At 65.4% G+C, this 55,462-nt stretch carries 55 protein-coding genes (1 of these 55 cut by a window edge); 31 read left to right on the plus strand and 24 right to left on the minus strand.

Translation table 11 applies throughout. From position 1 onward, the window contains the following. Window positions 1–190 precede the first annotated feature (190 nt). The 3 genes from CH339_RS01825 to CH339_RS01835 all read left to right on the plus strand — a co-directional run bounded on the left by CH339_RS01825 (window position 191) and on the right by CH339_RS01835 (window position 2,768). Window positions 191–1,144: a PRC-barrel domain-containing protein gene (locus CH339_RS01825; protein WP_111432569.1), complete on the plus strand. Its 954-nt coding sequence runs from the start codon at window positions 191–193 to the stop codon at window positions 1,142–1,144. 318 nt (window positions 1,145–1,462) lie between these two features. Beyond that, the gene (locus CH339_RS01830) at window positions 1,463–1,759 is read left to right on the plus strand and encodes an encapsulin-associated ferritin-like protein (protein ID WP_111432570.1); all 297 of its coding nucleotides are present in this window, start codon (window positions 1,463–1,465) and stop codon (window positions 1,757–1,759) included. Between the two features lie 145 nt (window positions 1,760–1,904). After that, the gene (locus CH339_RS01835) at window positions 1,905–2,768 is read left to right on the plus strand and encodes a DUF5131 family protein (protein WP_201240860.1); all 864 of its coding nucleotides are present in this window, start codon (window positions 1,905–1,907) and stop codon (window positions 2,766–2,768) included. A 6-nt stretch (window positions 2,769–2,774) separates the two neighbouring features. Here the strand turns inward: CH339_RS01835 and CH339_RS01840 are convergent, their stop codons facing one another. The 5 genes from CH339_RS01840 to torC form a co-directional block, all read right to left on the minus strand. Beyond that, on the minus strand, window positions 2,775–3,422 hold the full coding sequence (locus CH339_RS01840) for a hypothetical protein (RefSeq protein ID WP_111432572.1): 648 nt from the start codon (window positions 3,420–3,422) through the stop codon (window positions 2,775–2,777). Window positions 3,423–3,492: 70 nt separating this feature from the next. Then, window positions 3,493–4,377 (minus strand): haloalkane dehalogenase, encoded by an 885-nt coding sequence (locus CH339_RS01845; protein WP_111432573.1) that lies wholly within the window; start codon window positions 4,375–4,377, stop codon window positions 3,493–3,495. A 72-nt stretch (window positions 4,378–4,449) separates the two neighbouring features. Continuing rightward, a complete protein-coding gene (torA, locus tag CH339_RS01850) occupies window positions 4,450–6,912 on the minus strand; it encodes a trimethylamine-N-oxide reductase TorA (protein WP_111432574.1) in 2,463 nt (820 codons plus the stop codon). A 174-nt stretch (window positions 6,913–7,086) separates the two neighbouring features. Beyond that, entirely contained in the window at window positions 7,087–7,764 is a 678-nt protein-coding gene (gene torD / locus CH339_RS01855; RefSeq protein WP_111432575.1) for a molecular chaperone TorD, read from the minus strand. After that, entirely contained in the window at window positions 7,757–8,935 is a 1,179-nt protein-coding gene (gene torC / locus CH339_RS01860; protein WP_111432576.1) for a pentaheme c-type cytochrome TorC, read from the minus strand. Before torC ends, torD begins: the two co-directional genes overlap by 8 nt. Before the next feature lie 170 nt (window positions 8,936–9,105). Here torC and CH339_RS01865 point away from each other — a divergent pair, with 170 nt between their 5' ends. Beyond that, window positions 9,106–9,837 carry a response regulator gene (locus CH339_RS01865; protein ID WP_111432577.1) on the plus strand — a complete coding sequence of 244 codons (732 nt, stop codon included), beginning with the start codon at window positions 9,106–9,108 and terminating at the stop codon, window positions 9,835–9,837. Here the strand turns inward: CH339_RS01865 and CH339_RS01870 are convergent. Then, window positions 9,818–12,292, minus strand: coding sequence for an ATP-binding protein (locus CH339_RS01870; RefSeq protein ID WP_146610095.1), 2,475 nt, complete (start codon window positions 12,290–12,292; stop codon window positions 9,818–9,820). The two genes, CH339_RS01865 and CH339_RS01870, sit on opposite strands and share 20 nt — an antisense overlap. 72 nt (window positions 12,293–12,364) lie before the next feature. On the opposite strand from CH339_RS01870, the gene CH339_RS01875 reads away from it, so the two are divergent. Next, complete coding sequence (locus CH339_RS01875) at window positions 12,365–12,808, plus strand: DUF488 domain-containing protein (RefSeq protein WP_111432579.1); 444 nt, start codon at window positions 12,365–12,367, stop codon at window positions 12,806–12,808. A gap of 13 nt (window positions 12,809–12,821) precedes the next feature. Here the strand turns inward: CH339_RS01875 and CH339_RS01880 are convergent, their stop codons facing one another. From CH339_RS01880 to CH339_RS01890, 3 genes are all read right to left on the minus strand, one after another. Further along, the gene (locus tag CH339_RS01880; RefSeq protein WP_111432580.1) at window positions 12,822–13,994 is read right to left on the minus strand and encodes a radical SAM protein; all 1,173 of its coding nucleotides are present in this window, start codon (window positions 13,992–13,994) and stop codon (window positions 12,822–12,824) included. Between the two features lie 65 nt (window positions 13,995–14,059). Further along, on the minus strand, window positions 14,060–14,338 hold the full coding sequence (locus tag CH339_RS01885; protein ID WP_111432581.1) for a hypothetical protein: 279 nt from the start codon (window positions 14,336–14,338) through the stop codon (window positions 14,060–14,062). A gap of 5 nt (window positions 14,339–14,343) precedes the next feature. Further along, on the minus strand, window positions 14,344–14,715 hold the full coding sequence (locus tag CH339_RS01890; RefSeq protein ID WP_111432582.1) for a hypothetical protein: 372 nt from the start codon (window positions 14,713–14,715) through the stop codon (window positions 14,344–14,346). A gap of 303 nt (window positions 14,716–15,018) precedes the next feature. Here CH339_RS01890 and CH339_RS01895 point away from each other — a divergent pair, with 303 nt between their 5' ends. Continuing rightward, the gene (locus tag CH339_RS01895; protein ID WP_111432583.1) at window positions 15,019–15,786 is read left to right on the plus strand and encodes a glycoside hydrolase family 25 protein; all 768 of its coding nucleotides are present in this window, start codon (window positions 15,019–15,021) and stop codon (window positions 15,784–15,786) included. A gap of 213 nt (window positions 15,787–15,999) precedes the next feature. Here the strand turns inward: CH339_RS01895 and sucD are convergent, their stop codons facing one another. From sucD to CH339_RS01925, 6 genes are all read right to left on the minus strand, one after another. Then, complete coding sequence (sucD, locus tag CH339_RS01900) at window positions 16,000–16,878, minus strand: succinate--CoA ligase subunit alpha (RefSeq protein ID WP_111432584.1); 879 nt, start codon at window positions 16,876–16,878, stop codon at window positions 16,000–16,002. Beyond that, window positions 16,875–18,011: a succinate--CoA ligase subunit beta gene (locus CH339_RS01905; RefSeq protein WP_111432585.1), complete on the minus strand. Its 1,137-nt coding sequence runs from the start codon at window positions 18,009–18,011 to the stop codon at window positions 16,875–16,877. The genes sucD and CH339_RS01905 overlap by 4 nt, the downstream gene beginning before the upstream one ends. 90 nt (window positions 18,012–18,101) lie before the next feature. Next, window positions 18,102–19,532: an acylating sulfoacetaldehyde dehydrogenase gene (gene sauS / locus CH339_RS01910; protein ID WP_111432586.1), complete on the minus strand. Its 1,431-nt coding sequence runs from the start codon at window positions 19,530–19,532 to the stop codon at window positions 18,102–18,104. 55 nt (window positions 19,533–19,587) lie between these two features. Beyond that, window positions 19,588–21,111, minus strand: a complete 1,524-nt coding sequence (locus tag CH339_RS01915) for a tripartite tricarboxylate transporter permease (protein WP_111432587.1) — start codon at window positions 21,109–21,111, stop codon at window positions 19,588–19,590. A 10-nt stretch (window positions 21,112–21,121) separates the two neighbouring features. Further along, complete coding sequence (locus tag CH339_RS01920) at window positions 21,122–21,730, minus strand: tripartite tricarboxylate transporter TctB family protein (protein ID WP_111432588.1); 609 nt, start codon at window positions 21,728–21,730, stop codon at window positions 21,122–21,124. Between the two features lie 121 nt (window positions 21,731–21,851). Further along, window positions 21,852–22,853 (minus strand): tripartite tricarboxylate transporter substrate binding protein, encoded by a 1,002-nt coding sequence (locus CH339_RS01925; protein WP_111432589.1) that lies wholly within the window; start codon window positions 22,851–22,853, stop codon window positions 21,852–21,854. A 147-nt stretch (window positions 22,854–23,000) separates the two neighbouring features. Between CH339_RS01925 and CH339_RS01930 the strand changes: the two genes are divergently transcribed. After that, complete coding sequence (locus tag CH339_RS01930) at window positions 23,001–23,897, plus strand: LysR family transcriptional regulator (RefSeq protein ID WP_111432590.1); 897 nt, start codon at window positions 23,001–23,003, stop codon at window positions 23,895–23,897. A gap of 172 nt (window positions 23,898–24,069) precedes the next feature. Further along, entirely contained in the window at window positions 24,070–25,374 is a 1,305-nt protein-coding gene (locus CH339_RS01935; RefSeq protein ID WP_111432591.1) for an NAD(P)/FAD-dependent oxidoreductase, read from the plus strand. 255 nt (window positions 25,375–25,629) lie between these two features. Here CH339_RS01935 and CH339_RS01940 read toward each other — a convergent pair whose 3' ends face one another. Further along, window positions 25,630–26,679, minus strand: coding sequence for a phosphotransferase enzyme family protein (locus tag CH339_RS01940; RefSeq protein WP_111432592.1), 1,050 nt, complete (start codon window positions 26,677–26,679; stop codon window positions 25,630–25,632). Between the two features lie 91 nt (window positions 26,680–26,770). After that, complete coding sequence (locus CH339_RS24515) at window positions 26,771–27,070, minus strand: ribbon-helix-helix domain-containing protein (protein WP_170138361.1); 300 nt, start codon at window positions 27,068–27,070, stop codon at window positions 26,771–26,773. Window positions 27,071–27,188: 118 nt separating this feature from the next. Between CH339_RS24515 and CH339_RS24520 the strand changes: the two genes are divergently transcribed. From CH339_RS24520 to CH339_RS02005, 12 genes are all read left to right on the plus strand, one after another. Beyond that, window positions 27,189–27,821, plus strand: coding sequence for a YeeE/YedE thiosulfate transporter family protein (locus CH339_RS24520; protein WP_274609863.1), 633 nt, complete (start codon window positions 27,189–27,191; stop codon window positions 27,819–27,821). A 3-nt stretch (window positions 27,822–27,824) separates the two neighbouring features. Further along, window positions 27,825–28,499, plus strand: coding sequence for a YeeE/YedE thiosulfate transporter family protein (locus tag CH339_RS01955; RefSeq protein WP_111432594.1), 675 nt, complete (start codon window positions 27,825–27,827; stop codon window positions 28,497–28,499). A 36-nt stretch (window positions 28,500–28,535) separates the two neighbouring features. Beyond that, window positions 28,536–28,850, plus strand: a complete 315-nt coding sequence (locus CH339_RS01960; protein WP_111432595.1) for a sulfurtransferase TusA family protein — start codon at window positions 28,536–28,538, stop codon at window positions 28,848–28,850. Between the two features lie 32 nt (window positions 28,851–28,882). After that, window positions 28,883–29,089, plus strand: a complete 207-nt coding sequence (locus CH339_RS01965; RefSeq protein ID WP_111432596.1) for a hypothetical protein — start codon at window positions 28,883–28,885, stop codon at window positions 29,087–29,089. 126 nt (window positions 29,090–29,215) lie between these two features. Continuing rightward, window positions 29,216–29,488, plus strand: a complete 273-nt coding sequence (locus tag CH339_RS01970; protein ID WP_111432597.1) for a hypothetical protein — start codon at window positions 29,216–29,218, stop codon at window positions 29,486–29,488. Continuing rightward, on the plus strand, window positions 29,482–30,471 hold the full coding sequence (locus CH339_RS01975; RefSeq protein ID WP_111432598.1) for a rhodanese-like domain-containing protein: 990 nt from the start codon (window positions 29,482–29,484) through the stop codon (window positions 30,469–30,471). The genes CH339_RS01970 and CH339_RS01975 overlap by 7 nt, the downstream gene beginning before the upstream one ends. Further along, the gene (locus CH339_RS01980) at window positions 30,471–30,761 is read left to right on the plus strand and encodes a hypothetical protein (protein ID WP_111432599.1); all 291 of its coding nucleotides are present in this window, start codon (window positions 30,471–30,473) and stop codon (window positions 30,759–30,761) included. Before CH339_RS01975 ends, CH339_RS01980 begins: the two co-directional genes overlap by 1 nt. Window positions 30,762–30,773: 12 nt before the next feature. Beyond that, window positions 30,774–31,058 (plus strand): hypothetical protein, encoded by a 285-nt coding sequence (locus tag CH339_RS01985; RefSeq protein WP_111432600.1) that lies wholly within the window; start codon window positions 30,774–30,776, stop codon window positions 31,056–31,058. 11 nt (window positions 31,059–31,069) lie between these two features. Then, a complete protein-coding gene (locus tag CH339_RS01990) occupies window positions 31,070–31,252 on the plus strand; it encodes a hypothetical protein (protein ID WP_111432601.1) in 183 nt (60 codons plus the stop codon). 33 nt (window positions 31,253–31,285) lie between these two features. Further along, window positions 31,286–32,224 (plus strand): sulfurtransferase, encoded by a 939-nt coding sequence (locus CH339_RS01995; protein ID WP_111432602.1) that lies wholly within the window; start codon window positions 31,286–31,288, stop codon window positions 32,222–32,224. A gap of 214 nt (window positions 32,225–32,438) precedes the next feature. Continuing rightward, window positions 32,439–33,092: a c-type cytochrome gene (locus CH339_RS02000; RefSeq protein WP_111432603.1), complete on the plus strand. Its 654-nt coding sequence runs from the start codon at window positions 32,439–32,441 to the stop codon at window positions 33,090–33,092. A gap of 117 nt (window positions 33,093–33,209) precedes the next feature. After that, window positions 33,210–34,064, plus strand: a complete 855-nt coding sequence (locus CH339_RS02005) for an SMP-30/gluconolactonase/LRE family protein (RefSeq protein ID WP_111432604.1) — start codon at window positions 33,210–33,212, stop codon at window positions 34,062–34,064. An 82-nt stretch (window positions 34,065–34,146) separates the two neighbouring features. Here the strand turns inward: CH339_RS02005 and CH339_RS02010 are convergent, their stop codons facing one another. From CH339_RS02010 to CH339_RS02020, 3 genes are all read right to left on the minus strand, one after another. Next, entirely contained in the window at window positions 34,147–34,665 is a 519-nt protein-coding gene (locus CH339_RS02010; RefSeq protein WP_111432605.1) for a GlcG/HbpS family heme-binding protein, read from the minus strand. Window positions 34,666–34,862: 197 nt separating this feature from the next. Further along, a complete protein-coding gene (locus CH339_RS02015) occupies window positions 34,863–35,171 on the minus strand; it encodes a hypothetical protein (protein WP_111432606.1) in 309 nt (102 codons plus the stop codon). 241 nt (window positions 35,172–35,412) lie between these two features. Next, the gene (locus tag CH339_RS02020) at window positions 35,413–36,129 is read right to left on the minus strand and encodes a ZIP family metal transporter (RefSeq protein ID WP_111432607.1); all 717 of its coding nucleotides are present in this window, start codon (window positions 36,127–36,129) and stop codon (window positions 35,413–35,415) included. Between the two features lie 420 nt (window positions 36,130–36,549). On the opposite strand from CH339_RS02020, the gene CH339_RS02025 reads away from it, so the two are divergent. Together CH339_RS02025 and CH339_RS02030 are read left to right on the plus strand one after the other, a co-directional pair. After that, complete coding sequence (locus CH339_RS02025; protein WP_111432608.1) at window positions 36,550–38,439, plus strand: PhoX family protein; 1,890 nt, start codon at window positions 36,550–36,552, stop codon at window positions 38,437–38,439. A gap of 92 nt (window positions 38,440–38,531) precedes the next feature. Next, window positions 38,532–38,855: a rubredoxin gene (locus CH339_RS02030; protein WP_170138363.1), complete on the plus strand. Its 324-nt coding sequence runs from the start codon at window positions 38,532–38,534 to the stop codon at window positions 38,853–38,855. 378 nt (window positions 38,856–39,233) lie between these two features. On the opposite strand, the gene CH339_RS02035 is transcribed toward CH339_RS02030, so the two are convergent. Further along, window positions 39,234–41,624 carry a methyl-accepting chemotaxis protein gene (locus CH339_RS02035; RefSeq protein WP_111432609.1) on the minus strand — a complete coding sequence of 797 codons (2,391 nt, stop codon included), beginning with the start codon at window positions 41,622–41,624 and terminating at the stop codon, window positions 39,234–39,236. Between the two features lie 341 nt (window positions 41,625–41,965). Between CH339_RS02035 and CH339_RS02040 the strand changes: the two genes are divergently transcribed. Continuing rightward, window positions 41,966–43,957 (plus strand): C1 family peptidase, encoded by a 1,992-nt coding sequence (locus CH339_RS02040; RefSeq protein ID WP_170138364.1) that lies wholly within the window; start codon window positions 41,966–41,968, stop codon window positions 43,955–43,957. Between the two features lie 20 nt (window positions 43,958–43,977). Here CH339_RS02040 and CH339_RS02045 read toward each other — a convergent pair whose 3' ends face one another. Next, a complete protein-coding gene (locus CH339_RS02045) occupies window positions 43,978–45,276 on the minus strand; it encodes an NAD(P)/FAD-dependent oxidoreductase (protein WP_244668927.1) in 1,299 nt (432 codons plus the stop codon). Continuing rightward, complete coding sequence (locus CH339_RS02050; protein ID WP_111432612.1) at window positions 45,273–45,974, minus strand: HAD-IA family hydrolase; 702 nt, start codon at window positions 45,972–45,974, stop codon at window positions 45,273–45,275. Before CH339_RS02050 ends, CH339_RS02045 begins: the two co-directional genes overlap by 4 nt. A 99-nt stretch (window positions 45,975–46,073) precedes the next feature. Here CH339_RS02050 and CH339_RS02055 point away from each other — a divergent pair, with 99 nt between their 5' ends. The 8 genes from CH339_RS02055 to CH339_RS02090 all read left to right on the plus strand — a co-directional run bounded on the left by CH339_RS02055 (window position 46,074) and on the right by CH339_RS02090 (window position 54,954). Further along, the gene (locus CH339_RS02055; RefSeq protein WP_111432613.1) at window positions 46,074–47,012 is read left to right on the plus strand and encodes a LysR family transcriptional regulator; all 939 of its coding nucleotides are present in this window, start codon (window positions 46,074–46,076) and stop codon (window positions 47,010–47,012) included. Then, window positions 47,009–47,917, plus strand: coding sequence for a LysR substrate-binding domain-containing protein (locus CH339_RS02060; protein WP_111432614.1), 909 nt, complete (start codon window positions 47,009–47,011; stop codon window positions 47,915–47,917). Before CH339_RS02055 ends, CH339_RS02060 begins: the two co-directional genes overlap by 4 nt. Before the next feature lie 95 nt (window positions 47,918–48,012). Then, window positions 48,013–49,542, plus strand: coding sequence for an FAD-dependent oxidoreductase (locus CH339_RS02065; protein ID WP_111432615.1), 1,530 nt, complete (start codon window positions 48,013–48,015; stop codon window positions 49,540–49,542). Between the two features lie 39 nt (window positions 49,543–49,581). Then, the gene (locus CH339_RS02070; protein ID WP_306461164.1) at window positions 49,582–50,421 is read left to right on the plus strand and encodes a transporter substrate-binding domain-containing protein; all 840 of its coding nucleotides are present in this window, start codon (window positions 49,582–49,584) and stop codon (window positions 50,419–50,421) included. 103 nt (window positions 50,422–50,524) lie between these two features. Beyond that, a complete protein-coding gene (locus CH339_RS02075; protein ID WP_111432617.1) occupies window positions 50,525–51,271 on the plus strand; it encodes an amino acid ABC transporter permease in 747 nt (248 codons plus the stop codon). Continuing rightward, window positions 51,268–52,074: an amino acid ABC transporter permease gene (locus CH339_RS02080; protein ID WP_244668928.1), complete on the plus strand. Its 807-nt coding sequence runs from the start codon at window positions 51,268–51,270 to the stop codon at window positions 52,072–52,074. The genes CH339_RS02075 and CH339_RS02080 overlap by 4 nt, the downstream gene beginning before the upstream one ends. A 17-nt stretch (window positions 52,075–52,091) precedes the next feature. Continuing rightward, complete coding sequence (locus tag CH339_RS02085; protein WP_111432618.1) at window positions 52,092–52,850, plus strand: amino acid ABC transporter ATP-binding protein; 759 nt, start codon at window positions 52,092–52,094, stop codon at window positions 52,848–52,850. Window positions 52,851–52,920: 70 nt separating this feature from the next. Then, entirely contained in the window at window positions 52,921–54,954 is a 2,034-nt protein-coding gene (locus CH339_RS02090; RefSeq protein ID WP_111432619.1) for an oxidoreductase, read from the plus strand. A gap of 39 nt (window positions 54,955–54,993) precedes the next feature. On the opposite strand, the gene CH339_RS02095 is transcribed toward CH339_RS02090, so the two are convergent. Then, window positions 54,994–55,462, minus strand: the end of a protein-coding gene (locus CH339_RS02095; RefSeq protein ID WP_111432620.1) for a sensor histidine kinase. The gene runs 950 nt beyond the window's last position; only the last 469 of its 1,419 coding nucleotides appear in the window; the start codon falls outside the window, past its right edge — the gene reads right to left on this strand; it ends in the stop codon at window positions 54,994–54,996.

Raw genomic sequence — 55,462 nt, forward strand, 5'->3', positions numbered from 1 at the left:
TTTTTTGTTGTCTAAAGTTCTTTTCAGGTATTCGACTAACAAAAAAATTGAAAAAAAGAAATTTTCGATATGGGAGGAACTAGCACTTGGCATTCTCGTTATTTGGAGGTGAGGCGGCCGCGCCGACGTCGAATAAGTAAAAAGATGTCCGAAGCGCAGCCGCATGTCAAAATGACAGGGAGAATGAACCATGTTCCGCAAGATTATGACGACGACCGCGATTGTCGCGTTGATGTCCACCGGTGCGATCGCTGCCGATGAGGGCAAGACCGACATGAAGACGGGCGACAACAGCGCGCTGTTCTCGTCGGACAAGAGCGTCAAGCCGATGAACAGCTGGCACGGCTACTACACCGGCACGCCGAACCAGGTGCTGGCCTCTTCGCTGATCGGCCAGACCGTCTACCACGGCGCCGTTCGCGACGACATCGAGGTCGGTGACGTCAACGACATCGTCATGTCTCGTGACGGCACGGCCAAGGCCGTCGTCATCGGCGTCGGCGGTTTCCTCGGCATCGGCGAGAAGGAAGTCGCGGTGGACTTTGAGCGGCTGACCTGGACCAGCCTCGACAACCGCCAGTACCTGACCCTGGCCGCCACCAAGGAAGAGCTCGAGCAGGCGCCGGAATTCCAGCGCACCCCGGAAAACGAGATGGAGTCCTCGATGAAGGAGGACACTTCCGCGACGGGTGACGACGCTGCGATGGACACCGCCAAGACCACCGACAGCGCCATCACCGGCAATGCGGCCGAGAAGGACGTCGCCATGACCGAGGCGACCGACGACCAGGCGACTGGTGACACCCAGGAGGAGATGGCCGTCGTTGATCCGGCGACCGTCAGCGCCGACGACCTGATCGGTGCCGTGGTCTACAGCGCCGAGAACGAGAATATCGGCGAGATCGGCGACGTCATCCTGACCGGTGACGAAAAGAAGGCCGAGGCCTACATCGTCGACGTCGGCGGCTTCCTGGGCATCGGCGAAAAGCCGGTCGCCATCGAGCCGGGCTCGGTCAAGGTGATGAAGGATGGCAACGGCACGCTCACCGTGCACACGCCGTTCGAGCAGGCCAAGCTGGAAAACCACAAGGCCTACACCAAGGACGACTATGACCAGGACCGCGACTCGGTCGTCATCCGATAACGGATCTGGCACCATGGGTGCGACCTGTCTGGGGCAGCACCGCTAAAGCGGGGAAAACGTCGGCGAAAGCCGGCGTTTTCTTCGTTTGGCGCCATGTGTGCCGAGAGCGGCCGCGTTGCGAACCGTCATTGCAGGCATGCGCCAGAGGTTGCATGAAGCCGCGAGCCATCCGCACCGCTTCACGCGGCGGCCGGCCCTGGGTCAGTGCGTCGCGGGAACCGGAGCCTGGCGAGACGGTTCTGACCTTTGAAGGCTCCTGTTATAGTTCCCCCGGAGCCACACACCCGCAACCCAACCAACCGAAAAGGTGACCGAGATATGGCAGGTTCAAGCGAAGGCTATCACGAGCCCGTTGAGGAACTCAGCGACGAGACGCGGGAGATGCATCGCGCCATCGTCTCGCTGATGGAAGAGCTCGAGGCCGTCGACTGGTACAACCAGCGGGTCGATGCCTGCAAGGACAAGGAATTGAAGGCGATCCTCATTCACAATCGCGATGAGGAAAAGGAACACGCCGCGATGATCATGGAATGGGTCCGCCGTAAGGATCCGAAGTTCGACGACGAACTGAAGGACTACCTGTTCACCGACAAGCCGATCGCGCATCACGACTAGTATTAGCGTTCCGGGAACCGGATCGAGAGCCGCCGGCGCCTCCCCGCCGGCGGCTTTCTTTATGCGCGACCAGGTGTCGGTTGCCCCGGACGGTCATCGACGGCATCTTCGACCCCCCAATCGCCACCCGCCGGGCAAATACCCCGTGACCGTCCTCGACACCCAGATCTCCTGCTTCGACACCACCTGGAATCCGTCCACCGGCTGCACCAAGGTCTCTGCCGGCTGCGACAACTGCTATGCCGAGGCGATCGCCAAGCGCTTCTTCGGCGGTTTCGATTTACGGCTCTATCCCGAACGGCTTGCCGAGACGCGCAAGTTCCGGCCCCTGAAGGGCGCGGACGGCGCGCCCTATCCGCGCCGGGTCTTCGTCAATTCCATGAGCGATCTCTGGCATCCGGGTGTGCCGGATGAATTCCTCACCGCCGTCTTCGATGCGATCGCCGGGCACCCCACCACGATCTTCGTCTGCCTGACCAAGCGGGCAAGCCGCCTGCGGGCCTTCGGCGAAAGGCGCTGGCAAGGGGGCGTACCGGAAAACCTCTGGCTCGGGGTCACCGCCGAGACGGCGACGACCGCCAACCGCATCGACCAGCTCCGGCGGCTGAAGGATGCCGTCGGCCCGTTCACCGCCTACGTCAATGTCGAGCCGCTGCTGGAGCCGGTGCCCGGGCATGACTTCTCCGGCATCGACTGGGTCGGTGTCGGCGGCGAGGCGGGCGCACGGGCGCGGCCCTGTGCGGAAGACTGGGTCCGGGACGTGGTGGACCGGGCCCACGGGGCCGGCGCCGCCGTCTGGTTCAAGTCCTGGGGGCGCTGGGAGAACAATCCGGCCTGGCCGCAGGCGCAGGGAAAGACGAAAAAGGCCAGAAAACAGGATCTCGTCGACCGCGGCCTGGAACTCCTGCCGGAGGAGCACGGCGGGGCCACCCTTGACGGTCGCCTGGTGCAGGAACTGCCTTCGGCCTTTGCCCGCATGCGGGAACGTCTGGTCGCAGGGCGCGGCTGAGCCCGTCTATTCTTTTCCCGTCTCGCCGCCGGTGTCGCTGGCGTGGTGCTGCAGGAAGTTGAGCAGCAACTGGTGCTCTTCGTCGTCGAGCGCTGCCCGCTCTCCCATGATCTTGAGAAAGCTGACCCATTGGTTGGCGGTATAGTGGTGCGGGATGCGCCGCTGGTGGCAGGCGACGCATTTGGTGGAAAAGGTGTGCCAGGCCCGCTCCCAGAGCGGTTCGCGGTCGTCGGTGACGCCGTCTTCCTCCACCCAGCCGGCAAAGGCCGCGCCGTACCAGGTAAGGCCGGAATCCGGATCGACCGCGGTCTCCAGCGGCCTGAGGCTGGCAACGGCGGATTTGGCCAGCAGCGCGGAGCGGATGCGCTTGCCGGGCAGGTCATAGAGCAGCCGTTCGGCGCCCTCCTGGTGCCAGCCCTTCACCTCCACCTTGAGCCAGCCGGAGCTGCGGTCAAGGACGGTCAGCGGCGTTGCGATGAAGATGCGCCCGACCGGCTTGCCGGCGCCGCCGGCCTCGGCATGGAGGCCGAGCGTGCGGGCGGCGTAGACCGTCTCGCCGGCGGGGGACTCGGCCCGTCCGGGAACGGCGAGGCAAATCGTCAGAGCGGCGATGACAAGGAAAAGGGAAGGAAGGCGAAGCGGATGCGCGCCCATCGGTCGGTGTCCCTGGAAAGGATTGGTGAATGCGGCAGGGGACGGCGTCCCCTGCCGAACCAGTCGCGGCCTAGTCGAGGCCCTCTATCCATTCCGCAAGGGCGGCGCCGATCCTGTCGGCGGAGTCTTCCTGCACATAGTGGAGGCCGGGAACGGCGACCTCGGTCACATTGGGCAACGACCGGCAGAATTCCAGCACCTTGCCAGAAGCCATCATGCCCGGCTCGGCCTTGACGAAGAGCTTGGGGATCGCGGTCTCGGCAAGGAAGGCGCAATTGGCCTCGCAGACGGCGGCAACATCCGCCGGCTCGCCCTCGATCGGGATCTGCCGCGGCCAGGTCAGGGTCGGCCGGCGGCCTTCGCCCGGCTCCGGATAGGGCGCCCGGTAGGCGGCCATCTCGTCCTCGCCAAGGTCCCGCATGACGGCCATCGGGATCACCTGTTCCACGAAGATATTGTCTTCCAGGCACATCTTTTCGCCGACGCCCTCGGCGCGGAAGCCCTGGAACGCCGGCACCGCCGGCTCAGGCATCATGTCCCAGGTCAGCGGCATGATCATCGGCTCCATGAAGGCGATGCCGCGCACCCGCTCCGGGTTGGTGCGGGCCCAGTCGAAGCCGAGCGCTCCGCCCCAGTCGTGCAGGACGAGGACGACGCCGTCGCCGAGGTCGAGCGCATCGAGCAGGCCGAACAGATATGTGCGCTGGTCGTCATAGGTGTAGCGGTCGGGGCCGGAATTCGGCAGCTTTTCCGACTGGCCCATGCCGATGAGGTCCGGCGCGATGCAGCGCCCGAGCGGCTCGGCATAGGGGATGACATTGCGCCAGATATAGGAATGGGTCGGATTGCCGTGCAGGAACACGATGGGCGCGCCGCTGCCGGCCTCCACATAGGCCATGGTAAGGCCGTTCACGGTCGCGGTGCTGCGCGGATAGGGGTCTTTTGCATCGAGCATTGAGGACACTCCCGGTCAAAAACGGATGAGGCCGGGCGATAGGCCCGGCCTCGTTGGCGACGTCTCCTCGCCTTATTCGGCCTTCGGTCCGTCGAATGCGGTGACCTCCGGCGGGGTCTCCGTGTATTTTTCGACGTCGGCAATCGCGGTATGGCCGCAGTTGCCCTGTGCAAGGCTGGAGGTTCCGATGTCGACCGTCAGGTTGTTGACGTCGCCATAGGCATCGAGCGAGCCGGGCTTGCCGCCCTCGACCGGGCTGTACCAGCCGCCTTCGAAGACCCGGACGACGCCCGGAGCAACGTCTTCGGTGACGATGGCGCCGGCCAGCAGCTGGCCGCGGTCGTTGAACACCCGCACCACGTCGCCGTCGGCGATGCCGCGGGCTTCCGCGTCCTTGGCGTTGATCAGGCAGGGCTCGCGGCCGGCGACCATGTACTCGTCGCGCAGCTTGGTGCCGCAGAGCTGCGAGTGCAGCCGATACTCAGGATGCGCGGCGTCGACATGCATCGGGAACTTGGCGTCCGGCGTGCCGGTGCGCTCGATCGGTTCCATCCAGGTCGGATGGGCCGGGCAGTCCTCGTAGCCCATCTTCTCGATGTTGCGCGAGAAGATCTCGATCTTGCCGGACGGCGTGCCGAGCGGTTCCAGAAGCGGGTCTTCGCGATAGTCGCCGTAGCGCACATACTGCTTGGCTTCTTCCGGGATTTCGAAGGTCAGGATGCCCTTTTCCCAGAAGGTGTCGAAGTCCGGCACGTCGATGTTCTTGGCGGCGCCCTGCTGTTCGGCGGCGGAGTAGAACTCCTTCAGCCAGCCCATCTCGTCCTTGCCCTCGGTGAAGGCATCGCCGGCGCCGAGCTTGTCGGCGATTTCCGAGAAGATGTCGAAGTCGTTGCGGGCCTCGAACACCGGGTCGATGACCTTCTTCATGGCCAAGACGGCCTTCAGCGAGTAGTCGCCGACATTCTCGATGTCGTTGCGCTCATAGGCCGTCGTTGCCGGCAGCACGATGTCCGCAAACCGCGCCGATGCCGTCCACTGGAAGTCCTGGACAATGACCGTCTCGAACTTCTGCCAGGCCTTGACCATGCGGTTACGGTCCTGGTGGTGCGAGAACGGGTTGCCGCCGACCCAGTAGGCCATCTTCACGGCCGGGTATTTCTGGGCCTTGCCGTTGAAGTTGAAGTCGCCGCCCGGGTTCTCCAGCATGTCGACGATGCGCGCCACGGGGATCGACGCCGCGCCGGCCTGGGTCAGCCATGCCGCGCCTTCGACCGCCGCGCCGCCGTCGGTGATGCCGGCAAGCACGGGGCTGTTGGCCGACGGGGCACCGCCGTTCGCATAGTGGTAGGAAAGGCCGAAGCCGCCGCCCGGAAGACCGATCTGGCCGAGCATGGAGGCGAGCGTCACCAGCATCCAGTGGGCCTGTTCGCCATGGTGCTGGCGCTGCAGCGACCAGCCGCTCGACAGCATGGTGCGGTTGGACTGGAAGAGCTTGGCGAGTTCCTTGATCTTGTCGGCCGGAACGCCGCAGATCTCGGAGGCCCATTCGGCGCTCTTCGGCGTGCCGTCGCTCTCGCCCGTCAGATAGGGCACGAACTGGTCGAAGCCGACGGTGTAGTTTTCGAGGAATTCGGCGTCGTGCAGCTCTTCGGCGTAAAGGGTGTGGGCGATGCCGAGCATCAGGGCAACGTCGGTCTGCGGCCGCACGGTGATCCATTCGGCGTCGAAGAACTTGGCGGTCTGGGTGCGGACCGGATCGATGCAGATGACCTTCTTGCCGGTCTTCTTGAACTCTTCCATGTAGGGATAGGTGTCGTGGTCGGCGACGGTCCAGCCGATCTGGTTGGTCTTGATCGGATCGGCGCCCCAGAAGACGAGGACGTCGGTGCTTTCAACGACCACCGGCAGCGCGGTCTGCTGCTCGTAGACCTCCAGCGTACCCATGACGTGGGGCATGATCACCTGCGAGGCGGCGGTGGAGTAGTCGCCGGTGGAGTTCACGAAGGCACCCTTGAGGCCGACATTGAGCGCGCGCCGCAGCAGGCTCTGGCAGTTGTGCAGCTTGCCGGAGCTCTTCCAGCCGTACGACCCGGCGAAGATGCCTTCCGGCCCGTAGGTCTCGTTGACGCGCTTCAGCTCGCTGACGACGAGGTCCATCGCCTGTTCCCAGGAGACGCGTACGAAGTCGCCGTTGCCGCGCTCTTCCACAGCCGCGCCGGCACCCTTTTCAAGGAACGCCCGGCGGACCATCGGATATTTGATGCGGGTCGGCGAATAGACGGAATCGAGCACGCCGGGAAGCTGCGGCGAGGGATGCGGGTCGCCTTCCCAGGCGTCGATACCAACCCAGCGGCCGTCCTTGACGGTCGCCTTGAAGACGCCCCAGTGCGACCCGTTGAGGACGTCGCCGCCTTCCGCTGCGCGCGCCGCGCCGGCGGTCAGCAGCGAGGGAGCGATCGCACCCAGCGCGCCGAGGGCCGACGCGCTCAAGAGGAAATCGCGCCGATTGACGTAGTAAGACCGATTGGCTGACATGGGAATCACTCCTTTGGTGCCTGAAAGTCGTTGGAACCGGCTTTTTTCAGAGGCGCCGACGCCGATGCGCCGCGGGTCTCCCCTGTTGGGATTAGCTCTAGCCGGGGCGTGTAAACGCCGTTCCGGAGGGGATTGAACGGCCTGTAAAATCTCGTAAACAGGCTGTAAACGGCGCTAGCCGGAGGTTGCGGGAGCCGTCAGGCGCTCCCGGTCGGTGTGCAGATAGGCGGTGAGTGCGGCCGCAAGGTCGGCATAGAATCCGGACCGGTCGTGCTCGCGGCAGTCGGCGGCAAAGGCCAAAACCCAGCTCAGCAACTGCGTGTCGATGAATGCCGCCTGTTCGGCCTTGAGCCGCATCGCCTCCTGGCGGTCTCCGCGAAGGGCGGCCGCCTCCGCGCGCTCCGCCAGTTCGGCGACGACGCTGAGTTCGATGGCGATGTGGTCCGGCGGCTCTTTCATGGTGTCGACGACGGCGATGTCGAGCCGGCGAAGCATCTCGGCCATCTCCGACGTCGGACCCTGGAAGAGGGTGCCCTTGTCGCTCAAATAGGCCGAGGCGTAGGGGTGGGCCGTGCGCGGGCCGCCGACGCCGAGGAAGAGCAGGCTGTAGTCGGCGGCAAGGTCGAGGGCCCGGTCGCGGAGCCGGTCGGGCTCGCTGGCAAGCGCCCGGATGCGGGCGACGACCGGCCGGAACGCCGGCTCGTCTTCCAGACTGGTAAGCGCTACACGGCCGTCGGGTCCGCCATAGGCCTTGAGGGTTTCGGCCGTCAGCTCGCTGGAGAAAAGACCGGCGAGCCAGCGATAGGCCAGCGGTCTTTCGACCGCTGGCGCCAGGGTGGACAGATCAGCCATGGGCGTCGGCCCCGCCGGTGTCCTTGGCGTGGAACTGCAGGTACTTCTGCAGGAAGCGGTACTGCTCGGTGTCGAGCACGATGAACCGCTTCATGGCCTTCAGGCTACCGATCCACTGGTTGGCCAGGAGATGGTCCTTCTCCGGCAGCGAATGGCAGACCGAGCAGCTCGAGGTGTACATTTCCTTGCCGTAGTCCCAGAGCTTCTGCTGGTCGGCGATCACGGCACCGGACTTGATCCAGCCTTCGATGCTGACCTGGTGCCAGGTGAGGTCGGTGTCCGGATCGACTTCGGTCTTGTGCCGCTGGATGGCCTCAACCCCATCCTTGCTGGCGGTGGCAGAGAAGATCCGGTGGCCGCGAAGCGCGTAGATCACCTGATCGACCTGATCCTGCTGCCAGCCGTCGACGCGCACCTTGAGAAGGTCGCCATCGCGTTCCAGCACGCTCACCTCGGTCGCCGCGAGCAGCCGGCCGGCCGCCTTGCCGCCGCCCTTCGCCGCGTCTTCGGTGAGGTAGTAGGCTTGGGTCTCCAGGGTGTAGAGCGTGTCGGCGCCGCCGTCGCCGCCCTTGGCCGCCGCCTTCAGGTCCTTGAACATCGCCAGATAGCCGGCGGTCATGTCCGGCATCTTGTGGGCGATGCCCTTGTGGCAGTCGATGCAGGTGTCGCCGGCCTTCATGGCCGCCTGCATCTGCTTGGAGGCCTTGGTGCTTTGCTTGTGGAAGTCCATGGTCTCGAAGGAATGGCAGTTGCGGCATTCGCGCGAGTCGTTCGATTTCATGGTGTCCCAGACCCGCTGTGCCATCTCCAGCCGGTGGTCCTGGAACTTCTCCTTGGTGTCGATGGTGCCGAGGACCTTGTGCAAGAGCTCGTTGGAGGCCTGCACCTTGCGGATCAGCTTGGCCGTCCAGGGCTTCGGTACGTGGCAGTCCGAGCAGATGGCGCGCACGCCGGAGGCGTTCTTGTAATGCACGGTCTCCGTGTATTCCGCATAGACATTATCGCGCATCTCGTGGCAGGAGATGCAGAACTCCAAGGTGTTCGTATATTCCATGAAGGTGTTGAAGCCGCCCCAAAAGACGACACCACCGATTGCGCCGACAATGAGCACGGCGCCGAGCGCGTATTTGCTTGTCGGCCGCCATAAAGTCCGCCAGATTCTTCCGAACATTCTGGTCTCCCGCCATGATAGGATTATGGCCACAAGGGCCGATCGTGTTTGCGGACCATAGGCGGGCGGTGTAAACGCCGTTCCGGACAGAATTGAACGGCATGTAGAAAGCTGTAAACAGCTTGTAAACAAGAAAGCTGCATACAGCTTGTAGACAATAAGGAGCGGCCGTGGCGGGCGATCGGCGGGCGGGCAACAGCCGGCAGAACCACATTCTGGTCGTGGAAGACGACGCCACCAGCCGTGTGACGCTTGCGGGCTATTTCGAGACCGAGGGCTTCCGCGTCACCGAGGCCGGCGATGGCGGCGAGATGCGAACTGCCTTCGGCCGCGGCGACGTCGACCTCGTCATGCTCGACATCCGCCTGCCCGGCGAGGACGGCCTGACGCTCCTGAAGGAGCTGCGCCAGCACTCCGACATCGGCGTCATCATGGTCACCGGCAAGAACGACGACTTCGACCGGGTGGTGGCGCTGGAAATCGGCGCCGACGACTACGTGACCAAGCCCTTCAACCCGCGCGAGCTGCTGGCCCGGACCAAGAACCTGCTACGGCGCACCTATGCCGCGCGCATGGCCGACCGGGCATCGAGGGTCAAGAACTTTGCCGGCTGGACGCTGGACCTCGACAAGCGCGGCCTGACCTCGCCCGGCGGCGACGACGTGCGGCTCACCCGCGGCGAGTTCGAGCTCCTATCGGCGCTGGTCGACAATTCCGGCCGCGTGCTGACCCGGGACAACCTCCTCGACCACCTCAATCACCGCGAATGGGACCCGAGCGACCGCACCGTCGACGTCCTCATCGGGCGCCTGCGCCGCAAGCTGGAAACCGATCCCAAGGACCCGGAGCTGATCGTCACGGTGCACGGCGTCGGCTACGTCTTCACCGGATCGCCGAATTGAAGACGTTGGACTTGCCGGCTGCCGCCCCGGCGTCGGCCGAGATGCTCCGCCAGCTTTCCTCAAGCGCCGTCAGCGACAGCACATAGGTGGTCTTCAGCGCCTCGAAGCGGCTGCGGGTCTTGTCCGCATCGCGGGCCTCGGCCGCCGCCTCCAGGTCGATGGCGAGGTCGGCGAGCCGGTTGAGGCCGACATTGCGGGCTGCGCTCTTCAGCGAATGGGCGCGCCGGGCGATCTCGGCATGGGCGGCCGCGGCAACGTCCGACGCGAGGTCTTCCAGGCCGGCGGGCGTCGTCTCGGAAAACACCCGCACGATGCGCTCCGTGCGGGCCTTGCCGATCATCTCGAAATGGCCGCGCAACACCGCCTCGTCAACTAGGTCGGCACGTGCGTCGGCACCGCTGCCGCCGCGCGGCAAGGTCGCGGGCTTGCCGTCCGCGGGCTTCGGCTCTTCAGATTTTCCGGCTGGCGCCGGCGGTCTGCGCTCCGCCAGGCACTTCGCGATCGCCTCGGCAAGGTCGTCGGCGGAAAACGGCTTGCCGAGGAAGCCGTCGGCGCCGGCGGCAAAGGCGCGCTCCACCTCGGTCCGCACCACCGAGGCGCTGATCATGATCACCGGCATCGCGGCTTTGTCCGCATCGGGCATCTTGCGGATCCGCCGGACCACCTCCACGCCGCTGATGCCGGGCATGCGGTCGTCCATCAGGATGAGGTCGAAGCGCCCGCGCACGATGCGCGACAGGGCGTCCTCGCCGGTGCCGGCAATGACGACCCCGTGGCCGAGCCGGTTCAAGAACCCTTCCGTGACGATCTGGTTGATCTCGTTGTCTTCGACGAGGAGCACGGACAGTTGCTCGGGCTGCCAGCCCGGGGCCGTCGCGGCCGGGGCGAGCGAGGTGGCGGCCGGCTTCAGCGCCGGCACCGTGAACTGGAAGGTGCTGCCGCCGCCGGCATTGCGCTTGCACGAGATCTCCCCGCCCATCACGCCGACCAGCCGCTTGCAGATGGCGAGCCCGAGGCCGGTGCCGCCGAACAGGCGCCCGGTGGAGACGCTCTGCTGGGTAAACGGCTCGAACAGCCGTTCGGTGCCCTCGGCCGGCACGCCGATGCCGGTATCGACGACCTCCAGCCGGATCGCCTCGGCGCCCTGGATCTTGCCCTTGGAGGGCAGGGCCCGGATGGTGATCTCTCCGTCATGGGTGAACTTGACGGCGTTGTTGCCGAGATTGAGGAGCACCTGGCGGATCTTGCCCGGATCGCCGCGCATCAGGACCGGCGTTGCCGGATCGATGCTGACGGAGAGCTTCAGGCCCTTCTTTTCCGCCGCCGTGCCGAGCAGTTCGCCGATCTGGCCGACGACCTTTTCAAGGTCGAAATCGACGGTCTCCAGCTCCAGAACCCCCGCCTCGATCTTGGAATAGTCGAGGATGTCGTTGAGGACCGCCATCAGGACCTCGCCGGAGGCGGTCAGCCCGCTGAGAAAATAGCGCTGGTGCTCGGTCAAGTCGGTGTCGTTGAGCAGGTCGGCCATGCCGAGGACGCCGTTGATCGGCGTGCGGATCTCGTGGCTCATGGTGGCCAGGAACGCGGACTTCGCCCGGTTCGCCGCCTCCGCGTCCTCGCGCGCCCGGCGGTATTCCGTGACGTCGTTGAGGATCAGCACGGTGCCGAGGAATTTTTCCGAGATGTCGAGCATGCGCTGGACGCGGACTGCGAAATGGCGTGGGCCGCTGTTGGTCTCGAGCGGCATCTCGAAGCCGTCGTCGCGCGCCGCCCTTTCCATCAGCGCGTCGATCTGGTGCATCAGCGCGGAATGCCGCTCGCTGCCGTAGTAGATCGCGCCGGGGTCGTTGGCACCGATGAAGAGCGCATGGGCGGTGTAGTTCATGTTCTGCACCGCGCCGGTATCGTCGAGCAGGATCACCGGGTCGTGCAGGCTTTCGAAGATCGTCAGGTACTTGTTCTTCTCATTGGTTATCCGGCGGTTTTCCTCCTGGATTTCGGCAAGCTTGGCACCCTCGGAGGTGTTGCACCATTCCGTGCAGTAGCCGAGCTCGATGAGATCGAAGAAGCGCTCCACGAACAGCCGGTAATATTCCCGCTCATCGGCCGGAAAGTCCTGGGCGACGATCAGGTCGAGATAGCTCTGGCGGTAGTATTTGGTAAGGCCGAGAAAGAGATTGAGGGTGATGCCGCGGGCCCGGTGCTGCTGCGCCTGCTCCACGCCGAAGGCGGCGATCGGATTGCGCGAGAAGTCCATGTCGGCCGGCATCTCCGGCGGCGTGTCGAAAATCTCAAGCGCCGCCAGCAGCGGGTCCGACAGGCCGCAGATCGAGGCCCGCCAGGCCTCCTTCAGGGTCGAGGTATAGGCGGTGTAGCCGTTCGCCTTGGCATAGGTGACGACGCGCTCGATCAGCCAGTCCTCGTTCTCGGCGATAAGCTGCCGCAGCTTTTCCATGGCGTTCTCCTCGGACAACGCGGCTACTATATCAAGATCGAGTCGTGAGCAAATGCGGGGCAAACCCACCCAATGGCGATATCCCTGTTCACCATCGGCTACACCCAATCGACGGCCGAGCGGTTCTTTTCCCGGCTGACGGACGCCGGCGTCGCCACCCTCATCGACATTCGCGTCTCGAACCGCTCGCAGCTCGCCGGTTTTGCCAAGATGCCGGACCTCGCCTTCTTCCTGGAAAGGGTCTCTGGCATCGCCTACCGCTACGAGGAGCTGCTCGCCCCGCCGCTCGAGGTAATGCGCGCCTACCGGGCGAAGGAGCTTTCCTACCCAGCCTACGCCGACACCTATCGCGGCCTTCTCATCGAACGCGGAGCGGCCGAAAAGCTCAACCCCGCCGCCTTCGACCGCGGCTGCCTTCTTTGCAGCGAAGCCAAACCCGACACCTGCCACCGCAAGCTCGCCGTCGAGCATCTATCCGAGCGCTGGGGCGATGAGGTCGTCATCGGGCATTTGTGAATGTCTGCAATGGCTACTGCACGGCATAGACCGAAGCGTGAAGGTCGGTGTCCATCAACATCTTCAGGCCAAGAACCTTGGTGGCAAGGTCCGGATCGGCGTCGAGTATCGCCATTCGGCCGGCGAGCCGCTTGAGGGTGAGCTTGGCGGTCGCCAGAACCTCCAGCTTGAAAAAGGCGCAGTGGAAGTCGGTTCGGACGTCGACGTCTCCGTTCTGTTCCCAGTTGAAGCCCTGGCAAGTGGGGCAGATGCCGAGGAGTGCGCAGCCGGGGCAATTGGCGCTCGCGGCCCGTTCACCGACCGCTTCCGCATAGGGATCGACAGCGGGGCGGCGCGAGCAGAGCGGCGCGAAACGGTGACAGGGGTAGGATGCTCCATCCGGCGTGTAGCAGCTCATATATTTGCCGGCACCGCACCAGCGCTCGCCCTTCTCGCGGGTGACGAAAAGCGCGCCGATGCTGCGATTGACGATCTGCGGCACGGCAAGGTCCGGGTTTGCGGCGTAGAAGTCGACCAACTCGCGAAGCTGCGCCTCGTAGGTCTTCAGATGCGACCGCCTTTCGGCAGCGTCGCCCCAGACGTCCTCGAAGATGACGCTTGCCTCGACCGGCATGCCGAGCCCGTGGATGTGCTTCACACCGGCGGCGACGTCGCCGATCGTGTCGGGCCCGATCGTCATCTTGAAGCTCTGGGTCGGCCAGTATTGCCGCAGGAACGGGATGTGGGGGGCGATCTTGTCGTAGGAGTTGGACCGGTTCCTGTTGTGCGCCTCGGGCGCCCCGTCGAGGCTCAGCATCGGAACGACACAACGGTGCCATTTGGCCAGCCACGCCTTGATCTCATCGTTGAGAAGCGTCCCGTTGGTTGAAATCGTGAACCGGTGGCCCTTCGGCCAGTCCCGTTCGTGGAACCATTCAACGACGGCGCGGATCGTCTCGAACTCCAGGAAGGGCTCCCCGCCAAAGAAATCGATCGACAGATTGGCGGGCCCGGGACGGTTCATGTGCTGCACGATGACGTTGCGGATAGCCTCCGCACTCATCGGATTCTTGTGCCGTCCGGCCTCGTAGCAGTAGATGCAGTTGAGATTGCATTTCTCGGTCATCAGGAACATGACCGTCTCGGTGTCGAGATCGGGGCTGCGCGATACCGCGGGCATTTCGGGAGACGGGGCGGCAAAGGACATGGAACCGACCTCCTATACGGTGCGCTCTCGGGCGCGCGACGCGGGCTTGCCGAACTCCGGCGCGATCACGGGTCGCCCGGAAGCGAATGCCTGATGCTGCTCTTGCACGTGTCGTTGCAGGAGCCGACGCAATCGCCCAGGCACCCCGAATAGCAGAACTGCTGGCAGTTGGAGGCGCAGACCCGGCAGCCGCCCGCCAGGTCGAAATCCTCCAGCATGTGCTCGAACGCTCCTTCGAGCCGCTTGTAGTTCAACGGTTCTCCGGCGCGCGAGGTCATGATCGTCAACGCGTCCGAAAGCAGCTGGTAGTCTTCCGGCGAGAATTTCAGTGTCTTGATAGCCATCGTCGTCAATGCCTCATCAAGCCTTCGCAATCGCCCACGCAGGCGGATTTGCAGCTGCCCTTGCAGTTGTGCAGGCACCCGCTGATGCAGGAGATCTTGCAAGCGGCAGCGCAGCCGTTGGAACATCCTGCCTTTTCTTCCATTTCGGCCAGCGGAAGATTTCCCGACCCGAAGAGGGTGACGAGGATCGCCATCTTGAAATCATGGCGAGAGTCGAAATACGCGCGATGGGCTTCCAGAAACTGGTCGTCGATGACGTCGAGCGGGTTTTCGGTGCCCGGAATCTCGCCCTTTTCAAGGATAAGGGCGAAGGCTTTTTCTATGACGCCGCGTTCCTCGCGCGTGAATTCCAGATCCTGCTCCGGTTCTTTCGCCATCGAAGGTCCTCCGACATGATGACTATCTTTGAGCCAGGTATTTGAAAATAAATTTCAATGGCAAAACAGGCCGTCTCATGAGTTTCACTTAGGAAAGCCTACGCCTCTCCAAGTTGGACGACAAGCTTAGATGGGCGGGCATTCGGTCGCATCCTGCCATTGAGATATGCGGACATGTAACCGGTAGGTGAAATTGGGGGGCCGCGCTATTGCCGCCTTTCGTGATTGGACCCGTCGACCGGTCGCCTTTACCGTCCCTTACGGTAAACATTTTCTTTGCGATTCAGTGTCAAAACGGACCGCATGCCAAACCGATTTTTTCCCGTAATCCTCACAGCCCTCCTCCTCGCTGCCTGCGCCGGCGGCGACGTCACGAAGAATCTCGCCCCGGTGGAGCAGCACCCGGCCGGCTTCGTGGAGGGCATCGACATCTCCAAATACCAGGGCGACATCGACTGGCGCACGGTCAGGAAGGCCGGCATCCGCTTCGCCTTCATCAAGGCGACCGAGGGCGGCGACGTTCTCGACGACAGGTTCGATGAGAACTGGCGCGCGGCAAAGGCGGCCGGGGTCGCCCGCGGCGCCTACCATTTCTACTATTTCTGCCGCACGGCAGAGGACCAGGTGAAATGGTTCATCCGCAACGTGCCGAAGGATCCGGACGCCCTGCCGCCGGTGCTCGATATGGAGTGGAACGCCCATTCGCCCAGTTGCAGGAAGCGCCCGCCGCGCGACAAGGTGCTGGCCGAAATGCGCGTGTTCCTTGAGGCGGCCGAACGCTATTACGGCAAGAAGCCGATCATCTATTCCTCGGTCGATTTCCACCAGGATGTCCTGGAAGGCGAGCTGAAGGAGTATCCGTTCTGGCTGCGCTCGGTCGCCGGGCACCCGAGCACCAAATATCGCAGCCGCGACTGGGTGTTCTGGCAGTACACCGGCACCGGCGAGCTCGACGGCATCGACGGTAAGGTCGACCGCAACGTCTTCAACGGCAATTCCGCCGCCTGGAAGCGCTGGCTGGAAAAGCAGACGAAAGATCCGACCCCGGCGCGCCCGCCGACCCGGCCGTAAACGCCTGCCTCAGAAGAAAAAAGAGCGCTATTGGAGGTGCATGATCTCCAATAGCGCTCCGGTGACCGGTGTCAGTCTCGTTGCCCGGCGCCCCGAAGCAGGCGGTTCGGTTCCTTCGGGGGCGCCGCGCTGAAATCGGTCACCGAGTTGGCGGAAAGGCGGCGGGCTTCAGGAACCGCGCTTTCCTGGTGGCAAGGCTCAGGTTCAGAAAAATCAGGCGACGGCCTTCAGCCGCTCCGACAGGAGTTCGGGGAGCTGGCTCGGCACGTCCGCGACGGCGACGCCGGCCGCTTCCAGGGCGCGCCGCTTGGCGGCGTAGTCGCCCTGGCCGCCGGAGACGATGGCGCCGGCATGGCCCATCTTCTTGCCCGGCGGCGAGGCGCGCCCGGCGATGAAGGCGACCACCGGCTTCGACATGGTCCGGGCGTAGTCCGCCGCGTCCTCCTCCGCGCTGCCGCCGATCTCGCCGCACAGGACGACCGATTCCGTCTTGGCGTCGGCGTCGAGCATTTCCAGCGCCTCGCGCGAGGTGGTGCCGATCATCGGATCGCCGCCGACGCCGTAGAACACCGACTGGCCCATGCCGTTCTGGGTGAGGTTGAGGCTGACGAGGGTGCCGAGGCTGCCCGAGCGCGAGATGACGCCGACGCTGCCGGGCCGGAACACGTTGCTGTTGAAGGCCGGCATGATGCCGGCGAAGGTCTCGCCGGGGGTGACGAGACCGGCCGTGTTCGGGCCGACGATGCGGGTGCCGCTGGCGCGTGCCGCTGCGTGCATCTCCATGACGTCGTGCGCCGGGATATGCTCCGTCAGACAGACCAGCAGCTTGGCACCGGCCTCGCAGGCATCGATCGCCGCCGCCTTCGCCGCCATCGGCGGGATGAACATCAACGCGACGTCGAACGGCTCGGCCTTTGCTGCATCAAGGGCGCTGGCATGGACCGGGACGCCGAGATGTTCCGTGCCCGCTTTCTTCGGATTGACGCCGCCGACGACGTTGGCGCCGTAGTCCTGCATCGCCTTGGTCCAGAACGTGCCCTGCTTGCCGGTAATGCCCTGGACGAGGATCTTGTGTTCTTTCCGGAGGATCATGCCGCTTTCTCCTTGGCTGCCGCGACGGCGGCCCTGACCGCATCGTCCATCAGATCGAACGGCTCGATGCCGAGTTCCTTCTTGACCAGCGCGATCGCCTCGTCCTCGCCGGTGCCGTGGATCGTGAAGAACACCGGGATCTTGGGATCGAGATCCTTCCAGGCATTGACGACACCCTCGGCCATCACGTCCGTGCGGGCAAAGGCGCCGCAGAAATTGACGAGCAGGCTGCGCAGGTTCGGATTGGCGAGAAGGATCGACAGCGCGTCCTTGGCCTTGGTGTAGGCCTCGCCGCCGACTTCCAGGAAATTAGCCGGCTCACCACCATAGTGGGTGACGGCATCCATGGTGGTCATGGTCAGGCCGGCGCCATTGGCGAGCACGCCGACAGAGCCGCCGAGCTCGATATAGCGAAGCCCCGCCTTCTGCGCGGCTTCCTCCAACTCGGTCTGCGGTTCGGCAGCGGCGAATTCCGCCAGCCCCTGGTGCCGGCCGGCCGAGGAATCGTCGAGCACGAACTTGCAGTCCAGCGCCACGACATTGCCGTTGTCGGTGACGACCAGCGGATTGATCTCCAAGAGATCCGCGTCGTATTTGCGATAGGCCTTGTAGAGGGCGACGAGCGCATCCGCGATCTTGTCCGTCGCGCCGGAAAGGTCGAGGCCGTCAAGCAGCGATAGGGCATCGTCGCGCGCAAGGCCCTTGGTGATGTCGACGGGCAGCCGGCGCATCGCGGTCGGATCCTTTTCGGTCGCTTCCTCCACGTCCATGCCGCCCATGGTGGAGAACAGCACCATCGGCCCGCGCGTCTTCGGGTCGTTGAGGACAGCGGCATAGAGCTCGCGGGCAATCGGCACCTGACCCTCGATGAGGAGCTTTTCGACGGTAAAGCCGCCGATCTCCATGCCGAGGATTGCTTTCGCATGGGCCTTCGCTTCGTCGGGTGTCGCGGCCAGTTTGATGCCGCCGGCCTTGCCGCGCTTTCCGGTCGGCACCTGGGCCTTGACGACGCACGGGCCGATCGCCTGGGCCGCGGCAAAGGCGGCGCCGCTGTCGGCGACAAGGCGAGCGGGAGGGATCGCCAGACCGCTCTTCGCCAGGAGCGGTTTGGCAGCGTACTCTTCGAAATTCATGGTTCTGCCTTCCAGTCTCTTGAGCGTATTCCCGAAAAGTGGAAACCGGTTTTCGGACAAGAATACGCGTCAAAACAAACGTCTACTCGATCAGGCCCCGTATTTTTCCCAGTAAGGACCGAACAGCTCTTGCTCGGACGGTTTGTCCTCCGGGATCGTCGTCACCAGGTGGGTGATGTTGATGAAATGCCGGTAGTTGAGGTTTTCCGAAATCGTGTTGCCGGCCCAGGTGCCGCCGCCCATGGAGAGCGTGAAGGGCAGGCAGTTGTTGAAGCTGCCGCCATTGCCGAAGGTGTGCGCCTGGTTGACGAGCACCCGCACGACGTCGGTGTCGGCCGCGATCTCGCGTGCGTGGTCGAGGTTCCTGGTGTGGATGCCGACGGAATGGCCCTTGCCGGTGACCTCAAGAATGTCCCTGGCGATCCGCTTGGCGTCGGCAAAATCCTTCGCCCGGTAGACGGTCAGCACCAGCGACAGCTTCTCGTCGGCAAAGGAATGCTTGCCGCCGATAGAATCCTCTTCGACCATGAAGAACTTCTTCGACTTCGCTTCTTCCGGCAGGCCCATCGCCTCGGCCGTGATGTCGGCGTCCTTGGCGATGATGTGGCGGTTGAGCTTGCCGCCGATCCAGAGGTTCTCCTTCACACTCTCCTTTTCAGACGCGTTGCAGCGCCAGCCGCCGGCCCGTTCCAGCGCGGCCATCGCTTCCTCATAGACGTCATCGAGGATGATGACCGAGTTCTCCGAGGAGCAGGAGGTGGAGTTGTCGAAGATCTTCGAGGCGCAGATCTTTTCCGCAGCATCGTCGAAGTCGGCGGTGGTATCGATGATCACCGGTACGTTGCCGGCGCCGACGCCGATTGCGACGGTGCCCGACTGCATCGCCCGCTTGACGTTGTTCTGGGAGCCGGTGACGACGACGAGGTCGACCTGGTTCATCAGTTCCTGGGTCATCTCCTTGGAGATCGGCGCCGGCAGCAGTTGCACGAGGTCTTCCGGGTGTCCCGCCTTGGCAAGCTCGGCGCGCATCAGGTCCACCGTCTTGCCCGTGGTGGTGGCGCCGGCCGGCGAGGGGGCGATGATGACGGCGTTGCCGCCTTTAAGGGCCATCATCGCCTTGTTGACCGGGGTCGCGGCCGGGTTGGTCGAGGGACAGACCGCGCCGACGACGCCGACCGGCTTGCCGTATCTGACGAGACCCCGTTCAGGCTCCTCGGAAATCACGCCGACGGTCTTGGCGCGCAACAGATCGCGCAGGGTCCCGAACGTCTTGCGCTGGTTCTTGATGATCTTGGAGGGAACGTTGCCGAGCCCGGTGTCGGCGACGGCGAGTTCCGCCAGCATGCGCGCATGGTCCGGCTTGTAGATCGACCAGGCGAGCGCGGTGACGGCCTCGTCGACCCGGCCCTGGTCGTGGTTCTCGTAGGCGTCCATTGCCGCGCGGCCGCGCGCGACGAGCTCTGCCACGATCTCCGATGGGGAAGGGGCCTCTTCAGCGGTGTTTCTGGCCGGTTGGGGCATGGTTTCTTCTCTTCTTTGCGAAATCGGTCAGGGGTGGTCCGGAATCGGCGGCGGCCTAATCCATCAGGGCCTTCTGGAAGTCCGTGTCGCGGATTTCGTTGATGATGCTGGTGGTGATGACGATGACCGCCAGGATCAGCAGCCCGGCCGCGATCGGCCTCTGGAAGAAGCCGAGGAAGTCGTAGTCCATGAGCTGCATGGACTTGGAAAAGGCGGACTCGCCGAGCTTGCCGAGGATCAGGCCGAGGACGATGCCGGCGGCCGAATAGCCGGTCTTGCGCAAGAGGTATCCGGCGATGCCGGCCAGGAACATCACCCACACGTCGATGACGAGGTTGCGAAGCGCGTAGGCGCCGATGGTGGCGAGCAACAGGATGCCCGGCGCCAGCCAGCGGAACGGCACGCGCAGGATGTGGACGACGGTCTTGGTCTGCAGCCAGCCGAGGAAAACGATGCAAAGGTTCGCCCAGAACATCGCCGCAAAGGTGATCCAGACGAGGTCGGATGAATTGATGAAGATGAGCGGGCCCGGCTCCATGCCGTGGATCTGGAAGATGCCCATGATCATGGCGGTCAGCGCGCCGCCCGGCAGGCCGAGGGCAAGGAGCGGGATCATTGCCGCGCCGGTCGCCGCGTTGTTGGCGGTCTCGGAAGCAACGACGCCCTCAAGCTCGCCCTTGCCGAAATTGGCCTTGTTCTTGGAGGCCCGGTGCGCCTGGCTGTAGCCGAGAAAGGCGGCCAGCGTCGCGCCGATGCCGGGCAGGATGCCGGCAAAGAAGCCGATGAAGATGGAGCGGACCATGGTGACGCGCACGCTCCAGAACTCCGACAGGGTCGGGAATTCCAGCCCCGCCTTCGGCCGCTCGCGGGTGCCCTCGGCAATGCTCATCGCCTGGGTGATGACTTCGGAGACGGCGAAGAAGCCGAGGATCATCGGGATGAAGTGGATGCCGGCCGAGAGATAGTAGGACTGGTACTCCAGCCCGAAGACGGAGCCCTCGTTGAAGCGCGGCACGCCGCCGACCGGGTCGGTACCGATGGTGGCGATGATCAGGCCGACGAATACCGACAGCCAGCCCTTCCACAACGTCTTGGCGCCGATCGAGGCGGAGACGGCAAGGCCGAAGAAGATGAGCGCGAAGATCTCCTGCGGCCCGAAGGCACGCACGGCCCAGCCGGCAATCGCGCCGGTTGCCGTCATCATCAGGATCGCCGAGGCGACGCCGCCAAGCGCGGAACAGGAGACGGCCGCGCCGATTGCCTTGCCCGACTGGCCCTTCAGGGTCATCGGATAGCCGTCGAAACAGGTCGGCGCGTTTTCCGGCGCGCCGGGGATGTTGAACAGGATCGCCGTGATCGCTCCGCCGAAGACGCCGGCGCAGTAGATGACGGAGAACAGCATCACCGCATGGGAGGCGTTCATGTTGATGGTGAAGGGGAGCAGGACGGCGCCGAGCGTCAGCATGTTGACGCCCGGAATGGCCCCGAACAGCATGCCGCCGACAAGGCCGAGGACGAAGATCAGGATCGCCTGCGGATCGCCGAACAGCATCATGGTGCCGCCGATGAAATGTTCCATGGTGCTGCCCCTACATTCCGGCCCGTACGATCGAGATGATCGCGTTGTTGATGTCGTAGAACGCCTCGATGCGGCCGGTCGGCAGCGCCACGTAGAAGAAGCGGGTGAAGACGAGGAGCGCGAGGCCGTAGACGATCGCCGTCACGGTGGCGATGGTAATCACCGAGCGCACCTCAAACAGCAGCAGGAGGACGACGACAAAGATCGGCGTCGCCACGTAAAAGCCGATGCGCGGCATCAGGTAGAGATAGATCAGCGGCACCACGAAGATGCCGAGGCGCTGCAGCTTGGAGCCGAGCGTTGCCGTCTTGCCGTTGGCCTGGGGTTCGCTGTCGTCGCCGTCGATGGCGGCAAGGTCCTTGCCGCGCCAGATCGAGGCCATCTGATAGACGAACTGGCCGGTGGCACCGATGATCATGGCGATGGTGAGAGCCCGCGGCCAGCCGGTGGCGCCGAAGGCGTATTCCGGGATCTTTTTATCGAAATAGCCGGTCTGGGCATAGACGAGGGCGGCGAACCCGACCCAGAAGATCCATTCCAGGATCGGCCTTATATAGGTGACCGGCGTGTCGATCCGTTCGCGAATGCCGGCAACGTCTTCTTGTGAACTGGAGACCATGGCGATCGTCCACTCCCGACAGAGATGCGGTTCTTGTTGTTCTTGAAAGGTGCGAGAGACACGTGCCCTTTAGCGGTGAGCACGGGGCAACGTGCCTCTCGCGATCGGCGATCGACCGGGCCTATTTGCCGATGCCGAGCTTCTTGTACATCTCGCGGTAGCTGGCGACCGCGTTGTTGATCAGCTCGATCGAGCCGTCCGTGTCGCGGAAGCTGTCGATGAGATGCATGTACTTTTTCTTGTTGAAGGCCTGGTAGTCCTCGGTCTCGAAGCCCGCCTTGCAGGCGGCGGCGAGGAAGTCGATGCGGTCCTGCGGAACGCCGGCCTTGACGTAGAAGCCGCGGAAGCGGGTCAGCGCGTCGAAATCGGCGCCGACTTCCTTGTGCGTCGGCGTGTCGGCGAAGGCGGACGGACGCTCGGCGAGGAACGTCAGGATCGGTTTCATCTGTTCCGCATCGAGGAAGTTGCGCACATCGCCCGGCTGCTCGAACAGCACGTCCACATGGCCGCCGATCAGCGCGCCGTAGCGTTCGGCCGGCTTGTCGAAGGCGATCTGCTTGATCTTCAGGCCGAGCGCCTCCTGGAGTTGCTCCATGACGACCAGCTCCATTGAGCCGACCTTGCCGAGATTGGCCATGGTGACGTCGCCCGGATGCGCCTTGGCGTATGCCGAAAAGCTCTCCCAGTCGGTGAACCGGTCCTCGTCGGAGCGGATGTAGATCTGGCTGAAGGTGATCTGCGTCATGCACAGCGGCACCCAGTCTTCGGCCGGGTTCTCGCGGATGTCGCCGGCCGCAAAGGCCGAAATGGCGTTGTCGATATGCTCCAGCACCGTGTATCCGTCGGCCGGCGCCAGCATGAAGTCGGGGATCGCGGCGGTGCCGCCGCCGCCCGGCTTGTTGACCACCTGGAAGGAGATGCCGGCGACCTCTTCCATTGCCTTGGCCATTGCCCGGGCGAGCTGGTCGGAGCCGCCGCCGGCGCCGAACGGCACGATCATGGTCAGCGGGCGGTTGCCGAAACCGGCGGGCTTTTCAAGGCCCTCGGCGCCGGCAGGGCCGGCGAGGGCGACAGCGGCCGCAAAACCGGCAGCGGCAGCGGCATTCCTGAAGAATGATGTCATGAGTCCTCCCTTGATGCGCTTGAGCACGCATTTGTTTTCCGGCTTGTGCCGTGTTGTTGTACGCGAAAACCCTATCACAAGATTTTTTTCACAAAAGCGATTTTTTTTGGTATTATATTCACGAAAATTGATTTTATCGGACGCGTCATGTCCATTCGCCAGTTCCGGGCGCTGGAAGCGATCAGCGAATACGGCTCCTTTGCCGCCGCCGCCAAGGCGCTCAACCTGACCCAGTCGGCGATCTCCATGCAGGTCGCCGCCCTGGAGGAGTCGCTCGGCGTTCCGCTGTTCGACCGCCAGCACCGCCCGCCGCGCCTGACCCGTGCCGGCACCGTGGTGCTGCGCCATGCCCGGGTCATCCTCTCCCAGTACAACGACATCTTCGATGCGCTGTCCGAGGCGCGGCCCTACCACGGCAGTTTCCGCCTCGGCGTCATCCCGACGATCCTGACCAACCTGTTGCCGCTCAGCCTGATGCGCCTGCGCGAGGAGGAGCCGGGCCTCACCGTCAACGTCTCCTCGGGCCTTTCCGGCGAACTGATGCGCGAGGTCGAGACCGGCGAACTGGATGCCGCCCTGATGCACAAGCCGACAACGCTCGGCACGGCGCTTTCCTGGCGCGACATCGCCCAGCAACGGGTCGTCGTCGTCGCACCGCCGGAGTCCACCGGTGAGACTCCCCAGGAGATCTTCGAGCGCCACCCCTATATCCGCTTCAACCGGTCCGCCTGGGTGGCGCCGCTGGTCGAGACGCGGCTGTCGGAACTCGGGATTTCGCCGGATACAAGGGCCGAGATCCAGTCGATCGAGGCGATCCACCTCCTCGTCGGCCTCGGCTTCGGCGCCTCGATCCTGCCCGACGTCAGCACCGAGAGCTTTGCCCGCACCTCGCTGAGGATCGTTCCCTTCGGCGAGCCGCCGGTCTACCGCACGGTCGGCATCCTGTCGCGCACCGACATGGCCAAGAAGAACGCGCGGCGCATCATAGGCGACGTCTTCGCCGCCACCGCCGGCCGCCCCAACACCCTGAAAAAGGACGGATGACAGACGGCACCGCACCCCCGCTAGACTGGGGGCTGCAAACTGTCGCGTTCCCGGGTCGGGGTGTCCGTTCCCCTTGACCCCTTCGCAGGAAACCGGATAGCCCGGACAGAAGGCCGGTCCCGATCGGGAGTTCAAACCGGTTTTTCCCAGTCACGAGGACGAGAGGTAAGACATGGCGGAGACGACGGACGCAATCGTGATCGGCGCCGGCATCATCGGTGCGGCGACGACGCTGGAACTGGCCCGGGCCGGTTTCCGGACCATCTGCGTCGACAGCCTGCCGGCCGCCGGCTACGGCCCGACCAGCGCCTCGTGCGCCGTCATCCGCGTCCACTACTCGACCTTCGAGGGCACCGCCTTCGCCTATGAGGGCTACCACTACTGGCGCGACTGGGCAGACTATCTGGGCGTTGCCGACGAGCGCGGCCTGGCCGAGTTCCGCGAGATCGGCTGCATGGTCATGTGCACCGACGTGAACGGCCACCTGAAGAAGCACACCGACATCTGCGACGAGATCGGCATTCCCTACCAGCGCTGGGACGCGGCGAAGATTCAGGAGCGGCTGCCGTTCTACGACCTGAAGAGCTTTTTTCCACCGAAGCGCCTCGACGATCCGGACTTCGGCCATTCCAATGGCGGCCGCCTCAACGGCTCGGTGTTCTTCCCGACCGCGGGCTATGTCACCGACCCGCAGCTTGCCACCCACAATCTGCAGCGCGCGGCCGAGGCCGCCGGGGCGACGTTCCGCTTCGGGCGCACGGTGACGGAAATCCTCACCGGTGCCGGCAGGGTTTCGGGCGTCCGGCTCGACGACGGCACGGTGACTTCCGCCCCGATCGTCGTCAACGTTGCCGGTCCCGCCTCGGCCAGGGTCAACGCCATGGCCGGCGCGCTCGACGACATGACGATTTCGACCAGGGCCCTGAAGCAGGAGGTGGTGCACGTGCCGGCGCCCGACGGCGTCGATTTCTACGACAGCGCCTTCCCGATCTCCGACAACGATATCGGCTGCTATTGCCGGCCGGAGAAGGGCAACTACATCCTCATCGGCAGCGAGGACCCGGAGTGCGATCCGCGCGAATGGGTCGACCCGGACAGCTACGATACCAATTTCACCGACCAGTGGACCCACCAGGCCTATCGCTACGCCCAGCGGGTGCCGAGCCTCGGCATCCCCAGCCGCATGCAAGGGGTGGTCGACCTCTACGACGTCTCCGACGACTGGATCCCGATCTATGACAAGTCCGCGATCGACGGCTTCTTCATGGCCATCGGCACCTCCGGCAACCAGTTCAAGAACGCGCCCATCGCCGGCAAGATGATGGCCGCGCTCGTCACCTACTGCGCCGAGGGCCACGACCACGACGTGAGCCCGCTGCAGTTCCAACTGCCTTATCTCGGGCGCCCGATCGACGTCGGGTTTTATTCGCGGAAGCGGACGATCAACGAGGAAAGCAGCTTTTCGGTGCTTGGATGACTGCGGAATGCATGTCGGTGGGTCGGGGTTCTGGCCGGAGCTTGCCCTCGTGCGGTCGTGTCGGGTTGGAGGGCGCAAGCGCCGACTCCTGAGAGCCCCCTGCGCCGCTGCTCTGGATTGCTTCGCTTCGCTCGCAATGACGTTGAAAAGGTTAAGAAAATCGTCATTGCGAGGAGGCCGTCAGGCCGACGCGGCAATCCATGGAGCCTCTCGTTAAATGACCGAGCGCCTTTGGCATCCCGACATGCGGGCACCCTACTCGAACCGCGACAGATACCCTTCGGCAAGCTCGACGCTCGTCTGCGTGTACTCCGCCCCGAGGGTGCGCGCGAGGTCCGTGTCGGCGTGCGAGCCCATCCAGGCGAGGATGATCATTCGGCGCAGCATCAGGAAGGTCGGGATCTCGGCGATGTCCTCGGCGCCGAGGGGGCGCACAGGGCGATAGCCGTCGAGCCAGGCCTCGATCAGGTCCGGCACCTGCGGCAGGTGCTCCATGAAGGAGAGCGCCGTGGCGACGTCGTAGAGGAACCAGCCGAAGCCGCTGTCGTCGAAGTCGAGCACGTGGGTGTCGTCCTCGGTGACGAGAAGATTGGCAAGCCGGATGTCGGCATGGACGAGGTTGTAGCGCTCCGGGCCCTGGCCGAAGGCGGCAAGGCGTTTTTTCATGGTCGCCGCCTGGCGCTCCAAAAGGCCGATGCCGGCCGCATCGAGGGCAGGGGCGCCTCGCCAGTCGCCCCAGTTCGGGTCGGACCCGAGCGAATGCCTAAAGTCCCAGGCATGGCGCTCGAACCAGGCCGGCCGCTGCCAATTCTCCACATGCCTGTGCATGCGGGCAGAGATCTCGCCGAGGCGCCGGAAGGGGGCGTCGAGGTCGTCGGTCTCCGACGGCTCGCGGCCCGCCAGAAATTCGAACATGACCAGCCGGCGGCTTCGGGGAACCTCGGGCGATGCCCGGTCCTGGATCGCCGCGCCATTGAGCCCCGGAATCACCACCGGCGTGGAAACCCCCGCCTCCTCGCGCAGCGCCGTCATCCAGCAGAGTTCGCTCTCGATCGCCGCGCGCGAATGGTACCCCTCCCGGTGGACCCTCAAAACGGTCTTTTCCGCATCTTGCGGCTCGACGAGAAAGGTGGCGTTTTCCGACAGGTTGATGAGGGTGAGCCGGGCGTGCGGGTCCGTGCCCCAGAGCGGCAGGGCAGCGCGGGCGAGCGCTTCGAGCTCGCCGGTCGTCGCCTCGCCGACGGAAGCGGTCGCCGCGTCCGTCTCGTCCACCTCACGGGAATCGCTGTCGCCTGATCGTTGCATGCGGGTCCGTCCGGGCCTTCGAAAAGAGAATTTCGCGGCGCCCTAGCATGTGAGAGGGCACCGGGCAATGCGACGGACGGGACCAGGGGCCTCAGGCGGCGTAGACGTTGATGTATTTGAGGCAGATGACCCTGAGGCACGAGGCGACGTTCTTGTCGTTGGCGATGATGCACTGGTCGATGATGCGCTCGATCAGTTGCGGCACCGTCAGGTGCAGATCGTCGGCCATCAGCTCGATGACGTTCCAGAACGCCCGCTCCAGCCGCACCGTTGTGGAATGGCCGTGGATCCGGAACGAGCGCTTTTCCGGCACGAACTCGCCGATCTGGTCGCTTGTGCAGGCCTGAAACATGTGGTCGAGGGGGTCTTTTTCTTCCAGGAAGATCGCCATTGCCGCCCTTTCTCGCGCCGTTGCCCCGTGCCTTCGCAAGGCCGGTTTCCCTGTTATTGCCGGCAAATGGGTCCTGTCGGCATATGCTACTACCAACCGGCCCGGACCTCGCCCTATCATGGATAAATGCCGGCCCCGCGGGATCGCGCTGAAGACCGAATTAGAGCAGAATTGTTCCGGCAAGGACAAGGCCTGCTTGTGTCTTCGGCAAGGTTCACGCGACAGAACCGAGAAGCCGGCCACGGCAAATGGGGGAAGGATGGACCTCTTCAAGAAAACGCTCGACCCGGTGATCGCGCTCGCCGCCATCGCCGTCCTCGACATCTTCCTGTTTCTCCTCGTCGGCTCGTGGACCGTCGGCGGCGGCGAGACCATGATGACCGGGCTTGCGGCCGAGGCCGTCCTCGGCGACGACATCGACCGGCTGCCGTTCTGGAGCCTCGTCTTCCAGCCGGACTGGGGCTACTGGAAGATCTATATCAGCCTCGGCATGCTGTTCGGCGCCTTCGTCGCCGCGGTGCTCTCCAAGGAGTTCTACCTGCGCATGCCGCGCCGGCTCGGCGAATGGGTGATGATCACCATCGGCGGCCTCCTGATGGGCTTCGGCATCCGGCTCGCCTTCATCTGCAACGTCTCGACCTTTTTCGGCATCACGCCGGAGGTCAATTTCGGTGGCTACCTGGCGATCAGCGGCATCATCGCCGGCGCCTGGGTCGGCTCGCTGATCTACAAGCGCATCCTGGAGGGCTGAGCCATGTCGCCCGTGGGAGAATGCATCGTCGCCTTCGTCTTCGGCACCGTCGTCGGCGTCCTCGTGCAGCGCTCGCGCTTCTGCAACACCGCGGCCCTGCGCGACGCCATGCTCTTCAACAGCTACCGCAACACCAAGGCCCTCCTGGTGGCGATGATCATCCTGACCATCGGCTTCACCACCTTCATTTCCATCGGCGAAGGCCACACCATGCATTTCGACGTCGGCCTCAACACGGTGGCCGGCCTGTTCCTGTTCGGCATCGGCATGGTGCTCGCCGGCGCCTGCACGGTCTCGACCTGGGTCAAGACCGGCGAGGGCAATATCGGCGCGCTTTGGGCGCTGATCTTCACCTTCGTCGGCATGTTCCTGTTTTCGCTGATCTGGTCGTGGAACTTCTGGCCGCCGGCGCCGGCCTCCATGACCGGCAAGATCAATGTGGAAGCCCTGCAGCTCGGCTTTTCCAACGCCGCGACGCTGCAAGAAAAGCTCGGCATTCCGGCGATTGTCTTCGGCCTCGTCCAGGCCGGTGTGCTGCTCCTCATCTACCGGGCGATCCTGAAGAAGGAAGCCGCCCAGCAGGCCCGCCACAAGGCGGCGCAGGAAGAGCGGGCGAGAAAGAAGGCCGCACCCGCATCGGACAACGCGGCCGAGCCGGTCGCCGAGCCGGCGCAATAAACGAAACACCAACAAGCGACACGACAGGAGGAACCAATGGGTCTGTTCGGATTTGGAGACAAGAAGGGCGCGGAGGCAGCCCCGAGGCCGATGGCGGCGGCAACGCTCAGCGACGGCACCAGCGTCCAGATCGCGGAGGTCGTCGACTGCATTGGCGATTCCTGCCCGCGTCCGCAGCTCATGACCAAGAAGGCGATCGGCAAGGTCGAGCCGGGCGAGGTCGTGGAGGTTCTGGTCGACAACCCGTCCTCGGTGGAGGCGCTGCCGCCCATGTGCGACGAGATCAACGCCACCCACCTCGAGACGGTCAAGGGCGACCGCTCCTGGCACGTTTACATCCGCAAGGATTGAACGGTGGTTCGATGTAACAAGGGGAGAGGACGATGAGCGGTCCGCTGCAGATGCGTCTCTATTCCATCGCCATTGGCATCATCGTTTTTGCCGGGCTCGCCTGGGTCTACGCCGTGCCGCCGCAATCGATGCGCGCCGACCGCGACGGCCGGCCCCATTTCCAGCCGCAGGTGATGAATCCCGAGACCGGCAAGGGCGTGCCCCTCGGCGACCTGATCGACCACTTCAAGGGCGGATGATGCGATGACCCTCGATGTCCAGACCATTGCCCATTTCGTTCTCTTCGCGGTGGCGATGTACATCATGTACGTCGCCTTCGTGAAGGAGAGCTACTGACAAAACAAAAGGCCAAGGGGGAGAAAACCATGGATCGGGCAAGCCTGATCTTCTGCATAGGCGCGGTCTTTGCTGCCCTCGTCCTGTCGGTCGTCGGCTTCCAGTTCGCGGCCATGCCGAAGGACGCCGTCGCGGCGGCCAATACGCCGGTCCTGGCGGAGGAAATGGGTGTCGTGGAGCTCGGCGACGGCTTCGGCGAACTGCCGGCCAGCGACCTCATGGACTACTATCTGGAGAACCCGCCGGTGAGCGATGCCGGCACCAGCGATGCGGCGCCCGAGCGCCGTTTCGGCGGATGCTGAAGACACCGGCCCTGCTGATCGGACTTGCCGGGGTGCTCCTCGTCGGCGCCGGCAATGAGGTGCCGGCCGATTTCCGCTTCGTTTCGGATCCTGCATCCGTTCCGGCCGATGCCGTCGTCGTCGACAGCCGCAATGCGGAGACCTGCGCCGAGGGCGCGCCGGCGCGGGAAGAAACCGAGCCGCGCTGCGTGCCGATTGCTGCCGTCACCGGGCCGCATGGGCGGCTCGCCTCTTTCCGCGACATCGCCTGGTTCCTCGGCACGGTCGGCCTCGACGGGTCCGAGACCGTGCTGGTCGTCGGCGCACGCGAGCGCGACCGCGATGCCGTCGCCGGCCTTCTCCACCTTGGCGGCCAGAAGACCGTGCTGGTCTGGCAGCGGCCGATCAATGCGCTGGGTGAAGGCTTTGCCACGGTCTCCGGCCGCGTTTCGGAACCCGCCCGCCGCGCCGTCTTCCGGGAACCGATGCGCGACGATCGCATTGTCCTGAAGAACGAATTGCAGCGGATGCTGGCCGAAGGGGGCGTGCTCCTCCTCGACGGGCGTCCGGCGGAAGATTTCTGGGGTGAGCGGACGACGGGCGAGCGGGCGGGCCACCTGCCCGGCGCCCAGTCGCTGCCGGCGCGGGCGCTCCGCGGGGCAACGCCCATCGTTGCGGCAGACGGCGTCGAACCCGTCCTCTACGGTCGCGGTGCCGTCGACGGCCTTGCCTATTACACCGCCGTTGTCGCAGGGCGCAGCCGGCCCGCAAAAGTCTACCTGGAAGGCTTCGCCGACTGGGCCGCCGCCGGCCTGCCGCTCGATGCGGAAAGCCATCCGGATCTCGCCGCGGCAGACGTTGCGGCAACCGCCCCGGCGCCGCGAACGCAAATTTCCGCAGCGCCCGACCGCAAGCTCCTGGCGTTGTCCGCCTCGGTCGGCGCACTTCTGGGGGCCGCCGCGGCCGTTGGAACCCTTGCCGTCATTCGCAGAAGGAAAGCCTGATGGACGTCCTCATCCACATGACCTGCCGCGATAGCGCGCGCCTTGCCGCGCCGCTCGGCCGTGCGCTGACCAGCCGCGGCGCGGAGTGGGTCTGCTTCCTCACCAACGATGCGGTCTTTGCCGCCGACGATGCCGACTTCATGGCGGCAATCGACGGGGCGAAGCGCGCGGTCGTCTGCGAGCATAGCTGGGACATCCACATGCCCGGCCGCGACAGCCCGTTCGAGCGCGGCAGCCAGACCATCAATAGCGGCCTGATGGCGGACGCCGCCCGCGTCGTCAGCCTTTAGAGGGAGCGATCCATGGCCGTCACCGAGAAAAAAATCCTGCTGCTCGCCCGTCGCGACCACACCGAGGCGATGCGTGTCGCCTCCGGCCTCACCATCGTCGGCCACCAGGTCCGGCTCGTCTTCATGACCGAGCCTGTCGCCCAGACGGAAGCCAATGCCGAGCAGGCCGAACTCCTCGATCTCGCCGACATCGAGCCGGAGACGACGGTGCCGGAAATGGCCGACGAACTCACCCATCTCGATGCTGCAGCACTCGGCGAGGCGATTGCCGCCGCCGACGTCGTCATCAACGTCTGAAGGGACCCGACATGCGCATTGCCGCCCTGAAGACGGGGCTTTTCCCCGAAACCGACACCGTCGAGACGGCGCTCGCCGTCCTCGGCGGCGACCATCAGCTTGCCGCCGTCGACCTTTCAAAGGTCGAGGGCGACGGGGCCTGGGAGGAAGTCGCCGACCTGATTTTGTCGGCGGACCGGGTCGTCACCATCTGACCCGAACAAGAAAGAAGGAAGGGAGCAACCAACATGACAAAGCATTTCAGAATTCGCGGTCTCGCCGGCGCGGCGGCGATTGCCGCAGCGCTCGTCGCATCGCCCGCAATGGCCGCCGATCCGCTGGTCGACGTCGACTGGGTCAAGGCGCATGCCACCGACGACGGCGTCGTCCTCGTCGATTTCCGGCCAAAGACCGATTTCCTGCGCGGCCACATTCCAGGCTCGGTCAATTCCGACTACGCCAAGGACGGCTGGCGCGTGAAGAAGGGCAACGTGCCCGGCATGATGCCGGAGGACACGGGCAAGCTCGCCGAGCATATCGGCAGCCTCGGCATCGGCAACGACACCCATGTGATCCTCGTGCCGCCGGGCGCCAGCAGCTCCGACATGGGCACCGGCACCCGCGCCTACTGGACCTTCAAGGTGCTCGGCCATGACGAGGTCTCGATCCTCAATGGCGGCTTTGCCGCCTATGCGGCCAAGGAAAAGGACGGCAAGCCGGCCAACCCGCTGGAAAAGGGCGCCGCCAAGCCGGAGCCGAAGGACTTCACTGTCGACCTGCAGAAGGACATGATCGTCGGCATCGCCGACGTGAAGGCGGCCGCCGAGAAGGGCGTCACCCTCGTCGACGCGCGCCCGGCCGACCAGTATCTCGGCGTCAACCGCCACGGCGCCTCGAAGGCCGGCGGCACCATCCCCGGCGCCAAGAACCTGCCGCAGACCTGGACCACCGAGAACAGCGGTGGCACCTTCCGTTCGCCGGAGGCCCTGAAGAAGCTCTACGCGGCGGCCAATGTCGATCCGGAGGCGCCCCAGATCGCCTTCTGCAACACCGGCCACTGGGCCTCGATCGACTGGTTCGTTGCCAGCGAGATCCTCGGCAACAAGGACGCCAAGATGTATGACGGCTCCATGACCGAGTGGACCCAGGCCGGCGAGAAGACGGAATCGAAGATCTCCGTCAACTGAGGACGGGATGCGCACAAGCGGGATTGGACAAAATTCCGGCGTCATCGCGAGGGTCCGAAGGACGGGGAGCGGCCCGTGACGCGAGCCAGGAAGGCGACGCGGCGATCCAGGGGCCACTGGCTCCGAGAAAGCCGCTCTGGATTGCCGCGCTCGCTTCGCTCGCTCGCAATGACAACGGGCCGGTCCAGTCGCATCGCCTGTTGGGAATGAGTTTGTGAAAACGCGTTTCGCCGGAACGTTTCTGGCCGCGGCGGTCTTGATCGCCGCGGCTCTTCTTTGGCCGGATCGGGCGGAGGCTGAAGGCCCGCTCGGCGATGACATGCGCCGCGTCGCGGCCGAACTCGTCGTCATGCGGGACGATGCCGAAAAGCTGGTCGCGGGCGAAGCGCTGACGGAGCGCCAGCGGGACGCCCTTGCCGCCCGCGTGCGGGGCGCCGCCAGTTACCTGCCGATCCTTCTCAGAAAAGCGGACGGCGACCGGCGCTCCGAAGATGTTTCGGCCCTGCGTGCGGCCTTGGCAGAGGCCGATTGGCCGGCGGCCATCGCAGTTCTCGCGCGCCTCTCCGAGGCCTATCCCTTCGACGCTGCAGGACTGCGCCCACCTGCCGACGCCGAGGAAGCCGCAAGGTTCGGCGAAACCCTCCACGAGGCCTATTGTATTTCGTGCCACGAGGGCGGCGAGAACCCGGACTGGCTGCCGATCCCCAATCTCTTTCAGATGGCAAAGACCATGCCGGAGCAAAGGCTGCTGCCGCGCTTCTACAATGGCATCAGGGGCGACGCCTCCACCGCGCTCGCCCAGCCCATGTCGGCCGGCGACATCGCGGCCCTCATTGCCTACTATCGCCGGGCGCCGACGCCCGAGTGAGCGAACAGCGGTGCCTTCTTTCTGTGCGGAACCGCCGTCGTGGCTGCGGCATTTTCCTCAGGAAGGCCGTTCACGAAGGCCGGCCGTAAAATGTTTTCAAGAAACAAGGGGTGAGACATGGCCGTAACCTTCAAGACGCTTGCGTCGGAACCGGCGGAGCTCGGCGAGAGCCCGGTCTGGCTGGAGGCGGAAAACTGCATCTGGTGGGTCGACATCGACGGCAAGCGGCTCATGCGGACCGACGCCGACAGCGGCAAGACCGCCGTCTGGGCAACGCCGGAAACGCCCGGCTTCGTCGCCCCGACCATGAAGGGCGGCATCGTCGTCGGCATGGAGACGGGTCTCTTCAGCTTTGCCGAGGAGGACGGAGGCTTCACGCGCCTCCTTGCCCTCGATGCGCCGGGCATGCGCTTCAACGATGCGACGACGGACGACCGCGGCCGCCTCTGGGCCGGCACCATGACCATGGGCGAGCGCCGTCCCGAGGGCGTGCTCTACCGGATCGATCCTGACCTGACGATGACCCCCGTCATCACCGGCCTGATGACGCCGAACGGCCTTGCCGTGGACGGTGCGCACGGCCGCCTCTACGTCTCGGACTCCAATGCCGACATCCAGACCGTCTGGACCGCGGATCTCGACATGGAAAGCGGCGCCCTCGGCGAGCGTGAGGTGTTCCTCGACATGTTCGGGGCCACCGGCCGGCCGGACGGCGCGGCCCTCGATGCGGACGGCAACTACTGGCTCGCCGGCATCACCGGCGGCGTCGTCTACCGGCTCGCCCCCGACGGCACGGTCGTTGCCGAGTTCCCGGTGCCGGCGCTCGACCCGACCAAGCCGGCCTTCGGCGGCCCGGCCCTCGACCGCCTGTTCGTGACGACCAGGGCAAGCGAAACCGGCCCCGGCGGCCTCCTCGTCGCCGACACCGTCGGCGTGCGCGGCCGGCAGCAAGCCTTCTTCGGCGCGGCCTGACCGGTTGGAACTCCCCTGAAAGGGCATTGACCGGCAGGGTTTTGGCGGTTGTCGAAACCCTGCCGGTCAATGCCCGTCCGACTCAAAAAGCGATTCTATCCGCGATCGCGGCGATGCCGGCCTTGCCGCAGCCCTCGTCGGCCTCGCCGTTGGGCGCTCCGGAAACGCCGACGGCACCGAGCATGCTGCCGTCGCCGTCGCGGATCATCACCCCGCCGCCGAGCGGCAGCGCCATCGTGACGTTGCGCACGGCCCAGGAGGTACCGGATTCCGTCGTTTTGGCCAGTTCCAGCGTGTCGGTACGGAAGCTGACGGCGGTCCAGGCCTTGCGGAACGAGGTGTCGGGCGTGTGCGGGCCGGCGAAGCGGTCGCGCAGGGAAACCTGTTGGTTGCCGCCGCGGTCGACGACGCTGACCGCGACCTGGTAGCCCGCCTCCCGGCAATGGGCGAGCGCGGCCTCAGCCAGATCGAGCGCGGTCTCCAGCGTCAGCGATTTGTGGCTGACGGTCGCTTCGTCCCCGGCATTGTCCTGGGCTGTGGCAGGCAGCGCGACGCCGGCAGCAACGAGCGCCGCCGTAGCGGCCGCGATGAATCGGTTCATGGCATTTCCCCCTGTTGGATCGCAGCCGCTTCTTGCGTACGGCCTTTGCGGGCAGCGCACAGGCGCCCCCGTTCGGTCAGCCTAGACCGTCCGGGCAATTACATGCAAGAAAGAGAATGCGTTTCGGGGGATGACAACATCAGGGCCGGCAATCCGGGCGGATCGCCGGCAGGGATTTTCAGGAGCGCGGGATGCGGCTATTCCCGCTCGACGACCCGGGCGCCGGGATAGTGGTCGATCCAGCGCTCCAGGGAATCCGTCAGCGCATCGACGTCGCGTTGGAACTCGGTATGCAGCGGCGACCATTCGTCCGAATGGTGCTCGATGGCGTGGTCCATCCGCTCCATCAGTTCGCGGTGCTGCGCCTCAAGGGCCGCCAGCTCGCCGCTCGCCGACACCTTGTCGACGGCCGCACCGCTCTCGATCTTCTGGCGGGCCGCCTGCATATCGCGCTCCACGCCTTCCATATGCCGTTTCAGGTTTTCCAGGTAGCTGACGCGCGTCATGGGTTACTCCCCTTCGTCTTGAACGTTTTCCCGCCGGGCGGTTCGGCCGTTTTGCGAAAAAGGGGTATCCCTTCTTCCGGCTCCTTTGCAGCAACGGGACCAACCGTCTCCGGTTCCCGGTGCCGGCCCGCAATGCTGCGTCCGCCCTCCCTAATAGATAGGGGGAATTTGGCGCAAATCTCATGCCGCCATTGGTCGCAATCCGTGGTTGGACCGACCTTCGCCGACAGGGCGGCGCAGGTCAATGCACCATCAGATGGCCGATCAGCCCGACCAGATAGCCGCCAACGGCGCCGAGCGAGGGCGCCCAGCGCTGCTCAAGGTGGGCCTGGACGGCGATGTCCTGGAAGATCAGGTAGAGGATGCCGCCGCCCGCAAACAGCATGACGAAGCCGGTGAGCTCCGGCAGGCTGGTGAGATAGACGTGGCCGAGGATGGCGGCCACGGGTCCGACCAGCGCCACCGCGGCGAACGCCCTGAGGATGGTCTTGGGCGACTTGCCGCTGCCGGCGACGACTTCGCGATAGGCATTGAAGCCCTCCGGCAGATTCTGCAGGCCGATCAATGCGGCGAGCAGCGGCCCCGTGGGGTCGCCGCTGGCGAACAGCGCGCCGAGGGCGAGCGCCTCGGGCAGGAAATCGGAGACCATGGCGACGAGTTGCGCCTTGGAGCCGCCGCCATTGCCGGAGATCATCCGGTCGAGCCAGAAAAAGCCGAGCCCGCCCGCCGCGAACGCCGCCACCGAGGCGGCCGCCGGCAGCTTGTCGATCCCCTCCGGCACCAGCACGAAAGAAATCGCGGCGAGCAGCACGCCGCCGCCGAAGGCGATGACGGTGTGCCGGAACTCCTCCTCCAGCCAGTTCGGCCGGATGCGCTCGACGACGGCGAGCCAGGCGCCGAGCGGGATCATCGCGCCGGCAAGGGTGGTGCAGAGAATCGCAAGGTGAAGCTGGGTCATGGCGGCAAGGATAGCCCAGGACGGACAGCGATTGGACCGGCGTCGGCGGGGCCAGGTTGGAGGCCGCAGGCTGTCCTCTTGCCCCAACCCATGTTGCGTCCAAGCCGGTACTGACCCTTGCGCTTTTTTGCTACGCCGGCACTACCCAATTTCAATGTATGCAATGTCTTGCGGGAATTAGATAATTGAAAATCAGTGACTTGAGAGATTTTTCGGCCATTCGGAATTATTTTCATTCCAATGTCATGAAACCTTTGAATGCGCCATTTAGGAGACATCCACAGAGCGTTCACCCGCATCGGGCGGCCAAAGCCCCGGGGGACGGTGCCAAGCGGCATCGGTCCGGCACGGGCTGCCGTGCGCGGTCGGGACGTGCCTTCGGTCACATGACGGAACACGACCTTCAACAGGAGCTGAGGAATGTCTTCCACCAACGACAACAAGCCGACCTTCGACGAGTTCGACGAGATCAACAACCCGCGGCCCGATGCGTGCGATTTCGACCGCATCGTCGACACTGCCATCTCCCGCCGCGGCCTGATGACCGGCGTCATGGCCTTCGGCAGCTTCGCCGCGCTCGGCTCGCTGGTGCCGGCCGGCGCCCGCGCCGCCTCCGACCGCTTCGCCTTTTCCCAGATCCCCACCAATACCGAAGACGCGATCACGGTGCCGGAGGGCTACAAGGCCGAGGTGCTGGTGCGCTGGGGCGATCCGCTGTGGTCCGACGTCGCCGACTTCGACCACGCCACCCGCGGCAGCGCCGAGACCCAGGCCCGCGCCTTCGGCGACAACACCGACGGCATGCAGACCTATTCGATCGACGGCCGCACCATCCTCGTCGTCAACAACGAGTACACCAACACCGACATCATCTGGGGCAACCGCGAGGGCGGCAAGGCCGAGACCGACGACGACATCGCCAAGGGCATGATGGCCCACGGTATCTCGATCGTCGAAATCGCGCCGAAGGACGGCATTTGGGGCATCGTCAAGGACAGCCCGTACAATCGCCGCATCACGCCGAAGAGCGAAATGTCCTTCTCCGGCCCGGCCGCCGGCCATGACCTCCTGAAGACCGACGCCGATCCCACTGGTACGACCTCGCTCGGCACCTGGAACAACTGCGGCTCGGGCCCGACCCCGTGGGGCACGTATCTCACCTGCGAGGAGAACTTCAACGGCTACTTCTCGGCCTCCGCCGAAGGCTGGGAGCCGACCCCGGAACTGAAGCGCTATGGCATCTCGGCCGCCGACTGGGGCTATGGCTGGGCCAGGATCGACGAGCGCTACGACGTCTCCAAGCATCCGAACGAGCCGAACCGCGCCGGCTACGTCGTCGAGATCGACCCCCGCGATCCGAATTCCACGCCGAAGAAGCGCACCGCCCTCGGCCGCTTCAAGCACGAGAACGCCGAATGCGTCGTCAACAATGACGGCCGCATCGTCATCTATCTCGGCGACGACGAGCGCGGCGAGTTCGCCTACCGCTACGTCTCCAACGGTGTCTTTGCGCCGGGCGCCGACACCGATGCTCTGCTCGACGACGGCACGCTCTATGTGGCGGTCTTCAGCGACGACGGCACCGGCAAGTGGGTGGCGCTGACGCCGGAGACCACCGGCATGGCGAGCCAGGCGGAGGTCTGCATCCATACCCGCCAGGCCGCCTCCAAGGTCGGAGCCACCACCATGGACCGTCCGGAGTGGATCTCGGCCAACCCGAACGCCCCGGAAGTCTACATGGCGCTGACCAACAACAAGAACCGCGGCGTCAAGCCGAATGCCGGCGGCGACGAGACGCCGGTCGGCGGCCCGAACCCGCGCGAGGCCAACAATTACGGCCAGATCGTGCGCTGGCGCCCGGACAATGGCGACCACACCGCCGAGGGCTTCAAGTGGGACCTGTTCGTCCTCGCCGGTAATCCGACGGTCCATTCCGACGCCTATGGCGGCTCGGACAACGTCACCAGGGACAACATGTTCAACTCGCCGGACGGCCTGCAGTTCGATTCGAACGGCGTGCTGTGGATCCAGACCGACGGCAACTACTCCAACGCCAAGGATTTTGACGGCCAGGGCAACAACCAGATGCTGGCCGGCGATCCGGTGACCGGAGAAATCCGCCGCTTCCTGGTCGGCCCCAAGGAATGCGAGGTCACCGGCCTCACCTGGACCCCGGACCGCCGCACCATGCTGGTCGGCATCCAGCACCCCGGTGAGCGCGGCGACAGCCACTGGCCGGAGGGCGGCGATGCCGTTCCGCGTTCGGCCATCATCGCCGTGACCCGCGAGGACGGCGGCCTGATCGGCTGATTTTTTTCAAAGGATTGCCGGCGGCGGGACCCGTCTTGCCGCCGGCCCGCTATCCGGCCGGTTCAAGGGTGGCCGACAGTAAGAGGGGAGCCATGCTTCAGGGACTGACACGCCGGCACTTTCTGGCCGGCCTGGCGGCGTTTTTCGCCGCTGTCGCCGGCAGTCGGCGATCACGCGCGAGCGCGCCGACGAAGACCGTTCGGCTGCAGAAATGGCGCTGCACCAACCAGGACTGCGATCCCTACATCTACGATCCGTCCCTCGGCGACATCAACATCATCGACGAAGCCAACCCGATCCCGCCCGGCGTTGCCTTCGAGGACCTGCCCGACGACTGGATCTGCCACGTCTGCGGCGATCCCAAGAGCCACTTCATCGCGCTCAATGAATGGGTCGAGGTCGAGGTGCCCGCCTGAAGGCAGGGGCTTGCGCACCAAGCGTCGCAAGGAGAGATTTTTCTCAGGAGAAGTTGCCGTCGTTGCGAATGAGCGTAGCGAGTGCGGCAATCCAGTGCGACTTGCACCGAGCCGGCGGCCCCTGGATCGCCGCGTCGCCTGCGGCTCCTCGCGATGACGACCGTATTTCGTCCCGCGCGCGGCGCTTGAGCGCCAGAAGCTCACGCCCTCGACGCGTCAGGCGTCGCAAGCGCGACCGCGCGCCGGCGCCATGCGCCGTCAAGCCTCGCGTGGCGCCTGAACGCAAGAGACTCAAGCCGCCGCCAGGCGTCGCAAGCGCGACCGCGCGTCGGCGCCCATGCGCCGTCAAGCCTCGCGTGGCGCCTGAACGCAAGAGACTCAAGCCGCCGCGACGCCGTCGAGGAAGCGGTCGACGGCGGTTTTCAGCCGTTCGGCCTGCTGGTCGACCTCGCTAGAGGCGGCCAGCACCTGGTTGGCGGATTCGTTGGTCTTGGTCGTTGCCGAGGACACCTCGTCGAGGCTCTGCGACACCGTGCGGGTGCCGTCCGCGGCCTGCTGGGCGTTGCGCGAGATCTCGCTCGTCGCCGAGCCCTGCTCCTCGACGGCCGAGGCGATCGAGGCGGTGTAGGTGTTGACGTCGACCATGGTCTCGGAGATCTGCGTGATCGCTTCGACGGCCTCGGTGGTGGACGCCTGGATGCCGGCGATCTGCTCGGAGATTTCCTGGGTCGCTTTGGCGGTCTGGGTGGCGAGCGCCTTGACCTCGGAGGCGACGACGGCAAAGCCGCGGCCCTGTTCGCCGGCATGGGCCGCCTCGATGGTGGCGTTGAGGGCGAGGAGGTTGGTCTGTTCGGCGATCTCGGAGATCAGGTTGACGACCTCGCCGATCTTCTGGGAGGCCTCCGACAGGGAGCGGATCTTCTCTGAGGTCGCCGCCGCATTGTTGGTGGCGGTCTGGACGATGCCGGTGGTGGTCGACACCTGACGGGCGATTTCGGCGATCGAGGCGGTAAGCTCTTCGGCCGCCGCGGCGACGGTCTGCACATTCTGGGAGGCGTCCTGGGAAGACATCGTCGCCGAGGATGCCTGGCGCGACGTCGATTCCGCGACGCCGTTGAGGGTTTCGGCCGAGCGCTGCATCTGGTCGGCGTTGACCGCGACGGAGGCGAGCACCTCCTGCATCTCGACGCGGAAGTCGGCGATCAGTCGGTCGACCGCCTGCTGGCGCTGCTCGCCGGCAAGGTGGTTCTGGTGCTGCTCCGCCGACAGGCGGCGGTTTTCCACCGCGTTTTCCCGGAACGTGCCGATCGCCCGCATGAGTTGGCCGACCTCGTCCTTGCGGCCGTCATTGCCGACCTCGACGTCGAGATCGCCTTCCGCGACCCGGCGCGTCACCGCGGTGAGCGACGACACCGGCCGTCCGATCAAGAGCCACAGGGCGCCCATCAGCGCGGCGGTAAAGACCAGCGCAAAGAGCGCGACCGCACCGATCAGCGTGCTCGCGTTGCCGGCGGTCTCCGTCGCACCGACGGCATTGCGGTTGGCGAGCCGGGCGATCATGGTCGAGACGATCTCTTCCTGCTCGTCGGCCTTTTCAAGGGCCGCATCGAGCTTCTGGCGAGAGGCGGTAAGGGCGGCAAGCGAGGCTTCGAAGGAGTCCGTGACCGGGCCGACATCGACCTTGGTCATCGCCTTGATGGCGCCGCCAAGGCCTTTCAAAAGGCCGAGCGTGTTGTCGAGCGCCTCGCGGTGCGCCTCGGTCGGCTCCGCCCGGAACGCCCAGACGCCACTGCTGGCCGTCAATGCGGCATTGGCGAAGGTCTCGCCCACATGGGCGCGGGACATCGCGCCGCGGGCCTCCTGGTCGATCGTTGCCATCTCGGCGCGGGTCTGGTCGACGAAGGCGAAATAGGCAAGCCGCAACTTTTCCGTATCGCCGGAGATGACGCCGAGCGCGGCGCGCGCGCGCCTGCGGGCCTCGAGCCGGACGGAAAAGCCGCTTGCACCTTCAAGTGATTCCATCTGATCGGCGAGGGTTGTCTCGGCTTTGGTGACGCTGGCCTTCAATGCGGCCGCGGCCGCGTCGGCCTCCGGCGACACCGAAGCCCCGTAAAGGGTCGCTGCCTTTTCCTTCAGGATCTTGAAATCCGCTTCCGCCGCTTCGCGGTCGGCGGCCTTGTTGGTCTGGAAGAAAGCCGAATAGGTGAGGAGCGTCTTCAGCGCGGCTTCCGTCGCCTCGCTGGCGACGATGGCCAGCGACTGGGTCCGGTCGACCACCGCGCGCTGGCTGGCCTGGCGGTTCCGGAGCTCCGTTTCCATCTGCTTGGCGTCGGTCTTGATCTTGGTGCCGGTATCGCGCAGCGCCGCTGCCGATTGCGTCATTTCCTCCGAATTGTTCTCGATTTCGTGCACGGCGCTGACGAGCGCTGCAAACGATCCGGCGAAGCTATCGAGGGCGGCGAGCGCCGTATCGACTTCCGCATCGCCCGACGAGGTCTCCCTCAACCCGCCCCTCACGCCGTCCAAGGTCGCCGTCACCTTCTTGGCGATCGCGTCGTCGGGGTGAGAGATGAACTGCGCCTTCAGCCGGCTGACCGTGTCCATGCCGGCAAGCGCATTGGTCAGTCCGCGACCGGCATAGACCGAGCCGCCCAGCGAGCTGACGCTGTAGATGCCGGCAGCGGCGATGATGACCGTCAGAAGGATCGTCGCTGCGGCACCGAGCGCGAGCTTTGTCTTGATCGACATGTTGCGGAAGATAAGAAGCATTTTCAGGCCCCGTACAAAAATATGCCTCCACTTTTAAGTATCCGAAGTTAAGAAAGTCTGAAAGTTCGGAGTCATCGTGACCGCTTGTCTGGTTCTTGTGCCTGAATTCAAATAATACGAAAGGGGTCCGTTTCGATACTTTCTTGCGACGTGATTTACGCCGTAGTTATAAGCTTCTTTTGGCGGCGTCGGGACGGTCGGATCCGGGCGCGAAGTCGATGCGCCGTCTTCAATATTTCGTGCAGGGGCGCTGCAGCGCGTGGTCGGACGGCCGCGAAAGATGTACTCTTGGTTGTGAAACTCCCCCGCCGAAAAAGGGGGAGAACGCCCGGGAGGAGACCATGCAGGACAATAACGAACCGATGCCGCCGGTGGCCCTGGCGAGGCCTGCTGGCCAGAAAGCGCGGACCCTGGCGGAGGACGGCCGCACCCTGTCGCCGACCATGGGAGACCGGGTCGTCGACGTGAAGCCCGATCCGCCGGACCTGCGTGACCGGTTTTACGTGCCCGCACTTATCGACCTGAAGTTGAAGCTCGATCCGCCCAAGCGCGTCGAGGTCCTCGACCAGGGCCAGGAAGGGGCCTGCACCGGCTTCGGCCTTGCTGCCGTTATCAATCACCTCAACGGCTTTCGGCGCCAGGCCGGTGGCGAATACCTGCCGCGCCGGGTCAGCCCGCGCATGCTCTACGAGATGGCAAAGCTCCACGACGAGTGGGAGGGCGAGGCCTATTCCGGTTCAAGCATTCGCGGCGCGCTGAAGGGCTTCTTCCACAACGGCGTCTGCGGCGAGGACCTGGCCCCGTACCATCCCGGCGCGACCAGTTGGACGCTGACCAAGCAGCAGGCCGAGGCCGCGCGCCATGTCGGTCTTGGCGCCTATTTCCGGCTGCACCCGGAAATCATCGACTACCACGTCGCGCTCAACGAGGTCCGGGCGATCTATTGTTCGGCCCGCGTCCATCGCGGCTGGGAAAAACCCCGGGACGGCCGGATCGTGCCCTCGGCGCTTCAGACCGGCGGCCATGCCTTCGCGATCGTCGGCTATGACGCGGAAGGCTTCCTGATCCAGAATTCCTGGGGCGACGACTGGGGCGGCTTCGAAGGCCGGCCGGGCATTGCCCACTGGTCCTATCGGGATTGGGCCGCCAATGTCATGGACGCCTGGGTGTTGCGACTTTCCGTGCCGACGCCAAAGGCCTTCGACCTCGTCAAGGCCGCTGTCGCCCGCGAGGCCGGTGTCGGCGGCAGCGGCAAGGCGTCGCCGCCGAAGCGCTGCGAGATCGTCGGCCATTTCGCCAATATCGACGATGCGGCGCTGGTCGAGACGGGCCGCTACGCGACGCCCCTGGAGAGCCTGACGGAAACGGCGGAGTTTCTTGCCCGACAGGGGGCGCAGACCACCGCGGCAAGGCGCACTTACGACCATATCCTGTTCTACGCCCATGGCGGGCTCAACACCCAGGACGATTCCGCCCGGCGCATCCACGCCATGAAGGAGGTGTTCAAGCGCAACCGGATCTACCCCATCCATTTTATGTGGGGCACCGGCTTTACCGACGAGTTGCTCGACGCCCTTGCCGGCGCCTACCGGACCTCTGCCGAACGCGTCGGCTCGTTCGAGGAGTTCAGGGACCGGCTGTTCGAAAAGCTCGCTCGCCCCATCGGCCGCGCCGTCTGGCGCCAGATGAAGGAGGACGCCCGCCGCAGCTTCCTGCCGGGCGGCGGCGGCTACCAGGTGATGCAGCTCTTCCTCGGCATGAATGCGGACCTGAAAAAGCCGTTCGGCATCCACCTCGTCGGCCACAGCGCCGGTTCGATCCTGCACGGCCACCTGCTCGACGCGATCCCGTCCATGAAGATCAAGGGCCCGCCGGTCGCCAGCCTCAGCCTGATGGCGCCGGCCTGTACCACCGAGCTGTTCGACAACCTGATCAGGCCGCGCATCGGCAAGACGTCCAAGGCCGATCATGTAAAGAAGGCGACTGTCTATCGCCTGATTGACAGCCGCGAGGAGGACGACACGGTCGGCCCGCTCTATGGCCGCTCGCTGCTCTATCTGGTCTCCAGCGCCTTTGAGGACATCGTCCGTCCGTCGATGGAGGTCCCCGCCGGCCAGCCACTCCTCGGCATGGAGATCTTTGCCGGTGGCACCGGGCAGGTATCGAACCTCGACGAGGTCTATGCCGGCCGCCAGAAGAAGGCGAGCGATGCCAGGACCCATGGCGGCTTCGACAACGACCGGGCGACCATGAACCATCTCCTGAAGACGGTTCTCGGCAAGGCCTTCGACCAGTCCAACGGCTTCCAGCCGCACGAGATGGAGGGGTATTAGGGCGACGCGCGAGGCCGGATCTATAGCCCGGCGGCGTCCATCAGCTCGTAGGAAAACGTCACGGCGCGAACGCCGATGGATCGGAACGCGTAGAACGGGACCGCCAGCAGGGAGGCTCGGGCGATCAAGGCAAGCTCGTGCGGTCGTCCGGTCATGAGTTGCGCGACCTGGTCTCCCACATAGCCGGACATGGCAACGCCCGCCCCGTTGAAGCCGGCGGCGTAGCCGATCCGGTCGGAGAGCATGCCCGCCATCGGCAGCCCGTCCATGGAGAGCGCCACATATCCCGACCAGCGATAGTCGACGGCGACGTCGCCGAGCATCGGGAAGATCGTTCGCATCGCCTGTTCCAGCCGGCGGAGGGCGGCGGGCGACTCCACATGCCCGAGCGCGCCGCGGCCGCCGAAGATGATCCGTCCGTCGACCTTGCGGAACCAGCGCATCATGCGCCGGGTCTCGGTATAGCTGCGCTCGTGCGTCAGCAGGCGGGCGTTGAGGTCAACGGGAAGCTTTGCCGTTGCAACGATGGAGCTTCGGAACGGCACCAGGCTGTGCGCCAGCCGGCGGGTTGCGCCGGTCAATGAAGAATAGGCGTTGGTGGCGACGAAGGCCTGGCCGGCCAAGACTTCGCCGCCGGGGATACGCAGCCGGACGCCCGCGCCCGTCTCGGAAATGTCGGTGACCGGCGTGCGGGAATAAATGTCGATGCCGCGCGCCCGCGCTGCCGCCCAGAGCCCCTGGAGATAGGCGAGGGGTTGAAGGGCACCGGCGCGGTCTTGAAGGATACCACCGACGAAGCCGTCGCAGCCCGTTTCTTCGACAACGGCCCCGCGATCCAGCACATGGAGTCCGGTCTCGCCGAGGGTTTTCTCCAACCACTCGGCCTCCTCGCGGGCGTGGTCGAAGGCGGCCTCGGTGTGTGCGCATTTCAACGCGCCGACGCGCCGGAACCCGGCCTCTTGGAGGTCGAACCGCTCGATGGTGGCGATCAGGTGGTCGACGCTGGCATTGGCGATGCCGTGCATGCGCCGGGCGGTGTCCAGCCCGTGGGATTTGGCAAGCTCTGCAAAGCCGCGCCGGAACTTCGCCGAGACCACGCCGCCATTGCGCCCGCTGCCGCCGAGCCCGACCGGGCCGGCCTCGAAGATCGCGACACTGAGGCCGGCATCGGCGAAGGCGTGGGCTGCATGAAGTCCGGTAAAGCCGCCGCCGACAACCGCGACGTCGCAGGAGATGTTTCCCTGCGGCGCGGGAGTGTCCTCTGCCGCCGGCGCCATCTCGCGCCAGAGCGACTTCGGTGGCGACGGCAGGTCCATCATGGCGCTCCGAAGATCGTGTCGGCCAGAGCCCCGAGGCTCGGCAGCCTGAGGTCCGGTTCGGTGAACGCCTTCGGCTCCGGCGAGGCGCCGTAGCCCGGCTGGTCGTGGCGGCGCTCGATCCAGCACACGGTATAGCCGAGCTCGCGGGCAACGCCGATGTCGTGGTGCTGGCTCTGGGCGACGTGCAGGATCTCGTCCCGGGAATAACCGAAGGCCGACTGGCGGCCCCGGTTGTAGTCGAAGAAACGCGGATCCGGCTTGGCGCATAGCGTCTCGTCGCAGGTCACCGCGTCGTTGAACGGCAGGCCGAGCCGGTGATTGTAGGCGCTGTAGGCGGTGCGGTCCGCATTGGTCATGGCAACCAGGCGGAACCGGGTGCGGAGGCGGGCAAGCGCTTCGGCGGAATCGTCAAAGGCCGGCCATTCCAGTACCGAAAGCTGGAAATCCCGCGCCGCCTGGGGCGTCGCCGGAAGGCCGAGTTCCCTGGCGATATGCAGATAGACTTCAACGAACGCCTCGCTGGAACGCCCGTAATTGAGGTCCCGGCCGGCCATGTACGGCCCGAAGATGTCGTCATCGGAAAGCCCGGCGGCCGCCGTGCCCCCGATGCGGCGCACGGCGTCGAGGACGCCCTTTTCAAAATCGATGCAGGTGCCGACGATGTCGAAGGTCAGCACTTTGAAACGGGCGAAATCCATGTGCAGCTCGCTTGTCTGTGGCTTGGGTCCGCCAAGGTTGTTGCAGGAAACGGGCGTTCGGCAATTGTCAAAAATATTTGGGTATCATAACCTCACCTTATGACAACGCTCCGCCGCAGACTGCCGTCGCCGGGATCCCTCTTCGTCTTCGAAGCCGCGGCGCGCTGCGAGAATTTCACCCATGCGGCGGCCGAACTGAACGTCACCCAGCCGGCGGTCAGCCGCGCCCTGGCGATGCTTGAGGCGCATATCGGCGCCCAGCTCTTCCAGCGCGGCAGGCCCGGCGTTCGGCTGACGGAAGACGGAAAACGCCTGAAAACGGCCGTCCAGAGCGCCTTTGCCGAAGTCGAAGAGGCCCTGCACGAGATCGAGGAACGGCGCACCGGCAAGTCGCAGGTGACGATATCGGTCTCCACCGCCTTCACCAATCACTGGCTGATGCCCCGGATCACCCGGTTCCAGACTGCGTTCCCCGATGTCGACCTGCGCTTCCAGCTCATCCCCGGACCGGTCACTGGTGGCCTCGGCGATGTCGATATCGCCATGCGCTACGGCGCCCCTGGCGAGATCCCCGGCCGTTTTATCATGCAGGAGGCTTATGTCCCGGTCTGTGCGCCCGGCTATCTGCAGACGATGCGCGGCGGCAGCGCCGCGCTGATCCTGCTGGAGGGCGATGCGCCGGACAGGCTGGCGTCTGTGGAGACACGCTCGCTTGGGACGCCCCACGCACGTCTCACCTTTTCCGACTATTCCGTCGTCGTGCAGGCCGCCCTCGTCGGCCAGGGCATCGCCGCCGGCTGGCTCAACATCGTTTCGCACTGGATGGGCGAGGGGCGCCTGGTGCCGGCAAGCCGGACGCTCAAGGTGCCGGGCCGCGAATGCCGGCTGCAGATCCGTGATGAGGGTCCGCGCTCCGAAGTGGTATCGGCGGTCGCCGACTGGCTGCTGGAAGAAATGCAATCCGACCTCGCGACGATCGACGCCAGCCATCCCGAACTCGGCCTCGGCGCGATCCTTACCCCCGGAGCGGCGGCATGACCGTGAACCCCGCGATCTACGAAGCCTTCCAGGTCATCATGCGCTCCGGCACGGTGTCGGGCGCTGCGGAAATCCTGGGGCGCAGCCAGCCGGCCGTCAGCCGGATGATCGACAAGCTCGAACAGAGCCTCGGCGTCAAGCTGTTCGAGCGCCGCCGGGGCCGGGTGGTGCCGACCCACGCTGCCCATCTGCTGCTCGACGAGGTCGAAAAGCTCTTCGTGTCGCTCGCCTCCCTCGACGATTTCGGCCGCCGCCTGGAGGAGGGCCTGGAGCAGGGCGTCGGCATCGCCTGCCTGCCCGCATTGGGCCTCGATTTCATGCCCGAGGTCATCGCCCGCTTCTGCCGCGAGCGGCCGCAGGCGCGCGTCGCCCTCAATGTGCGCATGTCCGTCAGCGTGGAGAAATGGGTGGCGACCCAGCAGGTCGACTTCGGCCTTGCCGAAACGCCGTTCCTCCTGTCCGGTTTCCGGACGCGGATTTTCGCCGACACCGTCTATGTGGCGGCGATCCCCGCCGGCCATCCCCTGGCCGGCGAAGAGGTTCTGCGTCCGGAGCACCTGCGGGATCACAGGCTGGTCGGATGGGCCGTGACGGTGTCCGCGCGGCGGACCTTCGACGACATCATGCAAGGGGCGGGGATCGCCCCGCGCCAGGTCATCGAGAGCACCATGTCGGCGCCGATCTGCAACATGGTCAAGCGCGGCCTCGGCGTCGCCATCGTCGATCCGTTCACCGCCTGGGCGTACCGCGATCCGGGCCTCGTCTACCGCCCCTTCCGGCCGCACCTTCCCTGCCGGATCGCGCTGTTGCAGCCGGAAACGCGGGGCCCGAGTTCGCTGGCGACCGAGCTGATCGGCCAGGCCGAAATCCTGCGCGACGAGGTGCTGGCCACGGTCCTCGAATAATCGATAAATGCGGATCCTTTCATTATGCGTCCTGCGCATATTGAAAGGAGTATTTTGCATTTTGAATCCGGTTGGAGGCCGTTTTTCATATTCCAATGAAAAGGGCCGCCAACCGTGCTGAGGAACAGGAGACCTATGACGTCGTCGTGATCGGCGGCGGCGTCAACGGTACTGCGGCGTTGCGCGAGCTGACCAGAGCCGGCTACCGCACGTTGCTGGCCGAGGTCGACGACTTCGCGTCCGGCGCCAGCGGCCGTTCCTCGCGGATGCTGCATTGCGGCCTGCGCTATTTCGAGACCGAGCATCCGGTCTGGGACATCATTCGCCATCCTCTGCGTTTTGCTCGTGCCGCCGACATGGCCCGCCAGGCGATGCTGGCGCGGACCGAACTCGCCGGGGACGAGACGGTCGCAACCCGCGCCATCGAACTCTCCTTCCCGGTCTGGGACGACGGGCCCTATCCGCGCTGGCAGCTCGATCTCGGCATCCGGCTCCTGGGGCTGCTCGGGCCGAGCGATCCGCCGCTCGACCGGCGCGTGCGCAACGCCGAGGAGGCCCGCCACCATCCGATCGGCAAGCATTTGCGCGACCAGGACACCCTGCGCGGCATGGTCAGCGTGCGCGAGTACCTGTTCGGCGCGCCGGAGCGGCTGTGCGTCGACAACGCCGTCGACGCCGAGGCTCATGGCGCCGACATCTGCCTTCAGACCCGCGCCGAAATCCGCGAACGCGATGCCGTAAGCCTCTGGCGTGTCGCCCTGGAAGATGTGGAGACCGGAGACTTCCGGGAAGTGCGGGCGCGCACCGTCCTTAACATGGCCGGCACCTGGGCCGACGACGTCGGCACCTTCGGCAAGCGGCTCGTGCGCGGCACCAAGGGCGCACACATCATCCTCCGCCTGCCGGCGGGCTATGCCAACCGGGGCATCGCCACCCTGCACCGGCGCGGCTATCCGTTCTACGGCCTGCCGCTCGGCGACGACCGCTATTATTTCGGCCCGACCGAAACCCTCTTCGACGGCGATGCCCACGACATCCGGGTCGAGGCGGAGGACCTTGAGTTCCTCATCGGCGAGACCAACCACCTGCTTCCCGGACTGAACCTCACGCGCGCCGACATCGAGCAATGCTGGGCCGGCGTGCGACCGCTCACCCACGACCCCGACCGCCCGATGGGCGCAAGGGAGCGCACGGTGCACGACCTTGCCGACAAGGGCTTCGACAACGTTCTGGCGATGACCGCAGGGCCGGTCATGAGCCATCGCAGCGCCGGCCGCGAAATGCTTGCAAGGGTTCGCTCCAAAATCGGGAGTCCCCAGCGTGCCGCCGTTCGCACCCCGCAGGGACCTGGAGACAACCAGGCCGATGCGGAGGTGCGGGCGGTGACGAAAGAACATGCCCACGACCTGCACGGCGTCCTGGTGCAGCGCACCGGCGCCGTTTGGGAAGGGCTCCTCGGTCCGGAGCGGGTCGGCCGCACGGCCGAAAAGCTGGCGCCCTTGTTCGGCTGGGACGCCGGGCGTACACAACGTGAGGTTACCGCCTTTCTCGCTCGCCAGGAGCGGGAATTCGGCCCGCCGGACGGGGCCGACACCACACTGCGAACTGCCGGATCAGATCGATAACGACACCACCGGCCAACACCACCAGAGGAGTTCGATATGATGAAACTGAAGACAATCGTCGGCGCGATCGCCATAGCGGTCGCGACCGTCGGCAGCAGTTCCGCCCAGGACGTCCAGAACGACCGCTTCAAGGAAGTGCTCGATCGAGGCGTCCTGCGTGTCGGCGTCCAGGGCGCGTTCCGGCCGTGGGCCTTCCGCTCCCCGGACGGCGCCCTGCAAGGCATCGAGGTGGATCTGGCAAAGACCGTTGCCGACCGCATGGGCGTCAAGCTCGAGCCGATCGTCATCACCTCGGCCAACCGCATGGAGTTCCTCAAGCAGGGCAAGGTCGACCTCTTGATCGGCGCCATGTCGGACCGTCCCGACCGCCGCAAGGTCGTCGGCATCATCGAGCCCGCCTACTGGACCTCGGGCCCGACCCTGATGGCCAAGGAAGGCGTCATCAAGTCCTGGGACGACATCAAGGGCAAGCCGGTCTGCGGCAAGCAGGGCGTCTTCTACAACAAGATCGCCGAGACCGAATTCGGCGCCAACGTCATCGCCTTCGGCGGCAACACCGAGGCCAAGCAGGCGCTGCGTTCCGGCAAGTGCATCGCCTGGGTCTATGACGACACCTCGATCGCCGCCGATCTGGCGAGCGGCGAGTGGGAAGGCTTCGAGATGCCGGTCGATACCGTGTTCTCCAACCCGTGGGGCGCGGCCGTTCCGCTGGAAGAACAGAGCGGCATCTGGGGCGCCTTCATGGCCGGCATGGCCTACAACTGGCACAAGGACGGCACGCTGATCGAGCTGGAGAAGAAGTGGGGCGTCAAGCCGTCGCCCTGGCTCGCCAAGATGCACGAGCAGCTCACCTACGATAACAGCTATCTCAACAACTGACGGTTGCTCGGATAATCTGGCATTCCGACATGTGAACGGGGCGGCGCGCCGGCGCGAAAAAAACGCCGGACACGCCGCCCGTGGCAGATAGCAGGTTTTCGCCGTGCTGGATCTCTTTGCGCCATTCTTTCAGCGGCTCTACGAAACGACGGGGGTGAACTTCACCCCGTTCTACGACCCCTATGACTGGGGGCGGCTGCTTGAGGGCATGTGGGTGTCCGTCAAGCTGATCCTTGCGGTCATTGCCGTGTCGATGGTGATCGGGGTGGTCGGCGCCGGCGCCCAGACCTCCAAGCTGCGCATCGTGCGCTTCCTGGTCGCCGCCTATATCGAGATCTTCCGCAACACGCCGCCGATCGTGCAGCTCCTGTTCTTCTATTTCGGCCTCGGCGCGATCACGCCCCGGGTCGACATGGGCGGTTGGTACGAACCGATCATCGGCTCCTTCGGCTGGGCGGTCATCGCGCTCGGCATCTTCGGCGGCAGCTACAATGTGGAGATCTTCCGCTCCGGCGTCGACGCGGTGCCGGAAACCACCAAGGAGGCGGCCGACGCGCTCGGTTTTTCCGACTTCAAGATCTTCGCCTACATCACCCTGCCGCTGGCCTTCCGGTTCAGCCTGCCGGCGCTGACCAACAACGTCATCAGCCTGGCCAAGACCTCCTCGCTCGCCTACGTCATCGCCGTTCCGGAGATCACCTACACGCTCAGCAACATCTGGTCGGACAGCGTCAACGTGCCGGAAATGATGGTCCTTCTGTTCCTCTACTACATCGTGCTGGTGGCGGTCATCGCCTGGCTGATGGGCTGGCTGGAACGCAAGCTGGCGCTGCCGGGATACGGCCAATGACGCGCACCATGTCCGTCACCGCGCTCTCCCGCATCACCTGGCGCGCGCCGGCACTGACCGCCGTGCTGTGCCTGGCCTCGCTCACCGTCGCCGCGCAGGGCACCGATGGTACCCGGGTCTCGGCGCTGTCGACGCTCGTCGTCTGGATTCCCTTCATCCTGAAGGGCTTCCTGCTCAACCTCATCATGAGCATTCTGGCGATGGCGATCGCCACCGTCGCCGGCGTCATCCTCGGCTTCATGCAGATCAGCCCGAGCGTGATCCTGCGCGTGCCCGCCAAGCTGTTCACCCAGCTCTTCCGCAATTCGCCCTGGCTGGTCATCCTGTTCGCCATCATGCTTCTGCTGCCGTTCCAGGTGACGCTGCCCGGCGGCGACAAGATCCTTATCCCCGACTGGGTTAAGGCGACCGTCGGCTTTGCGCTGCCGGTGATGGCCAATATCGCCGAGATCCTGCGCGGCGCCGTACTGTCGATCCCGTCCGGCCAATGGGAGAGCGCGGAAAGCCTTGCCTTTTCCCGCCGCCAGACCCTGCGCTACATCATCCTGCCCCAGTGCATCCGGCGCATGCTGCCGCCCTGGATGAACTGGTACGCGCTGTTGATGCTGATGACGCCGATGGCCGCGATCCTCGGCGTCAACGAGGCGCTGGGCAACACCCAGGCGGCCATGGAGGCCGCCGGCTCCCACCCGGAATTCCTGATCCCCTTCTACCTGTTCCTGATGACGATCTTCTTCGTCTTCATCTACCCCATCTCGATCTACACCCGCCGGCTGGAACGCCGCTTTTCGGCGGGGTCGTGACAAGAGTGAGCCTGAGCATGCAGCCCGCATCGACCTGGACCCCGGACCAGCCCATCGTGGCGCTCCGGGACGTGCACAAATCCTTCGGCTCCTTCGAGGTTCTGAAGGGCATCGACCTTGAAGTGATGAAGGGCGAGGTCATCTGCATCATCGGCCCGTCGGGATCCGGCAAATCCACCCTGGTGCGGACCATCAACGGTCTGACCCCGGTGACCAGCGGCTCGGTCACCGTCGAGGGCCAGGAGGTGCATGACGCAAAGCTCGACAAGCTGGCGCTGAGGCGCAAGGTCGGCATCGTCTTCCAGCAGTACAACCTGTTCCCGCACCGCACCGTCCTCGACAACATCATGATGGCGCCGCTGCTGGTGCTGCGCGAAAAGAGGGACGACGTCGAGGAGCGCGCCCGCGCGCTGCTCGCCAAGGTCAAGCTCATCGACAAGGAAGACGCCTATCCGGCCGAGCTTTCCGGCGGCCAGCAGCAGAGGGTGGCGATCGCCCGGAGCCTCTGCATGCGGCCCGACGTCATGCTGTTCGACGAGGTCACCGCAGCGCTCGATCCGGAAACCGTCAAGGAAGTGCTGGTCACCATCAAGGAGCTGGCGTCCGACGGCATGACCTGCGTCCTCGTCACCCACGAGATGGGCTTTGCCCGCGAGATCTCCGACCGGGTCTATTTCACCGACCACGGCCGGATCGTGGAAAGCGGCCCGCCCGACGCGATTTTCGAATGCCCCCAGGACCCCCGCACGCGCGAGTTCCTCTCCAAGGTCCTCTGACGCGGGCCCCCAAAAAAAGATTCCGGACGGGGTCACGCCCGAATTACGTCCGCCTCCAGGAGACCATGCCATGAACGACCAGAGCCCCGTTCGAAGCCGGGACCCCTTGCTGCAGCCGCTAACGATCAAAAAGCTGACGCTGCGCAACCGCATCATGAGTACCTCGCACGCCTGCGGCCTCGACGAGGACAACTTCCCCCAGGAGGCCTATCAGGCCTATCACGAGGAAAAGGCGAAGGGCGGCATTGCTCTCTCGATGTTCGGCGGCTCGTCCAATGTCGACATCGACAGCCCGGACATCTTCCAGCAGCTCGACGTCGGCACCGACGCCATCATCCCGCACCTGCAGCGCTTCTCAGAGCGCATGCACGCGCAAGGGGCGGCGCTGATGTGCCAGATCACCCATCTCGGCCGCCGCGGCGACCCCTATGCCCAGGATTGGCTGCCCGCCATCGCGCCCTCGCCGATCCGCGAGACCCTGCACCGGGCGATCCCGCGCGAGATGGACGAGGACGACATCGACCGCGTCGTCAAGGCCTACGGCCGGGCCGCAAGGCGCTGCGAGGAGGGCGGTCTCGACGGCATCGAGACCCTTGCCGGCGGCCACATCATCGGCCAGTTCCTGTCGCCCAAGACCAACCACCGCACCGACCGTTTCGGCGGCCCGCTGGAGAACCGGATCCGCTTTGCCCTGATGGTGCACGCGGAGATCCGCCGCAATGTCAGCGACGATTTCATCGTTGGCATGCGCTTCGTCGTCGATGAGGGCATCGACGGCGAACTTACCCCGGAAGACTGCATCGCCGCCGCCCGCATCCTGCAGAGCGAAGGCGCGGTCGACTTCTTCAACGCCCTTTACGGCTCGATGGACACCGCAAGGGCGCTCTCCGAAGAGACCTTCCCGGGCATGGGGTCGCCGGCCGCGCCCTGGGTCGGCGCCGTCGGCCGCTTCAAGCGCGAGGTCAACCTGCCGGTGTTCCACGCAGCCAAGCTCTCCGACCTTGCCTCCGCGCGCTTTGCCGTCTCCGAAGGCCATGTGGACATGGCGGGGCTGACCCGGCCGCAGATCGCCGACCCGCACATGACCGCAAAGCTGCTCAGGGGCGAGGAGGACCGCATCCGCCCCTGCGTCGGCGCCGGTCACTGCCAGTCCGCCCACCGGCCCAAATGCCTCCACAACGCCGCCACCGGGCGCGAGCTGACCCTCAGCCACGACATCGCCAAGGCCGACAAGGTCCGCCGCGCGGTCATCGTCGGCGCCGGCCCCGGCGGGCTTGAGGCTGCCCGCATCCTCGCCCTCCGCGGCCATGAGGTGCGCATCTTCGAGGCCGCCGCCCAGCCCGGCGGCCAGCTCCTGCTTGCCGCCAATGGCTGGCGCCGCGACATGATCGGCATCGTCGAATGGCGCCTGGCCGAACTGGACCGGCTCGGCGTCGCCGTGGAGTGCAACAAGTTCGTGGAAGGGTCAGACGTCCTCGCCGAGTCCCCTGACCTCGTCATCCTCGCCACCGGCGGCGTGCCGCAGACGGAATTCGGCGCCGGAGCGCATCTGGTGCACAGCGCCTGGGACGTCGTCGGGCGGCAGGTCAAGCCCCAGGGCGACGTGCTGGTCTGGGACGGCACCGGGCGCCACCCCGCCCTGATGGCCGCGCATATGGCGCAGGCCGACGGCGCCAACGTGCAACTGACGACGATCGATGCGAACATCGCCCAGGATCTGGTCTATCCGGAAATCGTCCGCTGGCAGAAGGAGTTCGCCCTCTCCGGCCTCAGCGCCGAGGGGCACCTGCGGCTGACGGAGGTGCGCCGCACCGGCAACCGGCTGGAAGCCGTGCTCCTCAACGAACTGACCCACCAGACCGACACCCGCCTCGTCGACCAGGTGGTCGTCGACATGGGCACGATCCCGATGGACGATCTCTTCGAGGAGCTGCGCGAGCATGCGGGCAATCGCGGTATCACCCACCTGCACGCCCTGAAGGCGGTGCGGCCGCAGCCGCGAAAGGCCGAGGGTTTCGAGCTGCACCGCATCGGCGACGCCCAGGCCTCGCGCAACGTCCACGCCGCGATCTACGACGCCCTGCGCCTCTGCTCGATCAGTTGATCGGCGGCGCGGCGTGAGGGAAGCGCGGTTCGTTCTCCCTCACCCTCCGTGCGGCAGGGTCACGCTCACCTCGACGCCGTCGTCGCGACCAGTCGCCGGCGAACGTAGCTCCAGCTTTGCCGCCGCGCGCTCGGCAATGGTGCGCACGATGGCAAGGCCGAGGCCGCTGCCGTCGACCTTGCCGCCGGAGCGTGCGAAGCGGGCGGTCAACCGGGTCAACTCGTCCGGCGGGATCACGGCGCCCGCATTGGCGACCGTGAGGGTGCCCGGCGCGGTGAGCGCAACAGTCACCGGCGCATCCGCCGCGCCGTGTTTCAGCGCATTCTCGATCAGATTGCGCGCCAGGATGCCGAAGGCGTCCGGGTCGAGGTCGGAGAGCACCGGCGCCTCGGCCATCGTCAGGTCGAGCCGCCCGGCCGCATTGCAGCGCTCGAAATCCCCGGCGATCATCTTCAGGATCGGCCGCATGTCGCTCGCCGTATCGGTGCGCAGCCGCGCGCCTTCCGCG

It is taken from the genome of Rhodobium orientis, assembly GCF_003258835.1.
Taxonomy (GTDB): Bacteria; Pseudomonadota; Alphaproteobacteria; order Rhizobiales; family Rhodobiaceae; genus Rhodobium; species Rhodobium orientis.

Coding starts and splice junctions, on each gene's coding strand:
- CH339_RS01970 (WP_111432597.1), top strand. CDS start 29,216: ATGGATCGGGCAAGCCTGATCTTCTGCATAGGCGCGGTCTTTGCTGCC.
- CH339_RS02070 (WP_306461164.1), top strand. CDS start 49,582: ATGAAACTGAAGACAATCGTCGGCGCGATCGCCATAGCGGTCGCGACC.
- torD (WP_111432575.1), bottom strand. CDS start 7,764: ATGGCTGATCTGTCCACCCTGGCGCCAGCGGTCGAAAGACCGCTGGCC.
- CH339_RS01985 (WP_111432600.1), top strand. CDS start 30,774: ATGGCCGTCACCGAGAAAAAAATCCTGCTGCTCGCCCGTCGCGACCAC.
- CH339_RS01885 (WP_111432581.1), bottom strand. CDS start 14,338: ATGGCTATCAAGACACTGAAATTCTCGCCGGAAGACTACCAGCTGCTT.
- CH339_RS01940 (WP_111432592.1), bottom strand. CDS start 26,679: ATGCAACGATCAGGCGACAGCGATTCCCGTGAGGTGGACGAGACGGAC.
- CH339_RS01980 (WP_111432599.1), top strand. CDS start 30,471: ATGGACGTCCTCATCCACATGACCTGCCGCGATAGCGCGCGCCTTGCC.
- CH339_RS01840 (WP_111432572.1), bottom strand. CDS start 3,422: ATGGGCGCGCATCCGCTTCGCCTTCCTTCCCTTTTCCTTGTCATCGCC.
- sucD (WP_111432584.1), bottom strand. CDS start 16,878: ATGATCCTCCGGAAAGAACACAAGATCCTCGTCCAGGGCATTACCGGC.
- CH339_RS02030 (WP_170138363.1), top strand. CDS start 38,532: ATGCTTCAGGGACTGACACGCCGGCACTTTCTGGCCGGCCTGGCGGCG.
- CH339_RS02080 (WP_244668928.1), top strand. CDS start 51,268: ATGACGCGCACCATGTCCGTCACCGCGCTCTCCCGCATCACCTGGCGC.
- torC (WP_111432576.1), bottom strand. CDS start 8,935: ATGTTCGGAAGAATCTGGCGGACTTTATGGCGGCCGACAAGCAAATAC.
- CH339_RS01990 (WP_111432601.1), top strand. CDS start 31,070: ATGCGCATTGCCGCCCTGAAGACGGGGCTTTTCCCCGAAACCGACACC.
- CH339_RS02065 (WP_111432615.1), top strand. CDS start 48,013: ATGAAAAGGGCCGCCAACCGTGCTGAGGAACAGGAGACCTATGACGTC.
- CH339_RS02010 (WP_111432605.1), bottom strand. CDS start 34,665: ATGAACCGATTCATCGCGGCCGCTACGGCGGCGCTCGTTGCTGCCGGC.
- CH339_RS01845 (WP_111432573.1), bottom strand. CDS start 4,377: ATGCTCGATGCAAAAGACCCCTATCCGCGCAGCACCGCGACCGTGAAC.
- CH339_RS01960 (WP_111432595.1), top strand. CDS start 28,536: ATGGGTCTGTTCGGATTTGGAGACAAGAAGGGCGCGGAGGCAGCCCCG.
- CH339_RS01930 (WP_111432590.1), top strand. CDS start 23,001: ATGTCCATTCGCCAGTTCCGGGCGCTGGAAGCGATCAGCGAATACGGC.
- CH339_RS02005 (WP_111432604.1), top strand. CDS start 33,210: ATGGCCGTAACCTTCAAGACGCTTGCGTCGGAACCGGCGGAGCTCGGC.
- CH339_RS02050 (WP_111432612.1), bottom strand. CDS start 45,974: ATGGATTTCGCCCGTTTCAAAGTGCTGACCTTCGACATCGTCGGCACC.
- CH339_RS01955 (WP_111432594.1), top strand. CDS start 27,825: ATGTCGCCCGTGGGAGAATGCATCGTCGCCTTCGTCTTCGGCACCGTC.
- CH339_RS01905 (WP_111432585.1), bottom strand. CDS start 18,011: ATGAATTTCGAAGAGTACGCTGCCAAACCGCTCCTGGCGAAGAGCGGT.
- CH339_RS01920 (WP_111432588.1), bottom strand. CDS start 21,730: ATGGTCTCCAGTTCACAAGAAGACGTTGCCGGCATTCGCGAACGGATC.
- CH339_RS01825 (WP_111432569.1), top strand. CDS start 191: ATGTTCCGCAAGATTATGACGACGACCGCGATTGTCGCGTTGATGTCC.
- CH339_RS02035 (WP_111432609.1), bottom strand. CDS start 41,624: ATGCTTCTTATCTTCCGCAACATGTCGATCAAGACAAAGCTCGCGCTC.
- CH339_RS02025 (WP_111432608.1), top strand. CDS start 36,550: ATGTCTTCCACCAACGACAACAAGCCGACCTTCGACGAGTTCGACGAG.
- CH339_RS02085 (WP_111432618.1), top strand. CDS start 52,092: ATGCAGCCCGCATCGACCTGGACCCCGGACCAGCCCATCGTGGCGCTC.
- CH339_RS24515 (WP_170138361.1), bottom strand. CDS start 27,070: ATGGCGATCTTCCTGGAAGAAAAAGACCCCCTCGACCACATGTTTCAG.
- sauS (WP_111432586.1), bottom strand. CDS start 19,532: ATGCCCCAACCGGCCAGAAACACCGCTGAAGAGGCCCCTTCCCCATCG.
- CH339_RS01880 (WP_111432580.1), bottom strand. CDS start 13,994: ATGTCCTTTGCCGCCCCGTCTCCCGAAATGCCCGCGGTATCGCGCAGC.
- CH339_RS01915 (WP_111432587.1), bottom strand. CDS start 21,111: ATGGAACATTTCATCGGCGGCACCATGATGCTGTTCGGCGATCCGCAG.
- torA (WP_111432574.1), bottom strand. CDS start 6,912: ATGTCAGCCAATCGGTCTTACTACGTCAATCGGCGCGATTTCCTCTTG.
- CH339_RS02020 (WP_111432607.1), bottom strand. CDS start 36,129: ATGACCCAGCTTCACCTTGCGATTCTCTGCACCACCCTTGCCGGCGCG.
- CH339_RS01870 (WP_146610095.1), bottom strand. CDS start 12,292: ATGGAAAAGCTGCGGCAGCTTATCGCCGAGAACGAGGACTGGCTGATC.
- CH339_RS01875 (WP_111432579.1), top strand. CDS start 12,365: ATGGCGATATCCCTGTTCACCATCGGCTACACCCAATCGACGGCCGAG.
- CH339_RS01935 (WP_111432591.1), top strand. CDS start 24,070: ATGGCGGAGACGACGGACGCAATCGTGATCGGCGCCGGCATCATCGGT.
- CH339_RS01895 (WP_111432583.1), top strand. CDS start 15,019: ATGCCAAACCGATTTTTTCCCGTAATCCTCACAGCCCTCCTCCTCGCT.
- CH339_RS02055 (WP_111432613.1), top strand. CDS start 46,074: ATGACAACGCTCCGCCGCAGACTGCCGTCGCCGGGATCCCTCTTCGTC.
- CH339_RS01890 (WP_111432582.1), bottom strand. CDS start 14,715: ATGGCGAAAGAACCGGAGCAGGATCTGGAATTCACGCGCGAGGAACGC.
- CH339_RS02015 (WP_111432606.1), bottom strand. CDS start 35,171: ATGACGCGCGTCAGCTACCTGGAAAACCTGAAACGGCATATGGAAGGC.
- CH339_RS02040 (WP_170138364.1), top strand. CDS start 41,966: ATGCAGGACAATAACGAACCGATGCCGCCGGTGGCCCTGGCGAGGCCT.
- CH339_RS01925 (WP_111432589.1), bottom strand. CDS start 22,853: ATGACATCATTCTTCAGGAATGCCGCTGCCGCTGCCGGTTTTGCGGCC.
- CH339_RS01995 (WP_111432602.1), top strand. CDS start 31,286: ATGACAAAGCATTTCAGAATTCGCGGTCTCGCCGGCGCGGCGGCGATT.
- CH339_RS02060 (WP_111432614.1), top strand. CDS start 47,009: ATGACCGTGAACCCCGCGATCTACGAAGCCTTCCAGGTCATCATGCGC.
- CH339_RS01965 (WP_111432596.1), top strand. CDS start 28,883: ATGAGCGGTCCGCTGCAGATGCGTCTCTATTCCATCGCCATTGGCATC.
- CH339_RS24520 (WP_274609863.1), top strand. CDS start 27,189: ATGGATAAATGCCGGCCCCGCGGGATCGCGCTGAAGACCGAATTAGAG.
- CH339_RS01975 (WP_111432598.1), top strand. CDS start 29,482: ATGCTGAAGACACCGGCCCTGCTGATCGGACTTGCCGGGGTGCTCCTC.
- CH339_RS02045 (WP_244668927.1), bottom strand. CDS start 45,276: ATGATGGACCTGCCGTCGCCACCGAAGTCGCTCTGGCGCGAGATGGCG.
- CH339_RS01830 (WP_111432570.1), top strand. CDS start 1,463: ATGGCAGGTTCAAGCGAAGGCTATCACGAGCCCGTTGAGGAACTCAGC.
- CH339_RS02090 (WP_111432619.1), top strand. CDS start 52,921: ATGAACGACCAGAGCCCCGTTCGAAGCCGGGACCCCTTGCTGCAGCCG.